Here is a 56,762-nt window from a genome sequence, read left to right as displayed (position 1 = left end):
GCCGCGCCCAACACCACCGCCATCATGAACTCGGTGCCGGCGGACCAGCGCGGGGTCGCGTCCGGCATGCGCGCCACCTTCATGAACGCCGGCATGGTGCTGTCCATCGGCGTGTTCTTCTCGCTGATGATCGCCGGGCTGTCCGACACGCTGCCGCGGACGCTGACGCGGGGGCTGACCGAGCACGGCGTCCCGGCGGGCCCGGCCGCGCAGGTGGGCGGGCTCCCGCCGGTCGGCACGCTGTTCGCCGCCTTCCTCGGCTACAACCCGATCCAGAACCTGCTCGCGCCGTTCCACGTCCTCGGCCGGCTCGCGCCGGACGACGTCGCGACGCTCACCGGCCGCTCGTACTTCCCGCACCTGATCTCCGAGCCGTTCCACCACGGGCTCGTCATCGTGTTCGGCATGGCGATCGCGATGTCGCTGGTGGCGGCGCTGGTGTCGCTGCTGCGGGGCCGCCGGTACGTGCACGACGACGACGTCCGCGCCGAACCCGAGCCGCGGAAGGCGGGACGCGCGACCGCCTGACGACCCCCACGATCGAGCCCCCGGCCCGCCCCGCCCGGCCGGGGGCTTTTTCACGCCGCCTATTGACACTGTTCCGCAAACGTTTTCATAATCCTCGGCATGACCGAGGAGCGCACGGACGCCGGCGGCGGGCCGGCCGGACGCCGGAACGCCGACGGTTCGCGCGCCTCGATCCGGGCCGTGGCGAATCTCGCCGGGGTGTCGCCGTCCACGGTCTCGCGCGCCCTGAACACCCCGGAGCTCGTCAACGCCGAGACCCGGCGGCGCGTGCTCGACTGCGCCGAGCGGCTCGGCTACCAGCCGAACCGGGCGGCGCAGTCCCTGGTCCTCGGCCGGACCCGCAATGTCGGGCTGATCGTCCCCGACATCGCCAACCCGTTCTACGCCCCGTTCATCAAGGGAGTGGAGGCCTACTTCCGGGACACCGAGTTCGCGGTGTTCCTCGCCGACACCGACGAGGACACCGAGACCGAGAGCAGGCTGGCCGAGGCCATGATCGAGCGGGTGGACGGGCTGATCCTGTGCGCCCCCCGCATGTCCGGGACGCGCCTGAGCGCCGTCGCGTCCAAGACGACCGTGGTCCTCGCCAACCGCACCAGCCGCAACGCGCCGTCGGTCCTGCTGGACTTCCAGCCCGGCATGGACCAGGCGGTGGCGCACGTCCACGCGCTCGGGCACCGCAGGTGCGCCTACCTCGCCGGCCCGGCCAACTCCTGGTCGAACCGGCGGCGGCGCAAGCTGCTCGGCGCGTCCTGCGCCGAGCGCGGCATCGAGCTGGTCGACCTCGGCCCGTACGAGCCGCGCTTCACCGGCGGGTACCGGGCCGCGGACGAGGTGCTCGCCGCGGACGTGACCGCGGCGTTCGCCTACAACGACCTGGTCGCGCTCGGGGTGCTGTCACGGCTCACCGCGCGCGGCGTGCCCGTGCCCGGCGAGCCCGGTTCGTCCGGCGGGCTCAGCATCGTCGGGGTCGACGACGTCCCCATGGCGTCGATGACCAATCCACCGCTCACCACGGTGGCGATCCCCGTCAACGCGCTGTCGCGCGCCACGGCCGCCACCATGCACGCACTGCTCGACCCCGGGGCGCGCAAGGCGCCTCCCGCGCCGCCGGCCTCCGAGCTGGCGACCCGACTCCTCATCCGCGGCACCACCGGGCCCGTCTGAGCCCGGCCGCCCGGAGGACCCCCGTCCTGCCAGGAGGACCCACCCCATGAGAACTCCCCGATCCGCCCTCCTCACCGCCGCGACCGCCGCCGGCCTGCTGCTCGCCGCCTGCGGGGCGCCCGACTCAGGAGGGAAGGCCGCGTCCGAACCCGCCGCCGCGGACGTCAAGCTGCCGTCCAAGGCCGTCACCCTCAACATCATCGACGTCGCCGGGAACCTCCAGCTCACCCAGCAGATCTTCGAGAACTACACCAAGGAGCACCCGGACCGCGTCAGCAAGATCACCTACACCAAGGCGACCGCGCCCGAGCTGGCGGGCAAGGTCAAGGCCCAGCAGGACGCCGGGCGGCTCGACATCGACCTCGTCCTCACCGGCACCGACGGGCTCTCCGCGGGCCTGGAGCAGAACCTGTGGGTCGACCTGGTCGGCAAGTACTCCGACAAGCTGCCCGACCTGAAGACGCAGTACCTGGAGCCCGCGTCCAAGATGCAGGACCTCGCCCAGGGCAAGGGCGTGACCGTGACGTACTACCCGTCCGGCCCGCTGCTGGAGTACAACCCGAAGAAGGTCCCGAACCCGCCGAAGACCGCCGAAGAGTTGCTCGCGTGGGCGAAGGCGCACCCGAACAAGCTGGAGTACGCGCGGCCGTCCAACTCCGGTCCCGGGCGGACGTGGCTCATGGGCCTGCCCTACATCCTCAAGGACTCCGACCCCAAGGACCCGAACAACGGGTGGGCCAACACCTGGAAGTACCTGAAGGAACTCGACAAGTACATCGAGTACTACCCGACGGGCACCACGCAGACGATGAAGGAGCTGGGCGAGGGCACCCGCGACATCATCCTCAGCACGACCGGCTGGGACATCAACCCGCGCGTCCTTGGCCAGGTGCCGAAGGACGTCAAGATCCAGCCGCTCGACGGCTTCACATGGGTCACCGACGCGCACTACATGGTCGTCCCCAAGGGCGTGTCCGGCGAGAAGCTCGCCGTCCTGCTCGACCTGATGAAGTACGCGCTCCAGCCGAAGCAGCAGGCGATCACCTTCGACAAGGGCTACTTCTACCCCGGCCCGGCCGTGAAGGGGGTCACGCTCGACATGGCGCCGGCCGACAGCCAGCAGGCGATCAAGGAGTACGGCCGCCCCGAGTACGACAAGCTCATCGCCGACAACCCGAAGGCGCCGCCGCTCGACGCCAAGGCCCTCGTCGCCGCCTTCGACCGCTGGGACCGCGAGATCGGCGGCCAAAAGGTCAAGAAGTCATGACGACGAACAAAACAACACGAGGCCGCTCCGCAGGCTCCGCGTTCTCGGCAGCCCCCCGCGCCGCGTCCCCGGAACACCGCTCCGCAGGCTCCGCGTCCTCGGCAGCCCCCCGCGCCGCGTCCCCGGTTCGCCGTTCCCCGGGCTGCGGGCGTTCGGTGGGCCGAGGCCCCGGGTCTTCGGTGGGCCGTTCCGCGGACTCTGTGTACGCGGTGGCTCTGGGCTGCGCGTCCGCGATGGGCCGTTCTGCCGGCTGCGCGTCCTTGACCGGGGGCGCGGGGCGTGTGGTGTGGGGGGCGGTATGACTGTGGGGAGCGTGGTGGAGAAGGATTCGCGGGCGGCGTTCGGGCATCTGCGGCTGGACGGCGTGACGCGCCGGTTCGGTAAGACGGCCGCGCTGAGCGGCTTCGACCTGCGCATCGAGGGCGGCGAGTTCATCGCGCTGCTCGGGCCGTCCGGCTGCGGCAAGTCGACCGCGCTGAACTGCCTGGCCGGGCTGCTGCCCCTCTCGGAGGGCGCGATCTGGCTGGACGAGGAGCGCGTCGACACGCTGCCGCCGGAGCGGCGCGGGTTCGGGATGGTGTTCCAGAACTACGCGCTGTTCCCGCACCTGACCGTCCGCAAGAACGTGGCGTTCGGGCTGTCGGTCCGGCGGGTCGGGAAGGCCGAGACCGCCCGCCGGGTGGACGAGGCGCTGCGCACGGTCGAGCTGACCGAGCACGAGCACAAGCTGCCGGGCCAGCTGTCGGGCGGCCAGCAGCAGCGCGTCGCCATCGCCCGCGCGATCGTGCTCCGCCCGAAGCTGGTGCTGATGGACGAGCCGCTGTCCAACCTGGACGCCAAGCTCCGCGTGCAGATGCGCACCGAGATCCGCCGCATCCACCAGCAGCTCGGCCTGACGACCGTGTACGTCACGCACGACCAGGAGGAGGCGCTCGCGCTCGCCGACCGGGTCGTGGTGCTGCGGTCCGGCAGGATCGAGCAGATCGGGACGCCCGAGGAGGTCTACACCTACCCGGTCAGCACCTACATCGCCGGGTTCATGGGCTACCGGAACCTGCTGGAGCTGCCCGTGCTGTCGTCCGGCGGCGACGGCGGCGGCGTCACGCTCGGCGAGCGGGGCGGGCTCACCCTGACCGGGGTGGGCCGGCAGCCGATCACCGGGGCGCGGGCGGTCGCCGCCGTCCGGCCGGAGGACTTCCGCGTCGCCGGGTCCGCGGACCGGGCGGCGGGGGAGAACCTCGTGACCGTCCGGGTGGAGGTGTCGGAGTTCCACGGGCGCGAGGTCGCCGCCGAGGGCGTCACCGACGACGGCCGCGTCGTCCACTTCCGGTCGCCGGAGCGGATCGCGCCGGGGGAGCGGGTCACGCTGGCCGTCTCCCCGGACCGCGTGCTCGTGTTCGGCGAGAGCGTGCGGGACGCCGCGCAGGCGCTCGACGAACCCGCCGCCGGGGCGCTCGGCGTCCCGGCGGGCGAGGCGGGGGGCACCGATGGCGGTTGAGGCCCCCGCCCGCCCCGAGGCGCCGCCGTCCCGGCGCGGCGGCCTGCGGCACCGGCTCGCCGAACGCGGCGTGGACCGGGTCCTGCTCCTGCTGGTGCCCGCCGTCCTCGTCGTCGGCCTGCTGTTCCTCTACCCGATGCTGTACGGGGTGGGGCTGTCGCTGCAGCCGAAGAACGGCGGCGGCCCGCTCGGCAACTACGCCGACTTCTTCAAGGACTCCTACCAGCGCGGCACGATCTGGAAGACGCTCAAGCTCGCGCTTCCGGCCGCACTGATCAACGTCGGCGCGTCGGTGCCGATCGCGTACCGGCTGCGCGGCAGGTTCCGCGGACGCCGCGTGCTGACGGCGCTGCTCGTCCTGCCGGTGACGCTCGGCACCGTCCTGGTGGCGGACGGGCTGCTGCGCTACCTCGGCCCCCGGGGCTGGTTCAACCGGGTGCTGCTCGACCTCGGCGTCGTGGACGAGCCGGTCCGGCTGATCTACAACTACTGGGGCGTGCTGCTCTCGCTGCTCATCACCGGGTTCCCGTTCGCGTTCCTGCTGGTGCTCTCCTACATGTCGGGCATCGACCCGACGCTGGAGCGGGCCGCCGCGACGCTCGGCGCCGGGCCCTGGCAGCGGATGCGGCGGATCGTCCTGCCGCTGCTCGCCCCGGGCCTCGCGACCACGTTCGTGCTGGCGTTCGTGCTGGCGTTCTCGGTGTTCCCCTCGGCGAACCTCGTCGGCGAACCGGCCGGTGAGACCCGGGTGATGGCGATCGCGGCCTACCAGGCGGCGTTCGAGAAGTACGACTACTCGATGGCCTCGACCATCGCCGTGCTGATGGGCGTGTTCGAGCTGCTCGTCATCTCGGTCACGCTGCTGCTGCGCGGCCGCCTCTACACCGGGCCCGCGATGGGAGGTAAGGGATCATGACCGCCGTCTCCCGCCCGCGCGGGCTGCCGAGGGGCCGGCTGAGCGGCTGGGCCGTCTGGATCTGCGTCGCGTTCTTCCTGGTCAACCTGGCCGCGCTGATCCTGTCCGTGGTCGTCAACTCGTTCGGGACCAGGTGGTTCGCCGGCTGGCTGCCGCAGGGCTTCACCAGCGCGTGGTACTCCGACGCGTGGGAGGAGTTCGCGCTCGGCGAGGTGCTGACCGTCACGCTGGAGATCACGCTCGTGGTGGTGGCGCTCTCGCTGCTGATCGGCGTCCCCGCCGGGTACGCGCTGGCGCGCCGCGACTTCCCGGGCAAGCGGATCGTGATGTTCCTGCTGCTGCTCCCGGTGCTGCTGCCGCCGATCACCTACGGGATCCCGCTCGCGACCGTCCTGTACAAGGTGCACCTGGCGGGGACGATGACGGGCGTCATCGCGGCGAACCTCGTCCCGGCCCTGCCGTTCGTCGTCCTCGTGATGACGCCGTTCGTGGAGCAGATCGACGCGAACGTGGAGTCGGCGGCGCGGATGTGCGGGGCCCGCACCCGGCAGGTGTTCACGCGGGTGCTGGTGCCGCTGCTGCTGCCCGGCATCCTCGCCGCCGGCATCCTGGTGCTGGTCCGGACCGTCGCCATGTTCGAGCTGACGTTCCTTGTCGCCGACGCCGACAGCCAGACGCTGATCGTCTCGCTGTACAGCGCCGCGTTCACCCCCGGCATCCGCGCCGCCCAGGCCATCGACGCGATGGCCGTGATCTACATGGCGCTGTCGGCGGTCCTGCTCGTGATCGCCCTGATGTTCGTCAACCCGACACAGATCGTCGCCCAGGTGAGGGAGGCCCCGGCCGAATGAGCCCAGCGGAGAAGAGGGCATGCGAATGAGCAGCGTCCGGTTCGACTACACGGGGGAGCGGGTCCTGGTCACCGGCGCCGCGGGCCTGATCGGCCGCGCGCTGGTGCGGCGCTTCGCCGGCGCGGGCGCGCGGGTGCTCGCCGTGGACGTGGACGACGACGGGCTCAAGGTCTTCGACGGCGACCCGCGGGTCGCGACGATGGTCGGCGACCTGGCCCGCGAGGACGTCGCCGACGCGGTCTTCGCCAGGCTCCTGCGGGACGGCGGCCTGGACGTGCTCGTCAACAACGCGGCGATGACCGAGGTGCGCACCCCGTTCATCGACTTCAGCGCCGGGCTGTGGGACGCGGTCGTCGCCGCGAACCTGCGCTCGGCGTACCTGCTGTCGGTGCGCGCCGTCCGGCACTGGCGCGACGCCGGCCGGGGCGGCGCGATCGTCAGCCTGTCGTCGCCGGGAGGCTCCCGGGCCCACGAGGACCAGAGCGCCTACGACGTGACCAAGGCGGGCATCGAGGCGCTGAGCCGGGCGATCGCCGTGGAGCTCGGCGGGCTCGGCATCCGGGCGAACTGCGTCGCCCCGGCCAGCGTCGTCGGGGAGATCCGGCCCGCCACCGACATCCCGGCCGGCCGCACCACCGCGCCGGAGGAGGTCGCGGACGCGGCGCTGTTCCTGGCGTCCCCGGCGGCGGAGCAGCTCAACGGGCACGTCCTGCGCGTGGACGGCGGGCTGCACGCGCGGCTGCGCACCGATCCGGCCCAGGAACAGCAGCGCGCCCCTGCCTAGGGGCCTCCGGGCGCCGGGCACGGTGCCGTGGGCGCCTGCGGTTCGGCGGAGGACGTCGGCGCCGGACTGCGCGAGGGCGTCCGCGAGGGCGGCCGGGCGGGGCCGGTCCGGCGCAGGTTGTGCCGTTTCATGACGGCCTGCAGATCGGGCCTGCCGCCCGTGCCGTCGGCGTCGGCCAGCGTCGGGCACGCCCACGCGTCCTGCCGCCCCCACGAGTAGCTGATGTCGAACGCGGGGCGCGGGACGAGCCGGTCCCACCGGCGGAGGATGGAGGTGAGCTGCGCCTCGTCCGGCAGCCGCCAGTGCCGTTCACCGTCATTGCAGGACTGCCCGAACGTCTGGAACACGGGGACGATCATGCGCTGGGGGAACCCGGCGCGGGCGGCCTGCCCGACCATGGTGTCGATCGCGTCCAGGTCGCAGCCCCCGCCGCCCGTCCGGCACGGGTAGGGGTCGAGCCCGATGAGGTCGAGATGGGTGGCGGACGGTCTGAGCGGCCGCATCGGCCAGTCGGTCAGCGAGGCGAACGCGACCTGCCCCGGCGCGTACCGGTGGACGATGTCCGCGCGCCGCCGGATCTCGCCGACGATGCCGGGGCACTGGTCCGGGTTCGGCTCGTCGGACAGGTACCAGCCGTAGACGCGGGCGTTCCCGGCGAACCGCTTCACCGTGGCCGCGAACGCGGCGTCGCTCTCCTCCTGGAAGGCGCCGCAGGTGGTGTTGCCGACCCACAGCAGGGCCCGTCCGCCCTTGGGCAGCGCGGCGATGTCGTCCTCGTCGGGGTCGGTGTCGAACAGGTCGTAGCCGAGCGCGGCGGCCTCGGCGCGGTCTCCGGCCGGCATGTTGAGCGCGAGGTGCAGGGTGCCGCTCGCGCGCTGGTGGGCGGCGGGACGCGCGGCGGCGTCCCCCGGCGAGGGGGCGATCAGGTACCCGGTGACGGCGCCCGCGAGGGCGGCCGCGGCGCCCACCGCGGCCAGATGCATCGCGGCCAGTTGCGTCTTCATCGGCTCTCCCGGCGTCGCTGGTGCGCCCAGCGTCGCACGGACGGAGCGTGATCGCGGGAATACGCGACGGACCGGCCGCCCGCAACGGCGGGGGCGGCCGGTCCGGAAAACGCGGACGGGCGGTGAGCCCTGGGGACGGGTCAGACGCGCCAGGACTGGACGAGCGCGTCCAGCGTGGCCTGGTCGTAGACGATCCCCTGGGACGCCAGCTCCTGGGCGACCAGCTCGCCGTCGCCGTGGTGCTTGGCGAGCAGCCGGTACACCGCGTACGGGAACCAGTGGTTGTCGCTGATCCGCTGGATCTCCGCCTCGTCGCAGCTGTAGCCCTCGGCCCGGACCTCGGCGAGCGTCCCGGCGACGTCCCCGTGCCGGCGTTCGAGGACGTCGATGACGAGGGCGCGCAGGTTCTCCGGGTTGGCGGCGGGCGCCGGTGCCGGTTCCTCGGTGGCGGTGCCGTAGGAGCTGCGCCCGTTGAGGCTGCCGCGGGCGGCGGCGCTGACCACGGCCAGTTCCGGCTCCGGCTCGGGTTCCGGCTGCGGGGCCGGAGCGGGGGCGGGGGCCTTGGGAGCGGGCGCCGGGGCGGTCGCGGGCGCGGCGGCCTGGGCGGTCGCGCCGGCGGCGGCCTCGCGTGCGGTCTCGGCCTTGGGCTGCGGCGCGGCGGCGGCCGGGGTGCCCGACTCGATCGCCTTCCCCGAGTGCCCGGGGACCTGGATCTGCGGGAACGGGCCGGTGTTGCGCATCGGCATCAGCGTGATCTGGTTCAGCGTGACCGGCCCGGCGATCGCGCGCGTCTGCGGCTCGGGCGGCTTGACCTCCTCCTCTTCCTCGTTCGACACGTACCGGTGCAGGGTCCGCAGCAGGACGAAGAGGCCGAGCATGGACACTATCGGCGGCACGGCGGCCGTCGCCTGGTAGGAGAACGTCTTGTGCCCGACGTGCCCGACGTTGAAGATGAGGCTGGCCGTCCAGCCCGCGATGGCGATGGACAGCGGCAGGCAGAAGTCCAGCCAGCTCATCAGCGTCCGGCGGCGCAGCACGAAGGCGTCTATGGCCAGCAGGAAGAGCCCGAGCTCTCCGACGATGATGAACAGGTCGACCAGCAGGGGGAAGGACTCGGCCTTCCAGCCGCGCAGGCCGTGTTCGAGGGCCCAGTGGTAGAGCCCGGCATAGGATTGGGCGAAGCCACCGGCGGTGGCGGTCAGGACCGCGGCCGCCATGAAGGCGATGGCTCCCCACCGTGTGATGACCTGTGCCCGGTTGGCAGCGCTCATGCGGCGTGTGCTCCCAGATTTCCTTACACAACCAAGAGTGATCGCAGGGAGACTATCCATTCCTTTGCCGTTTCGTGGGCGATTCGCATCACGTCTCGGTCGCATTTCCGGGAAACCGCCGATCGGCGCCACCGGCCGCCCCACGGCTGAATTGTCCTATTGTGTCCATTTATTGGAGTGGAACGGGCGGTCCCGCCGCTCCACGCGGGGATTTGGCGCCGAGTGCCAAAGCCCGCCCGCAGCGTCGTGCTGACTCGCTCATTGACCTTCCTGACACGCCATAGAAGCCTGGCGGGTGGCGTCCGAGACCCCGTTCGCAGACCGGAGGAGCGTCATGTCCACGCTCGCAGACAGCTCGGACCGACTCCTGCTCGTCTCGGCGTTCGAGCGGATCGAGGCGTGGATCGAGGGGCGGCTGCACGACCCGTCCCTGTGCCCGGCGTCGATCGCGGCGGCGCACCACATCTCCGTCCGCCAGCTGTACCGGGTGTTCCGGCCGTCCGGCACGACCGTCGCGCGGCACATCCGCGCCCGCCGCCTGGAGAACTGCCGCCGCGAGCTCGCCGACCCGCTCTTCGGCGCGGAGCCGATCGGCGCGATCGCGAACCGCTGGGGCATGCCGGACGCCGCCGCCTTCAGCCGCGCCTTCCGCGCCGCCTACGGCCAGACCCCGACCGCCTACCGCGCCCGGACCGCGGGCATCCGGCGGGGCGGCTAGCGCCGCGTGCGCCGGAGGCGGCGCGCCGTGGTGAACTGGAGGCGATGCCGACAGGCGTGAAGGGAGACACGGACATGTCGCTGACCATGCGGCCGGGACCGCTCGCGGGATCCCCCGGCGACGAGGTCAACTTCACCATCGACGGGCCGAAGCACCGCCTGTTCATGCACCCCTTCCCGCGGCGGGTCCGGGCGCGGTTCGCGGGGGAGACCGTCCTGGACACCGAGCGCGGGCGGTTCCTGCATGAGACCGGCCTGCTGCCCGTCCTGTACGTCCCGGAGGAGGACGTGCGGACCGACCTGCTGGAGAAGACCGAGCACACGACGTACTGCCCGTTCAAGGGCGACGCGGCGTACTGGACGGTGCGGGTCGGCGACCGCGCGGCCGAGAACGCGGTCTGGGCCTATCCGGAGCCGAATCCGGAGTCGGCGTGGCTGCGCGGGCACATGGCCTTCTACTGGAAGCGGATGGACGCCTGGTTCGACGAGGACGAGGAGGTCCACGGGCACCTGCGGGACCCGTTCCACCGTGTCGACGCGCGCGACACCTCCAGGCGCGTGCGGGTGCTGCTGGACGGGACGGTCGTCGCGGAGACCGAGCGGTCGAGGCTGCTGTCGGAGACGGGGCTGCCCAACCGGTTCTACATCCCGGCCGAGGACGTCCGCCGCGACCTGCTGACCCGGAGCGAGAAGCGCACCGTCTGCCCGTACAAGGGCGAGGCGACGTACTGGTCGCTGGACGGCGCCGAGGACGCCGCCTGGTCCTACGAGCGGCCCCTGGAGGACGCCGCCAGGATCGGCGGGTATCTCGCCTTCGACCACGAGGCCCTGACGATCGAGGCGGACACGCCCGGCGCGGGCGCCTGACCGGTTCGCGGTGGAAGGTCCATCTGTCGCATAGTTTCGGCATGGTGGATACCTCCCTCTATGCGGCGTTCGTCGTCGCGGCCTTCGCCCTCTGCGTCACCCCCGGGCCCGACATGATGTTCATCGTCGCGATGGGCGGGCGCGGCGGGCCCGGAACGGGCGTGATGGCCGCCGTGGGCGTCGCCGCCGGCGCCCTCACGCACGCCGTCGCCGCGACGCTCGGGCTCTCCGCCCTCTTCACGGCCCTGCCGGCGCTCTACCACGTGCTGCGCTGGGCCGGCGCCGCCTACCTGCTGTACCTCGCGGTCCGGTCGTTCCGTGACCGCGGCGAGCCGGGTGAGGGCACGGCCGCGGTCGGCCCCGGGCGGCCGCGCGCGTTCTGGCAGGGCGTCGTCACGAACCTGCTGAACCCCAAGGTGATCCTGTTCAACATCGCCTTCCTGCCGCAGTTCGTGAACCCGGCGCTCGGGCACCCGATGGTCCAGCTCCTCGTCCTCGGGATCACGCTCGTCCTCATCGGCCTCGCCGTGGACGCGTCCGTGGGGCTGCTCTCCGGCCGGCTCGCGGACCTGCTGCGGCGCAGCCGCCGCGTCGCGCGGGGCCTGAACATCTTCAGCGGCACCGTCTTCACGGGACTCGCCGTGCGGCTGCTGGCCGTCCCCAAGTGACGTCCGCGGGTTTACAGTTCAGATGACCCCGGGCAAAGGAGGCGGCTGTTGGCACCGTACGCGGCGTCCTCTCCGCCTCCGGCGTTCTGGGCCGCGCTCGACGCCGCGCAGCGCTCCGCGCTCCGCGCCGCCGCGCGCCCGCGGACCTTCCAGGTGAAGGCGCCCCTGGTGTACCAGGGCGACGAGTCCGACCACGTGATCATCATCGAGCGCGGCTGGGCGAAGGTGACCTCCTCGACCGAGGACGGCCACGACGTGGTGCTGGCCGTCCGCGGGCCCGGCGACCTGCTGGCCGAGAGCGCGGTGCTCGGCGGGCGGCCGCGGGCCGCGACGGTCACCGCGCTGTCGCCGATCCGCGCGCTGGTCGTGCCCGCGGCCCGGTTCACCGGGTTCCTGGACGCCCATCCGGACGTGTGGATGCTCGTCACCGGCACCTTCGTCCGGCGCATGGACGACTCCGACCGGCGGCTGGCGGCGCACATCACGAGCCGGGGCCCGCAGCGCCTCGCGGCGCTCCTCACCGACCTGGCCGAGCGGTCGGTCCACCACGCCCCGCCCGCGCCGGACGGGTCGATCGAGATCGGCCCGCCGCTTTCGCAGGAGGAGCTCGGCAGCTGGATGGACGCGTCCCGGGAGACCGTCGCCCGCGCCCTCGCCGGGCTCCGCCGGGCGGGCCTGATCCGCACCGGCTGGCGCAAGATCACCGTCGTCGACCTGCCCCGCCTCCGCGAGTTCTCGAAGGAGCAGGACTGACGCGCGGTCCCTCCGGCCGCGGGCGTCCCGGGCGCCCGGCGGAACTTGCCGGTGACAAAATGGCGGCATGAGCGGCGACGGCTACCATCACGGCAACCTGCGGCGGGCCGTGCTCGACGCCGCCGTCGAGGCGATCGCGGAGTCGGGCCCGGCGACGTGGAGCCTGCGCGAGCTGGCCCGCCGCGCCGGCGTCTCGCACGCCGCGCCCGCCCATCACTTCGGCGACAAGACCGGGCTGCTGACGGCCGTCGCCGCCGAGGGCTACGCGCTCTTCGCCGACGCCCTGGAGGCCGCCGGCGACGACCTGCACGACGTCGGCCTGGCGTACGTCCGGTTCGCGGTCGGGCACCGGGCCCACTTCGAGGTGATGTTCACCCCCGCGCTCTACCGGGCCGACGACCCCGGGGTCGGCGCGGCCCGCGAGCGCGCCGCGCTGGCCCTGCGCGAGGGTGTCCGCGGGGTCGCGCCGGGCGGGCCGCAGGACGACCGGACGGCGGGGATCGCCGCGTGGTCGATCGTCCACGGCTTCGCGCACCTGTGGCTGAGCGGCGCGCTGCCCGACCTCGGCGACGACCCCGTCGCGGCGGCCGGCCCGGTCATCCGCCTTCTCTTCGAGCGCTGATCTCGCGTCCCGCTCCGGCGGCCACGGCGTCCTCCCGGTTCCCGTTCTCCCCGGCCGGGGGACGTTCCGGGACGACGGCGAGGTCGGCCCGGAACCGGCGGTTGAGCGCGGCGCGGAGCCGGCCGGCGGCGGTCCGGCCGCGCGGGCTCTCGATGTCGTCGACGGGCGGCGGGACGTCCAGGTCGACGGCGGGCGCCGGCCGCGGGTCGGTGATGGCGGCGATCGCCTCGTCCGGCAGGTGCCGCTCGACCTCGCTGAACCTCCCGTCGGGCGACTGGCGGATGATGCCGGTCTCCAGGCCGTGGGCGGCGAGCGCCAGGTCGCGGCGTTGCAGGCCCACGCAGATGCGGTAGGCGACGATGTAGGCGAGCACCGGCCCGAGGATGATCAGGAAGCGGAAGAACCAGGTCGTCCAGAACAGCGGGATGTGGAACCGGTCGGCGAGGACGTCGTTTCCGCCCGCGAGCCAGAGCGTCCCGTAGAAGACCACGCCGCCGACGCCGATGCCGGTGCGGGCGGGGACGTCGCGCGGCCGGTCCAGCAGGTGGTGGATCTGGTGGTCGCCGGTCACCCAGCGCTCCAGGAACGGGTAGACGGCGAGGCCGGTGAACAGCAGGCCCGGCACCACCAGCGCGGGGATCACCACGCTCATCGCGACCGTGTGCCCCCACGCGTTGATCTCCCAGGCGGGCATGATCCGCAGCGCGCCCTCCAGCCAGCCCATGTACCAGTCGGGCTGGGAGCCGGAGCTGATGGCGCCCGGGTCGTACGGTCCGAACAGCCAGATCGGGTTGATCTGGACGAACGCGGCCAGCAGCGTCGTGACCCCGAGCACCCACAGGAACAGCGACGTGGTCTTGGCGATGAAGACGGGGAAGAACGGGTAGCCGCGGACGGTCGTGTTCGAGCTGCCCTTGCCCGGGAACTGGGTGTGGGTCTGCCGCCAGGTCAGCACGATCGCGTGCAGCGGGATCAGCGCCGCCAGGAGCCCGGGGATCAGCAGCACGTGGATCACGTAGAGGCGGGGGATGATGTCGGTGCCGGGGTACTCCCCGCCGAACAGGAACATCACCAAATACGACCCGACCAGCGGGATCGACGCGGTGACGCCCTCCAGGATCCGCAGGCCGGTGCCGGACAGCAGGTCGTCCGGCAGCGAGTAGCCGAACAGGCCGTTCAGCATGACCAGCATGAACATGAGGATGCCGATGAGCCAGTTCAGCTCGCGCGGCTTGCGGAACGCGCCGCTGAAGAAGTTGCGGAGCAGGTGGACGAGGATCGCGCCCATGAAGATGAGCGTCGACCAGTGGTGGATCTGCCGGACGAGCAGCCCGCCCCGCACATCGAAGCTGATCTTGAGCGAGGAGGCGTACGCCTCGCTCATCTCGACGCCCTTGAGCTTGGTGTACGAGCCGTTGTAGACGACCTCGTGCATGCTCGGCTTGAAGAACAGCGTCAGGTACACCCCGGTCAGCAGGATGATCACGAACGAGTACATCGCGATCTCGCCGACGAGGAAGCTCCACTGGTCCGGGAAGGCCTTCTTCACGGCCTTGCGGGCGAAGCCGGTCGTGCCGAACCGCTCGTCCAGCGCCCGCGCCGTGCCGTCGACGCTCCTCGGCGCGCCGCGTACGCCCGGCCGGCGGCCACCGGCCGTTCTCGTCCCCGCCATCGTCAGCATCCTCCCGCGCATCTGGGCATGTCGCTTCTAGGCATAAGACCGATGCGGGATGCCGTATGTGACATCGTCCGGTGTGGACCGGATCACAGTGCGGGACGGAGGCGCGCCGTCCTCAGCCGGTGGCGCCGGCCAGGCGGGTGCGGCGCATGTAGCGCGGACGCCAGCGCGCCCGGTAGAAGAGCCGGATCGGCGGCGGCAGCATGCGCAGCACCGCGCGGCGGCCGGCGGCGGGAGCGCCGTCCAGCAGCCAGGGCAGGAACACGCCGAGCCCGCGCAGGCCCAGCTCGCGGCGGAACTCGACGTCGAAGGTGCCCCACTCGAACGGCGTGAGCGTCTCCTGGATCAGCGGCAGCACGTTGGCCTCCTTGAAGTCCAGGAGCGTGTCCACCGAGACGCGGAGGTCGCGGGCGTAGAGGGCGAACGCGCGCTGGTCACGGTGCTCCAGCGCCGCGTCCAGGCCGTCGATCAGCGGGACGACCTTGACCGCCCGCAACGCCATGGCGTCGAGGACGACCCCGACCCGGCCGAGCCCGCCGGACGGCCGCGCGCCGGCGTCCTTGGCGTACATGACCGTCCAGAGGGCCGCCTTCTCCGCGCGGTCCTGGAGGCGCCAGTGGCCGGTGAACAGGGACCAGCTGTTCGCGACCGCCCTCCCCGGCGGCTCCGCGCGGTGACCGGATCCGGCCGCCGCCTCCAGCCGGGCGGTGTCGCGGCGGAACGCGTCGTAGGCGGCGTACAGCATGGTCAGGTCGAACTTCCTCGCCACACTCTCCATGCCGCCTCCCAAGCCCTCCGCGCCGGTGCCGCCATAGAAATAGATGGGCGGCGCACCCCTTTATGTGACGCGATGCGGAGCATGACTTCTGTGATCTGCCCCACGGAAGGCGGGTTATGCGGCGGCCCTCACCCGGGCGGCGTCCGGACGCGGCCGTCGGATAACGTCGCGGGCGTGCGACCCAAGATCTCCGAAGAGCCCGGAACGCGGCTGGAATCCCTCCACTCCGTCCTCGACCTGCTGGACCTGGAGGAGCTCGACCGTGACCTCTACCGGGGCACGCTCGTCTTCGACGACCCGTACCCGCTCTACGGCGGGCAGGTCGCGGCGCAGGCGCTGCGCGCCGCCGGCGGCACCGTACCGGAGGGTCGCCTGCCGCACTCGCTGCACGGCTACTTCCTGCGCGGCGGCGACGCGGCCCGGCCGACGATCTTCCGGGTGGACCGGGACCGCGACGGGCGCTCGTTCTCCGCGCGCCGGGTGGTGGCGCTCCAGGGCGGCGAGGTCATCTTCAACATGTCGGTGTCGTTCCAGCGGCCCGCGGAAGACGTGGACCGGCAGGTGCACCCCGCGCCCGCGGCGCCGGACCCGCGGACCCTCCCGGAGTCGCCGGTCCCGCGGCTGTTCTCGATGGAGGGCCGCGTCCCGCCGCAGCCGTACGAGCCGGCCGACTTCCCGACCCGGCTGTGGTCGCGCTGCACCGTGCCGCTGCCGGACGACGACCTGCTGCACGCGTGCGTGCTGACGTACCTGTCCGATATCTCCAGCGGCCTGATCGCGCTGCACGACGGGCGCGCCCGGTCCGGGTCCAGCCTCGACCACGCGGTCTGGTTCCACCGCCCGGTCCGGATGGACGAGTGGGTGCTGATGGACCTCGTCCCGCAGACCGTCGCCGCCGGGCGCGGCTGGTACACGGGGACGCTCCACACCGCCGGCGGGGTGCTGGCGGCCAGCCTCGCCCAGGAGGTGCTGTTCCGCACGCCCCGCGACTGACGCGGCCGGGGCCGGCCTCCGAACACGAGGAGGCCGGCCCCGGGGGCACCGGCGGGGGGACGGTGCCGTTCTCGGAGCGCCTCTATCTCCAGGTGTCGTCGGCGGTGCGGCCGGACGTGCCGGTCGTGTACGTCCGGTTGGCGCCGCTCTCCCATGTCACGGCGCCCGCGTCGGTCTTCTTGACGTACTTGTACTGGATCTCGGTCCTGGCGGGCAGCGTGACCTCGCCGCTCCAGACCGGGTAGCCGGCCGAGGAGAGCTTCACGGCCTTGGCGGGGTCCCACGACCCGAGCGCCGGGACGTTCCCGACTAGGTAGACGCTGGTCCCCCAGGTGGTGGTCGCGTGGACCCTGAACGTGTCGGTGACGGTCGCGGGCGTCGGTGTGGCACCGGTCTTGGCGTCGGCGTGAATGGCGACCGCGCCGCCCGCGGGGATGGTCACGGTGGCCGTGCCGCCCGACACGGTGACGGCCGTGCCCGCGCAGCCGTCCGGGCCGAGGCCGCCGGTGATGACGTCGCAGTAGACGCCGTCCGCGAGACCCGTCCGGTAGGACGAGGTGGACGGCCCGGAGGAGTCGTTCAGCCCGATCCAGCCCCGCGACCCGCGGCTGAACCCGATGACGTCTCCCGCGGTGGCCGTGAAGTTGGAGACCGTGGTCGCGGACGCGGTCGCGTTGCGCCACCCGACCATGCCCTTGATCCCGGTCGAGCGGGTGAGGCACTGCCAGCCGCCGGCGCAGTTCGCGGCGGTGACGAACCCGTTGGAGTCGGCGGGCGGCGACTGCCCCCTGGACGACCAGGTGAACCCGTCGTAGACGGTCGGCTTGCCGTACGGGTAGGCGAGCAGGAAGTAGGTGGCGAGGGTGTAGTCGGCGCCGTTCCTGTAGCTGAGCGTGGAGCCGTCCCGCTCGGTGTCGTGGTTGGTGATCATGGCGTAGGTCTGGGAGCTCTCCGCGTCCAGCGACCAGGACGGGATGCCCGACAGGTTCGACAGGGTGCCGTTCTGGAACTGGGTCTTGAGGCCCATCGCGTAGGCGAAGCCGAGCACGTCGCCGTTGGAGGTGAACGCGGACGCCTTCAGGTCCGGATTGGTGGCGCCGGGGAAGACCTCCTGGGCGATGTAGGGCGCCTTGCCCTCGGCGGTGGTGGGGTTCAGCGCGCCCTTGATGGCGGCGAAGTCGCTCTGCGCGATGTGCTTGGCGGCGTCGATCCGGAACCCGTCCACGCCGAGCCCGATCAGGTCGTTGAGATACCCGGCGATCTTGCCGCGCACGTAGCCGGTCTGCGTCTTGAGATCCGACAGCGACACCAGCTCGCAGTTCTGCACCTCGGACGTGTCGTTCCAGTCGTCGATGCCCGCGTCCTCGTCGTTGCAGTAACCGTCGTTGGCGTGGTGGAAGTCGCCGTACCCGTAGGGGACGGCCGGGTAGGAGAACCCCGCCGGATCGAACGTCGAGCCTCCGTAGGTGGTGTTCACCGTGTTGTTGTGGCCCGCCGTGTGGTTGATCACCGCGTCCACGTACACGCGGACGCCGGCGTCGTGGCAGGCGGTGACCATGGCGGAGAACTGGGCGCGGGTGCCGAGCCTGCTGGTCAGGTCGTAGGAGACGGGCTGGTAGACCTCCCACCAAGGGTGGGCGCCGTCATCGGTGGACGCGAGGCTGACCGACTCGGCGGGCGGCGCGACCTGGACGGCCCCGTACCCGGCCGGGCCGAGGTGGTCGGTGCACGCGGCGGCCACGGACGGCCAGTTCCACTCCCAGAGGTTGGCGGTGACGTCGCTGGAGTTGAGGGAGGCGGCGGCCATGGCGGGGCGGTCGGGGAGAAGGACCGCGGCGGGGGAGAGGCCGCCGAGGACGAGGATCCCGGCGGCGAGCAGGGATCGGCGGCGGGGGACGCGTGCGCGTCGGACGTCGGTGGGGGACATGTCGGCGAACTCCTGACACGAGGCGCCTGGCGGGCGCCGGAGGGGGTGGGGGACGGCCGTCCGCGAGCACCCGTGAGAATGCTCCCTTCTTGCAGTCCGGTCAAGAGCTTGCGCAAGGTTTCAATGGACTTGCAGAAAGCGGGCAGTGTCAGGAAGCCGGTTCCGAGCCTTGCGCGGTGAGGCGTTCCCGCTGGGGAACGACGGTGTACCTGGGGTCGCGCGCGGATTGCACCCCGGCGTGAAAGACCCCGAAACGCGTGCAGGCCGAGCCCGCCAGGAGCGCCGCCCCGCTGAGCGCCGCCGCGGCGCGGCCGCGCCCGCCGAGCAGGGCGCCCCCGGCGGCGCCCGCGGCCGACAGGATCTCGCCCGCGCGCATGAGCCGGCCCGCCCTGCCCACCGTGTACGGCTCGGCCGCCAGCCCGGCCCGGCGCTCCATCAGTCTGGCCGCGCCCACCTCCAGCGCCGCGCCGGCCACGGCGGCGGTCCGCATCGGGCCGGTCTCCCGGACCGGCGCCGTGAGCAGCGCCATGCCGGCCGCGGCGGCGGTGCCCGAGCCCACGAACACGAACGGCAGCTCCCGGTGCACCTCGTGCCAGGCGGGCACCGCCGTGTCGGCGACGAGCACGGCGGTGTAGGCGGCGACGGCCGGGCCGAGCGCGGCGGCGCCCGCGGTGGCGGCCCGGCCCGGGCGCGGGAGCAGCCCCGTCACGTCCAGCACGGCGGCGGCGCCCGCCGCCGGGCCGTAGGCGGCCAGGATCCAGGAGCCCACGCTCATCGGCGAGGTCGGTTTCATCACGCGCAGCATGTGGGCGAAGCGCTCGGGCCGCCCGAGGTCGTGGATCAGCGCGGCCGTCGACCCGGCGATCGCGGCCAGCGACGAGATCTTCAGCGCCCGCGCCGCGGCCGGACGCCCGGTGAGCTGCGCGCCGGCGGCCAGCACCGAGCCGGCGCCCGCCAGGCCGCCGAGGAAGAAGTACGCGGCGACGTCGGCGGCCTTCCACACGGGCTGCTTCAGGACCGGCCTGCCGTAGTACGACGTGAACTCCGCCTCCGGCACCATCGCCTTCTCGCCGCGGCGCCCGCGCCGTCCTCCGCGCCGTCCCCCGCGGCGGTCCGGTCCCGCGCCGACCTGCGCCTCGCGATCCGGTCGCGCGCCGCGCACGCCTTCCCTGCCGACGTCGGAGGTGCTCATCGTCAGGCTCCCTTGCGGCCGTGGGCGGCGAAGACGGCGGCGAGCCCGCCGGCCAGCGCGGCGGCGGCCAGGCCCGCGTGCCGCCACATGGACGGCAGGTCGCGCGTGGTGACGACCGGGTCCGGCGGCAGCCCGTACACCTCCGGCTCGTCCAGCAGCAGGAAGAACGCGCCGTCGCCGCCGACGCCGTCGTCCGGATCGTGGCCGTAGAGGCGCGCGTCCTCGACACCGAGGTCGTGGAGCTGGTCGACGCGCATCGCGGCCCGCTCGCGCAGTTCCTCCAGCGGGCCGAACTGGATGGAGTCGGTCGGGCACGCCTTCGCGCAGGCCGGCTCCTGGCCCGCCCCGAGCCGGTCGTAGCACAGCGTGCACTTCCAGACGCGGCCGTCCTCCTTGCGCTGGTCGATCACCCCGTACGGGCAGGCGGGGACGCAGTAGCCGCAGCCGTTGCAGATGTCCTCCTGGACGACCACCGTGCCGAACTCGGTCCGGAACAGCGAGCCGGTGGGGCACACGTCCAGGCAGGCGGCGTGCGTGCAGTGCTTGCACACGTCGGACGCCATCAGCCAGCGCAGGTCGGTGCCCCCGTCACCGGGCGCGCCGGTGTGGTCCACGCCGGACTCGGCGTGCCCCATGGGCTTGTCCTGCTCGATGAACGCGACGTGCCGCCAGGTGTCGGCGCCGAGCCCCTGCGTGTTGTCGTACGACATGCCGGTGAACTCGAGGCCGTCCTCGGGAACGGCGTTCCACTCCTTGCACGCCACCTCGCACGCCTTGCATCCGATGCACACGGACGTGTCGGTGAAGAAGCCCATCCTGGGGGGAGCGTCCGGATAGCCCGCGTCGGCGGCGACGTCGGGTTCGGCTCCGGCGAGCAGGTTCCGTCCGACCAAGCTGCCCATCCCAGGACCTCCCATCCGCGGCGCCGACGCTCTTCCGCCCTTCCCGGGGACGCGCCGCCTACACCCCGTCCCGCGGGCCGGTCCCGCCGTTGACGCCCGTTTCGGCGGCTGGATAGCTTTCGGGGATGACGGTGGAAGGCGGCGGCTACGCGGGCCCTCTCGACCAGACGCTCGGCCTGCTGGTGACCGAGGCGTCCGACCGGGAGGTCGTGGCCGAGATCGAGGTCACCGCCAAGCTCATGCAGGCCTACGGGATCGTCCACGGCGGGGTCTACTGCGCGATCAACGAGACCATCTGCAGCATGGGCGCCGCCCTCACCGTGGGGCTGGACAACCAGGTCGTCGGCGTCAGCAACCACACGCGGTTCATCCGGGCCGTGCGCGGGGGCCGCCTGACGGCCCGCGCCCGCCCCGTCGACCGCGTGGACGACCACGTCACCTGGCAGGCGACGATCACCGACGACAAAAACCGCGTCGTCGCCGAGGGAACCGTCAACCTGCTGAAACTCTCCCCGAAGGACTAGGCCCCGGCACCGGGGACGACCTCTCGGCCGGCGGTGCCGTCAGGTCTCCATCGCCTTCCACTGGCGGTCGGCGACGGGGCGCCAGGCGTCGTGGCGCTCGTGGAAGAGCGCGAACGCCTGGGATCCGCTCCAGTCGTCCGGGAGGAGCTCCGCCGGGAGGCCCGGGTCGAGGAACGGGAACCGGCGCCATTCCTGGACGAGCCGGGTGTGCGCGGCGAACGTGCCGGCGTCGTCGGCGGGGCACAGCGCGCCGGCGGCGTCGAGGAAGTCCTCGTAGGCGAGCTCGATCTCGTCCAGGTCCCAGGCCTGCCGGGCCACGCGCCGCGCCTCGTCGAGGTCGCCGAGCCGCCCCACGAACAGGGTGGAGGAGCCGGCGACGCCGATCTCGGCGAGGACCTCCCGGACCTCCTGCTCGCGCTCGGGGTGCGGGCTGACCCACACGCCGGGGGAGAGGTTGCCGAGGCCGTTCCAGGCCAGCCGCGTCCGCAGCAGGTGGCGGAGGCGGCGGCTGGTCTCCGGGACGGTGGCGAGCACCACCAGCCACCGCCCGTCCCAGTCGCCGACGGGGCCGCCGAAGCCGTAGATGCGCTCGGTGCCGTCGGTGAGCAGCCGCTCGCCGGCCGGGGTGAGCCGCCAGGCGGTGCGGCGGCCGTGCCGCTCCCCGGCGAGCCAGCCCTCGCCGGCGCTGCGGGCGAGCGCCTGCCGGACGGCCTTCTCCTCCACGCCGAGCAGCCCGAGCGCCCGCAGGAACGTCGCCGTCCAGACCGGCCGGCCGCCGGGGAGCACGAACTCGCCCAGCACCGTCAGCAGCAGCGAACGCGCGCTCGCCGCGCCGAGCTCGCGCCGGCGGCGGAACCTCGGCTCGGGGCGGGCCGCGTCCTCGCCGGTTCGGGCCATGTGCTCCTCCTTCTGGGCCCTTCTGGGGCACGCCCGTCCATGGAAGCCTGTCCAGTATCGCGCGAGCCGGGCCCCGTCCCGCGCCGGTTCCGCGCGAAGGACCATCGTTCCACAAGTCTATTGACTAGCGTTTTGTGCCTGTAGAGCATTGGTGGCACGGTTCCCGGCGAGGGGAGACCCCGATGACCGCTGAGACGGCGACCGCACCGGTCCCGACCGACACCTTCAACGCGTCCGACTACCTGCTCCGCGTGTCCCGCCGCGCCGAGACCGCCGACCGGACGGCCCTGACCGGGCCGGGCGGCGACCTCACCTACGCGGAGCTGTCCGACCTGGCCGGGCACATCGCCGCCGGGCTCGAACGGTGGGACCTGCGCGCCGAGGAGCGCGTGGTCCTGTTCATGGCCGACGGCCCGTCCATGGCCGCCGCGATCCTGGGCGCGATGCGGCTCGGCGCCGTCCCCGTCCCGGTGTCGACGATGCTGACGGGCGCCGAGCTGGCCGCCCTGCTGAACGACGCGCGGGCCAGGGTCCTGCTGGTCAGCGACCGGTTCGCCGTCGCCGCGGAGTCGGCGCTCGCGCACGCACCCGGCGTCCGGCGCGTCGCGGTGGAGGGCGGCACCGGGCTCCGGGCGCCGGACGGCGTGCGGGTGAGCCCCTTCGAGGACCTGGTCGCCGCGGGCCGGGCCGCCGGCGGCGCGCCGGCCGGTCCCTACCAGACCTCCGACGACTCCAGCGCGCTGTGGCTCTACACGTCCGGGACGACGGGCAAGCCGAAGGGCGCGATGCACCGGCACGCCAACATCCGGCACGTCGTGGAGACCTACGGCCGCCAGGTCCTCGGCATCACGCCCGAGGACCGCTGCTACTCGGTCGCCAAGCTCTTCTTCGCCTACGGGATCGGCAACTCGCTGTTCTTCCCCCTCGCGGTGGGTGCCACGGCGATCCTGGACCCCGACCGCCCGACGCCCGCCTCGGTGGCCGAGCGGCTGGCCGAGTACCGGCCGACGCTCTTCTTCGCCGTCCCCACCTTCTACGCCGCGATCCTCAACGCCGAGGTGCCGGTGGAGGCGTTCGCGTCGGTCCGGCTGGCGGTCTCCGCGGGCGAGCCGCTTCCCGCCGAGCTGTGCCGCCGCTTCACCGCCAGGTACGGGGTGGAGATCATCGACGGGATCGGCTCGACCGAATGCCTGCACATCTTCCTGTCGAACCGTCCGGGCGAGGTCCGCCCGGGGACGACGGGCACCGCCGTCCCCGGCTACGAGCTGCGGGTCGTGGACGGAGCAGGGGCCGACGTGCCGCCGGGGACGCCGGGCTCGCTGCTGGTGAAGGGCGAGTCGATCGCCACCGGCTACTGGTGCCGCACGGAGACGACGCGGCAGGTCTTCCAGGGCGAGTGGCTGCGCACCGGCGACACCTACGTGGTGGACGAGGACGGCTACTACACCTGCCTCGGCCGGACCGGCGACATGCTGAAGGCCGGCGGCATCTGGGTGTCGCCCGCCGAGGTGGAGGGGCGGCTGCTGGAGCATCCGGCGGTCGCGATGGCCGCCGTCGTCGGGCTGCCGGACGCCGACGGGCTGGACAAGCCGGTCGCCTGCGTCGTGCTGAAGGAGGGGGCGGCGGCCGAGCCCGCGGAGCTGATCGGGTTCTGCCGGGCGGGGCTCGCGTCGTTCAAGCGCCCCCGCGAGGTGCTGGTGGTGGACAAGCTCCCGACGACGCCGACCGGCAAGCTGCGCCGGTTCGCGGTCCGCGAGCTGGCCGCGACCCTGCTCGGCACACCCTGACGCGCCCCGGGTCGCCCCCGCCCGGGGCGGCTCCATGCATCGATATGCTACAAACTCCTGACGTTTAGGACGAAATTTGTGGAGCAGGGTGGAAGCAACGCGGCGGAGGGACGGCTCATGACGCACGTGGAGTTCCGGACGGAGCCGGCCGGCTACCGGCACTGGAGCCTGGACGTCGACGGCCCGGTCGCCACCCTGACCATGGCGGTGGACGAGCGGGGCGGGCTCGTGCCCGGCTACGAGCTGAAGCTGAACTCCTACGACCTGGGCGTGGACATCGAGTTGTACGACGCCGTCCAGCGGCTGCGGTTCGAGCACCCCGGGGTGCGCACGGTGGTGATCACCAGCGGCAAGGAGAAGATCTTCTGCGCGGGCGCCAACATCCGGATGCTGGCCGCGTCCCCGCACGCGTGGAAGGTGAACTTCTGCAAGTTCACCAACGAGACCCGCAACGGCATCGAGGACGCGACGGCGCACTCCGGCCAGACCTACCTGGCGGCCCTCAACGGCACCGCGTCCGGCGGCGGCTACGAGCTCGCCCTGGCCTGCGACCACATCATGCTCGTCGACGACCGCTCGTCGGTGGTGTCGCTCCCGGAGCTGCCGCTGCTCGGCGTCCTGCCCGGGACCGGCGGCCTCACCCGGGTGTCGGACAAGCGGCACGTCCGCCGCGACCGCGCCGACTACTTCTCCACCAAGGCCGAGGGGCTCGGCGGCAAGAAGGCCGTCGCGTGGGGCCTGGTGGACGAGGCCGTCCCGCGCACGGCCTGGGACGCGACGGTCGCCGAACGCGCGCGGGAGCTGGCGGAGCGCTCGTCCCGTCCGCCGGACGCGGAGGGCATCACGCTCCCGCGGCTCGGCAAGGAGCGCACGGACACGTCCATCGCCTACCGGCACGTGTCGGCGCGGCTGGACCGCGACGCGGGCGCCGCCGAGATCACGATCGCGGGCCCGGACGCCGCCCCCGGCGGCTTCCGCGACGCCGGCTTCTGGACGCTCGCCATGACCCGCGAGCTGGACGACCTGATCCTCGACCTGCGCACCAACGAGCTGGAGCTCGGTACATGGGTGCTCCGCACGACCGGGGAGGGAAGGCACGTCCTCGCGCACGACCGGCTGCTGCTCGACAACGCCGATGACTGGCTCGCCAACGAGATCGTGCACTACCTCAAGCGGACCCTGAAGCGCTTGGACGTCACGAGCCGCAGCCTCATCGCCCTGATCGAGCCCGGGAGCTGCTTCGCCGGCTCGCTCTTGGAGATCGCGCTGGCCGCCGACCGCACGTACCAGCTCGACGGCGTCTTCGAGGAGGTCGACCCGGACGCCGACCCCGCCACGATCACCGTCGACGCGATGAACCTCGGCCCGCTCCCGATGGGCAACGGCCTCACGCGCGTGCAGACCCGGTTCCTCGGCGACGCCGACGCCCTGGCCGCCGTCCGCGACGCCGCGGGCAAGCCCCTGGAGGCCGGCGACGCCGAGCGCCTCGGGCTGGTCACGTTCGCGCCCGACGACATCGACTGGGACGAGGAGGTCCGCATCGCGGTCGAGGAGCGGGCCAGCTTCAGCCCCGACGCCCTCACCGGGCTGGAGGCCAACTACCGCTTCCCGGGCCCGGAGACCCTGGAGACGAAGATCTTCGGCCGGCTCACCGCCTGGCAGAACTGGATCTTCACCCGCCCGAACGCGTCCGGGCCGGACGGCGCCCTCCGCCGCTACGGCACAGGCCAGCGCGCCGACTTCGACCGAAAGCGAGTCTGACCCATGGCGACCAGCGCCGACTACTCCGAGAAGATCCCGAACAACGTCGACCTCCACGAGGACCGGCGGCTGCAGCGCGCCCTGGAGTCCTGGCAGCCGAACTTCCTCACCTGGTGGGAGTCGATGGGTCCGTCGCTGCCGACGCAGGACGTGTACCTGCGGACGGCCGTGAACGTCGGCCGCGAAGGCTGGGCGCACTTCGGGCACGTCGCCATGAAGGAGTACCGGTGGGGCATCTTCCTGGCCGAACGCGAGGGCGACCGCCGTATCGGCTTCGGTGCCCACAAGGGTGAGCCCGCGTGGCAGAAGGTGCCGGGTGAGTATCGGGCGGACTTGCAGCGTCTCATCGTGATCCAGGGCGATACCGAGCCGGCGTCGGTCGAGCAGCAGCGCAACCTGGGTGCGACCGCGCCGAGTCTGTACGACCTGCGCAACCTGTTCCAGGTGAACGTCGAGGAGGGCCGTCACCTGTGGGCGATGGTCTACCTCCTGCACGCCTACTTCGGGCGCGACGGGCGCGAGGAGGCCGAGGAGCTGCTGCACCGCAACTCCGGCAGCGAGGAGTCGCCGCGCATCCTGGGCGCCTTCAACGAGGAGACGCCCGACTGGCTGTCCTTCTTCATGTTCACCTACTTCACCGACCGCGACGGCAAATACCAGCTCGGCACGCTCAAGGAGTCGGCCTTCGACCCGCTGTCGCGGACCTGCGAGTTCATGCTGAAGGAAGAGGCCCACCACATGATGGTGGGCACGACGGGCATCGACCGGGTCGTCGAGCGGACGGTCCAGCTGATGAAGGAGCACGACACCGACGACGTCACGCCGCACGGCGCGATCGCCCTCGACGTCGTCCAGAAGTACCTGAACTTCCACTACTCCGTCTCGCTCGACCTGTTCGGCTCCGAGACGTCCAGCAACGTCGCGAACTACTACACGGCCGGGCTCAAGGGACGGTGGATGGAGGACCGCCGCAAGGACGACCACCGCCTCACCGACGACGCCATCATGGTGGACGCCCTGGTCGACGGCGCCATCGGCCGGACCGAGGTCGCCGCGCTCACCGGCCTCAACACCGACCTGCGCCGCGAGTACATCGCGGACTGCCAGAGCGGCGTCAACCGGTGGAACCGCATCCTGTCGGAGGCGGGCCTGCCGCAGCGCCTCTACCTTCCGAGCGTCGCCTTCAACCGCAAGGTGGGCGCGTTCGCCGGGATCGAGACCGCCCCGGACGGGGAGATCCTCGACGCCGGCGAGTGGGAGCGGCGCAAGGGCGCCTGGCTCCCGACGGAGGTCGACAAGACCCACGTCCGGTCGCTGATGACCCCGGTCCACGAGCGCGGCAAGATCGCCGGCTGGATCGCGCCGCCCCGCAACGGGATCAACGGACAGCCGTTCGACTACGAGTACGTGCGGCTCTAGCCAGGACGCCGGGTCAGGACGCCGGAAGTCAGGACACCCGGACCGGCAGGCTCTTCCACGCCCGCAGCGTGTTGTTGTGGTGGCGCACCGGGTCGGCCGCGAGTTCGAGGCGTTCCACGCGCCGGGCGAGGGCCGTCAACAGCGCCTCGGACTCCAGGCGCGCCACGTGCTGGCCGGCGCACTGGTGGACGCCCATCCCGAACCCGACGTGGCCGGACGGGTCGCGGGACAGGTCGAACGCGTCGGGATCGTCCCAGCGGCGGGGGTCGCGGTTCGCGGCGCCGAGGAACATGAGGATCTTCCGGCCGTCCGGGACCGCGGTCCCCGCGATCTCCCGGTCGCCGACGGCGGTGCGGAAGAACGTCTGGACGGGCGACTGCCACCGGACCGCCTCGTCGAACGCCGTCCGGGCCAGGGCGGGGTTCTCCCGCAGCCGCCGCCACTGGTCCGGGTTCACCGCGAAGGCGTAGAGGACGGCGCCGAGCCCGTGCACGGTCGTGTCGACGCCCGCCGACAGCAGCGACCGGACGACGAGCGGCGCCTGCTCGCGGGTGATGTCGCCCCGGTCGGCGGCGGCCCAGATCTGCGCTCCGAACCCGTCCGGCGCGAGCCGCTCCCGCGCGCACTGGGCGTTGACCCAGGCCGACAGCTCGGCCACGCGCGGCTGCCCCTTCTCGACCAGGTCGTTCACCGGCCCGAACGCGTTGAACAGGTGGTCGCCGTAGGGGAGGAGGTTCTCGCGGCCTTCGGGGCCGAGGCCGACCGCGTCCGGGAACACGCGCAGCGGGAAGGCCTCGGCGAGCGCCGCGACGGCGTCGAACTCCCCGCCGCCGACGACCTCGTCGACCAGCCGTTCGGCGTCCGCGAACCACGCCTCGCGCAGGCGCCGCAGAGCCCGCGGACCCAGGACCTTGGACAGGACGGCCCGGGGCGCGTCGTGCCGAGGAGGGTCGGCCTCCAGAAGCAGGCTCGGAGGCCGCCAGGGCTTCTCGTGCCGGAAGTTGCTGAGCCCGACGCCCGCGGCCGACTGGAACCCCTGCCAGTCGGTCAGCGCGGCGTGGACCTGCTCGTACCGGGCCAGCGCGAAGACGTCGTACCTGGTCAGGTACGTCACGGGCCCGGCGTCGCGGAGCCGGGCGTGGAGGGGGAGCGGGTCTTCGAGGGCCTCGTGCCCGAACGGGTCGGCGTCGATGGCGGGCGGAGCCTGGACGGCGGTCATCTCGGGTGTCCCTTCAGAGGTCCAGTACGAGCCGGTCGGAACGGGAGCGCGACACGCACACGAACATGCAGTCGCCGGCCTCCCGCTCGCCGTCGTCGAGGATCGAGTCGCGGTGGTCGGGCTCGCCCTCGAGGACGGGCGTCTCGCACGTCCCGCAGAGCCCCTGCCTGCAGGACGACAGGACGCTCACGCCCGCGCCGCCGGCCGCGTCCAGCACCGACTGCCCCGGCCGGACGGTCAGGGAGGCGCCGGACCGGGCCAGACGCAGCTCGAACGGCTCGTCCCGGACGGCCCCGAAGTCACGGGCCACGAACCGCTCGGTGCGCAGCAGCCCCCGCGGCCAGGCGGAGCAGCGCGTCTCCACCGCTTCGAGCAGCGGGGCGGGGCCGCAGCAGTAGACCTTCGTGTCCGGGTCGGGCGGGCCCAGCCATGCCGCGAGATCGAGCAGCCCCTCCCGGTCCTGCGGGACGGCGGTGACCTTGTCGCCAAAGGCCTCCAGCTCGTCGAGGAAGGCCATCGACGCGAGCGAGCGCCCGCCGTAGAGCAACCGCCACCCGGCTCCGAGCATCTCGGCCTGCCGCACCATCGGCAGCAGCGGCGTGATCCCGATGCCGCCCGCGATGAACAGGTACCGCTCGGACGGGACGAGCCGGAAGTTGTTCCGCGGACCGCCGATCGAGACGCGGTCGCCTGCCCGCAGCTCGTCGTGCACGAACGCCGACCCGCCGCGGCCCCCCTGCTCCCGCAGCACACCGACCCGGTACGTGCGGGCGTCCCAGCGGTCGCCGCACAGGGAGTACTGCCGCGTCATGCCGTTCGGCAGCACGAGGTCGATGTGCGCACCGGGCGTCCAGTCGGGCAGGCGCCGGCCGTCCGGGTGGACGAGCGCCAGCGTCACCACGCCGTCGGCCACGGGCGTCTTCGCCGCCACGCACAGTTCGATCGCGGTGTCCACCACGGTCACTCCTCAGAATCCGAAGGGGTGACCACGAGGATCATCTGCGGACGCGCAGAGCGACCATGGCTTTCTCATCCAATGAGAGGCAGAGCGCGACGGCGACCGCCCTCACACACCGCCCAGCGACCTGGACACGCCTCGGGCGGCGGCCTTCAGCGCCGGGATCTGCGCCCGCGCGTTGCGGTCGTTCGGGACCACCACCGACAACGCGGCGACGACCTTCCCGCCCGCCCCGCGAACGGGCACGGCGATCCCCGTCGCACGCTCGTCGATGAACCCCGGACAGAAGGCGACCCCGCTCCGCCGCACGTCGGCGACCATCGCGCGCAGCCCCCGCTCGTCGACCACGGTCGCCTCGGTGTAGGCCACCCGGTCATGGCCCAGGACGTCCTCCAGCGACCCGGACGGCGCATGAGCGAGCAGCACCAGTCCGCTGGACGAGGCGTGCAGCGGCAGCCGTCCCGCGATGCGCGTCAGGTTGATCACCGAGTTCGGCATCGAGAGCCGCTCCACGAAGAGCACCTCGCGCCCGTCCAGCACGCCGAGCTGCGTGTGGTGCCCGATGACCGCGTGCAGGTCCTCCATGAACGGCATCGCGGCCTCCCGCAGCCCGAGCGTCGGCGCGGCCCGCGACGCCAGCTCCCAGAGCCGCATCCCGACCCGCACGCGCCGCTGCTCGTCCCGCGCGAGGAGGCCGTGCTCGACGAGCTGCGCGACCAGCCGCGACGCCGTCGCCACGTGCAGCCCCGTCCGCCGGGCGATCTCCGAGACCGACAGCGCCGGATGGTCGGGATCGAACGCCTCGAAGATCAGCACCGCCCGGGTCAGCACGGACTCGCGAGTCATGTCCCCATTCTCCGCCCCCGGTCACGGGGCCCAGGGCGGGCGGATCTCGTCGGCGGTGGAGCGCAGGATCGCGATCGCGCGCCGGGTCGCCGTCTCGAAGGCCGCGGGGAAGCTTCCGGTCGCCGTTCCGACCGGCGTGAGCGAGGCCGCCAGGTCGTCCAGCTTGCGGACGATCTCCTGCCGCCGATGCGCCTCGCCTGGAGTGAGACCGGTACGGGCGCGCATCCGCTCCTCCAGATCGGCGACCACGTCCTCGTTCAGGATCCACTGGCGGTGGACCCGGGCGTACACGTCCGGATCCGGCGCGTGCGCCGTCTCCAGGAGCCGTCCGGCGACCTCCTTCCGCTCGCCGCCGGGCAGCCCGGCCAGCCGGGCGCGGAGCACGCGCGCGAACCGCTCGACCTGCTCAGGGTGGTCGGGAAGCGGCACGGGGGCGGGCCCGGGACGCGGGCGGTCGAGGCTCAGGCCGGGCGGAAGGGCCGGCTCCGCCGGGGCGCCTGCCGTACCGGCCGCCGGCTCCGCGCGTTGCAGCACTCCCCGCCGCGCCGCCCGCAGGCCCGCCTCGTATCCGAGCCGCCGATCCCCGTTCCCCAGAAGGGGGAGGTCGCCGATCCTGTCCGCCACCTCGTGCAGGACCCCGTCCAGGGCGAGCCGCGCGGACGGACGTGCCGGGCGTTCATCCGGTTCGGGGACGGTCTCCAGCCACGACCGCAGCCGCACGGCTGCCTGGGCGGCATCGTCGCGGCCCGTGTAGGCGGCATCGACCTCCAGCCATTCCGGCACCGCCTTCAGGAGCGCCTCGACCAGGTCGGCCCGCAACCGCCGGTGATCCGCCGGATGGGAGGCGGCGGTGACACCCGGGTAACGCCGGAGCACGACGTGCTCCACCGCGGTGCCGAGCGCCTGGGCACGGCGCCCGTGATCGACCCCGGCGGGTACGGGCTCCTCCGGGTCCGGGCGGCGCGCGCCGGTGTCGGGCAGCGGGCCGGTCATGGGCGGGGAGGCGCTGAGGACCCGGTCCACCAGGCCGTTCTCAAGCGCCTCCTGGGCGGTGAACCACCGCTCCCGGTTCGCGTCCGCGACGACCTGGCCGAGGGGAAGGCCGGTGTCCTCGGCGATGATCTGGAAGATCCGGTCCCCCACGGCCGCGTCGGCGTCCCCGGCCGGCCCCTTGGGCGGTATCAGCAGGATCCTGGCCTCGGGCAGGGCGGTCCGCTTTCCCGGCGTCCCGGCCGAGAGCACCACCTGCGCCATGCCGGCCGCCATGCCGAAGGCCACGGTGACGACGTCCATCCGGACGTACTTGATCACGTCGTAGAGTGCCATGCCCGGGGTGACCAGCCCGCCCGGCGAGTCGATGTAGAGGTAGACGTCCGAGGTCGGGTCGTCGGCCTCCATCTGCAGCAGGTCCGCGCAGATCCGGTTGGCCGCGGCATCGTCGATCTCGCCCTTGAGCAGCAGCACCCGGGCGTCGAAGAGCTTCGCGCGAGCGTCCTCTTCCTCGACTCCGCTCACGCCGCCCTCCCCGTCGTTCCGTGACTGATGCGTCACCGACCCTAACGATCGGCCCCCCGGCGTGCAGGCTGCTCGCGCGATCCGGCCCCGGCGACTCGCGGCTCAAGCCCCCGTGCTCGCGGCGGCCGCGGGGAAGAGTCGCAGCCATGCGGTGCCGGGCTCCGCCCCCTCGACCTCGACGCGCTCGAAGGCCGGACCGGTTCCGGCGACGGCCCGGTGCACGGGCGAGGAGACGATCAGCCCGAGGACGGCCGGGCCGGACGCCAGCCGCCGCCGCAGCACGCCCGCACCCAGCAACCGCGCGGCACGCGCGAGGACGTCCCCGGTGACTCCGTCCGGGCCCGCGAGCACCGGGCCCGTGTCGACCGCGACCCGCACCCGGAACCGCAGCTCCTCCGCCGCGGCGCGGTCGTGCCGGGCGATGCGCTCGGCGAACGCCCGGACCAGGGGGTCCGCGGGCGTGCTCGCCGGGACCCCGGGCGGGACGACGAGCAGCACCCCGTCCCCGCGGTCCTCGTGGTGGCACGCGGCCCAGGACACCCCGGAGGCGGCGAACGCCCCCTCCAGGGACCGGTACAGCACCTTCCTGATGGCGGCGCGGTCGGACTCCGTCCGGTCCGGCGACCCGAACCCCACCACGTCGGCGAACACGATCGTGCAGTCCTGCCCGGTGAGGAAGGGCGAACCCGGCGCGGCCTCCGGAACCGGCGCGCCGGAGGCGGTGAGCCGCTCCAGCCGGGCCACGTCGAGGACGTCGATCGTGGCGGCCTCGGCGCGGACGAGACCCTGGCCGCCCCACTGGGCGAGCACGCTGTCCACCGCCGCCGGCGACGACGACGTCCAGCCGGCGAGTTCCCGGCCGGTCACCGGGAGGGTCCGCCCCCGCGCCCGCGAGAGCGTGGTGAACAGCGCCGCCAGCCGCCGCTGGGTGTCGGCGAGCTCGGTGCCCGAGGTGTGGGCCGCCGCCTCGATCGCGCGGTCGTGCGCCTGCTTCTCCAGCACGGACTGCACGCCCGGGTGCCGCTCCACCACGCGCCGGAAGTCCGCCGCCTCGATCACGAGCGCCTCCACCGCGTCGAGCGCGATGACCGTGGCGGACCAGGCGTCGCCCTCGAACAGGGCCCGCTCGCCGATGAGATCGCCGGGCCCGCGGACCGCGACGATCCGCTCCTCGCCCGCCCGGTCCACGCGGACCTTCGTCCAGCCCGTGCGGATGACGACGACGTAGTCGGCCGGATACCCCTGCCGCAGGATCGGCGCGCCCGGCCCGAAGGCGCGCGGGCGCGCGGCGGCGCGGACGGCGTCCCGCTCGCCGGAGTCGAGGGCGTGCCAGAAGCTCTCCCTGAGCTTCCCGCCCCGCTCGCCCGGCCGCGCCCGCTGGGCCGCCGCCCGGGCGGAACCGGCCTGAGCACGCGCGAACTCGACCACCGGCGCGATGAACAGCGCCAGCACGCAGAGGGTCAGGGCGGCGACCACGGCCGCGGCGGGCGTCCCGGTCGCCGTCGCCGTCCAGGCCGTGCACGCCGCCCCGAGCACCGCGAACATCACCAGTCCCCAGGCCAGAGCCCGCACGGCATCCGTTCCAGAGGACGGTCGCAGCCCCGGCCCGTCCGGGGCGAAGGCGGGCGAGGCGTCGGAGAACGCCTCCAGCAGCCGCCGTGCCCGGCCGCCCCCGCCGGGCGCCGCCGGCGTGGCGGTCGCGTCCGAGAAGGCCACCAGCAACCTGCGCCAGCCGTGATCAGGACTCGGCATCGCATCCCCCATTCATCCGGCCCGGCCAGGCCCGTCGTTCTCGTCGTCCTCGTCACCGTCGGGGCCCGGCGGGAGCGCCCAGAGCGCGTACCGGCCGAGCTTGGCCATGATGGCCGGTGCGCCGGCGCCGAACGCGAAGGCCAGCCACGGCGCGTCGATCAGGTCGCTCGCCGCCGCGGCCGAGGTCACCATCGCGGCGAGCATGCAGTGCAGCGCGCAGGCGAACAGGTAGTACCGGCCGCCAGGCCCCTTGGGATACCGCCACGGCGGCCCCTTGACGCGCCGGTTCGCCTCCAGGAAGGCGAGCGTGCGGTTGGCCGCGGCCCCCATCAGCCCCCACACGACGAACTGCCACATGCTCCGAAGGTAAGAGCCCGGACGCGGGAGGAACGTGCCGTGCTGCACAAACCCGAGCGAACTCCCCGGATTCAGCGGGCGAGGTGGCGGGAGATGACCAGGCGCTGGATCTGGTTGGTGCCCTCGAAGATCTGCATCACCTTGGCCTCGCGCATGAAGCGCTCGACCGGGAAGTCGCGGGTGTAGCCGGCGCCGCCCAGGACCTGGACGGCGTCCGTGGTCACCTTCATGGCGTTGTCGGTGGCGATGAGCTTGGCGATGGACGCCTCGCGGGCGTAGGGGCGGCCGGCGTCCTTCAGGCGGGCGGCGGACAGGTAGGTGGCGCGCGACGACTCGATCGCCGCGGCCATGTCGGCGAGGACGAAGGCGAGGCCCTGGTGGTCGATGATCGCCTTGCCGAACGTCTCGCGCTCCTTGGCGTAGGCGACGGCGTGGTCGAGGGCGCCCTGGGCCAGGCCGGTGGCGACGGCGGCGATGCCGAGGCGGCCGGCGTCGAGGCCGGCGAGCGCGATGGACAGGCCCTGGCCCTCGTCGCCGATCAGGTGGTCGGCGGGGACGCGGGCGTCCACCAGACGGACGGTCGCGGTGGTGGAGCCCATCAGGCCCATCTTGTCCTCGGGCTCGTCGAACTCCAGGCCGGGGGTGCCGGTGGGGACGTGGAAGCAGGAGATCCCGCGGGTCTTCTCGTCGGAGGTGCGCGCCATGACCGTGTAGAAGTCGGCCTTGCCGCCGTGGGTCGTCCACGCCTTGGCGCCGTTGAGGACGTAGGAGTCGCCGTCGCGGACCGCCTTGGCGCGCATCGCGGCCGGGTCGGAGCCGGCGTGGGCCTCCGACAGGCAGTACGCGCCCAGCCGCTCCCCGGAGAGCATGTCCGGGAGCCACCGCGCGCGCTGCTCGTCGGTGCCGTAGGCGAAGAGGGGGAAGCACGAGAGCGCGTGGACGCTGACGCCGACGCCGACGCTCGCCCAGACCGCGCCGATCTCCTCCAGGACCTGGAGGTAGATCTCGTACGGCTGGTCGCCGCCGCCGAACTTCTCCGGGTACGGCAGCGTCAGCAGGCCCGCCCGGCCGAGCGTCCTGAACACCTCGCGCGGGAACGTCCCGGTGCGCTCGGCGCCGGTGACGCGCGGCAGCAGCTCCTTGAGCGCGATGTCGCGGGTGAGCGCGAGCAGGTCCGCGGACTCGGGGTTCGGCAGGTGCCGGGTGGCGGGCATGGGCGGGCTCCTTTCGGCAGGCCAACAGTACCAAAGGCAGTACTGGCGAACCCATTTTGGTACTGTCATGGCCATGACCTCGGTGGACGAGCGGGCGACGCGGGCCTCGCGGCGGCGGGAGGCCCTGGTCGACCGGCTGATGGAGGTGTTCCTCGACCGCGGGTTCGCCGAGCTGGGCGTCGCCGACCTGGCCGCCGTCCTGCGCTGCTCCAAGAGCACCCTGTACTCGGTCGCCGCCAGCCGGGAGCAGATCATCGTGGCCGTCGTGCGGGCGTTCTTCCGGCGGGCGACCGAACGCGTGGAGGCCGTGCTCGACGCCAGCGCCGACCCGCGCGAACGGGTCGGCGCCTACCTGCGGGCCATCTCCGACGAGCTGGCCCCGGCGTCGCCGGCCTTCTTCGCCGACCTCGACGCGTTCGCCCCCGCGCGGGAGATCTACAAGCGCAACACCCGGTTCGCGGTCCGGCGCGTGCAGGGCCTCGTAAGGGAGGCGTCGCCGGATTCGGACGCGGCCTTCGTCGGCGCCGTCGCCGGGCAGGTGATGGAGTCCATCCACCGCGGCGAGATCAAGGCGCAGACCGGCCTGGACGACTCGGCCGCCTACGCCGCGCTGGCCTCCCTCATCGTCGCCAGGATGGAGGCCTGACTCAGTTCTGCGACGACTGGAGGGCGTGCTCCACCAGCGCCACCAGCACGCCGCGCGCCACCTCGCGGCTGCGCACGTCGCACATCATCACCGGGACCTCCGGGTCGACGTCGAGCGCGGTGCGGATCTCCTCCACGGTGTAGCGGCGGGCGCCGTCGAACCGGTTGGCGGCGATGACGAACGGGATCCGCCGCTGCTCGAAGAAGTCGATGGCCGCGAAGCTCGTGGTGAGCCGGCGCGTGTCGACCAGCACGATGGCGCCGACCGCGCCGTAGGCGATCTGGTCCCACATGAACCAGAACCGCTCCTGGCCGGGCGTCCCGAACAGGTACAGCCGGACGCCGCCGGAGAACGTCAGCCGGCCGAAGTCCATCGCGACGGTCGTGGTGGTCTTGCCCTCCACGCCGCCGAGGTCGTCCACCCCGATGGACGCGTCGGTGAGGTCCTCCTCGGTGCGCAGCGGCCGGACCTCGCTCACCGCGCCGACGAGCGTCGTCTTGCCGACGCCGAACCCGCCGGCGACGAGGACCTTGAGGGTGTGCAGGGGGACGTCGTCGTCGCGGCCGTAGGGGGCGGCGTACGAGGCGCGCGGGTCAGAGGCGGCGGAGTTCATCGAGCACTCTCATCAGGATGCGGGGGTCGGGGCGTTCGGCGGGTGCGGCCTGCGGCATTTCCTCGATCAGGCCGTACCGGTGCAGGTCCTCCAGCAGGATCTGCACGACCCGGAACGGCAGGTCGGTCTCCGAGGCGAGGTCGGCGGGCGTGGAGGGCCGCCGGCACAGGTCCAGCAGCAGCCGCTGCTCGCGCGCCAGCCGGACCCGGTCGCCCGGGGTCCGGCCGGTCGCGACGAGGATGGTCACCAGGTCGATCAGCGGCCCCCGCGGGCGGGTGCGCCCGCGGGTCACCGCGTACGGCCGGACGACCGGGCCGGCGTCGCGCCCGACCCAGCGTTCTCTCGGGCTCTCCACGGGGGCCTCTAGCCGGAGGCGCCCGAGCGCACCGGCGGGTCCTGCGGCCCGGCCGCGGTGCGCGGCCGGGCGGACAGCGTGCGCCGCACCCTCTTGATCAGCATGGTCGTCTCGTAGGCGACCAGCCCGGCGTTGCCGCCCGCGTCGCTGAGGACGGCGAGGCAGCTGCCGTTGCCCGCGGGCATGACGAAGAACAGCAGGCCGTCCAGCTCCACGACGGTCTGCCGCACCTGCTCGGCCTGGAAGTGCTCGCGGGCGCCGTTGGCGAGGCTGTGGAACCCCGACGACAGCGCCGCGAGGAACTCGGCGTCCTTGCGGGTGACGTCCCCGGAGGCGCCCATGACCAGCCCGTCCCGGGAGAGCAGGACGGCTTGGCGGACCTCCCCGACCCGCTGCACCAGATCGTCGAGCAGCCAGTCGAGCTCGCCTGAGGCCTGGCCCTGCCCTGTCATACGTCCCCCCGTTCATCGCGTGGATCAAGATCGCCCGGTTCGTCGTCGGTGACCCTGCCGCGCAGCCATCCCGACTGTAGCGAGGCCATCAGGTCGCGGCTGAGCTCCGGGCTCGGCTCGTCGAAGTCGTCGAGGTCGTCGTCCGCGGCGGGCTCGGGGTGCCGTGCCGTCGCCCGCGCGCGCAGCTGGGGCGCCATGTGGCGCTGCCGGACGCGGCGCGGGAGCCGGCCGGTGATCTCGCTGTCCTCCGCGACGGCCTCCGGTTCGCCGCCGGGCGGCGGCGGCCCCTGGACGACCCTGCCGTGCAGCGCGGGGCGGACCGGCCGGTCGAGCCGGGCCGGGGGCGCCGCCGCGGAGGCGGCCGGCCCGACCGGCTGCGGCCGCGCGGGTCCGAGGCCCCGCGCCATGTGCCACTCGTCGTCCAGGACGACCAGGGCGTGCGGGATGAGGACGATCGCGGTCGTCCCCCCGTACGCCGACGGCTGCAGCGACACCTGGATGCGGTGCCGGGCGGCGAGCCGCGCGACGACGAACAGCCCGAGCCGCTCGGTGTCGGCGAGGTCGAACTCGACGGCGCTGGCGAGCCGCCGGTTCAGCTCCTCCAGCTCGTCGGGCTCCAGGCCGACGCCCCGGTCCACCACCTCGACGGCCAGCCCGTTGGCGACCGTCTCGACCTTGACGGTGACCTCGGTGGCCGGCGGCGAGAACGCCGCGGCGTTCTCGATCAGCTCGGCGAGCAGGTGGATGACGTCGGCGACCACGTCGCCGGTGACCGCGGTCGACGACGCGCCGGTCACCTCGACCCGGGTGTAGTCCTCGACCTCGGCGATCGCGGCGCGCACCACGTCCTCGGCGGCGACCGGATGGTCCCACGCGCGGACGGTCGGCGATCCGGAGAGGATCACCAAGCCCTCGGCGTGCCGGCGCATGCGGGTGGTGAGGTGGTCGAGGCGGAACAGGTCGTCCAGCTCCTCGGGGCTGGACGCGCGCCGCTCCATCTGGTCCAGGAGCCGCAGCTGCCGGTGCAGCAGCGACTGGCTGCGCCAGGACAGGTTGATGAAGACCCGGTTGATGCCGGCGCGCAGCTCCGCCTCGCCCACCGCGGTGCTGACGGCCGTCCGCTGGACGGCGTCGAACGCGGCGGCGACGAGGGTGATCTCCGTGGTCCGGCCGGGTTCCGGGGGCGGTGCCTCGGCATCGACGTCTACCTTCTCGCCCCGCCGGAGCCGCGCCACCACGGCGGGCAGCCGCTCGTGCGCGAGCCGCTGGGCGGACGCCTGCAGGTCGCGCAGCTCCTGCGCGAGCCGCCGCGCGAACAGCAGCGACACCGCCAGCGATCCGGCCACCACCAGCAGGCCGACGACGCAGGTCAGGAAGAACCGCAGCATGATCAGCCGGCGGGCGGGCTCGACGAGCTCGTCGTTCTGCACGTCGCCGGCCCGGACGGCGGCCCGCTGCCACCGCGGCGCGAGCTCCTGGACGGCCGCCTGCCACTGCCGGGCGCCGGGGATCAGGCCCTGCTCGATGATCTGCGCCTCCAGCAGGCTGAAGCTGCCGAACGCGCTGGAGTCGGCCAGGCCCTCGACGATCGTGGAGATCTTGCCGCCGGCCTCGCTGCGGGCCAGCTGGAGGAACTCGTCGCGATTGCCCGCCCAGCGCGCGAACGCCATCCGCTCGGTGGCGTTCAGCCGCTTCTTGCCGGCCACCGACAGCAGCGCGTCCTCGCGGAGCATGAAGTCGCGGGCCCAGGAGAAGTGCAGGTTGGCGGCGCTCTGCCGGTAGATCTCGACGTCGTCGACGCCGACGAAGGCCATCAGGACCCGGAACGAGTTATCGGTGAGGCCGCTGTAGGCGTCGATGGCCTGCACCGTGCCGGCCGCTCCCTCGCCGATCTGCGTCCGGAGCGGGCGCAGCTCGTCGTACCTGCGGTCGAGCGCCTCCAGCCGGTTCCACATCTCCTCGCTCGCGGCGCTCCTGGACCGGGACGACAGGGCCGACGTGCGGAAGGCGGCCACGGCCCCGTCCGTCTGCTGGGCGATGCCCTGATAGGTCCGCACGGTCCCGGCGTTCCGGTTCGTCAGCACGGCGACGGCGGCGGCGCGCTCGCGCTGCATCATCTCCATGACCGCCCCGGCCGGAAGCCCGACGTCCTTGTACAGCCGGGTGAAGTCCGACCGCTGCAGCGCGGCGGTCAGCGTCGTGCCCGCCGCGAACGCCCACAGCGCCACCAGCGCGACGAGCGGGACGGCGAGGAGCATCGCGATCCGCCGCCCGACCGGCCGCGCGCGCGGCCGTTCACGGGAGCCCTGCCCCTGCTCGGGCTTCGTCACTTGCCCACACTCCTGATCTCCTCGGCCGTGGTCGTGCCGGCCACGTTCGGCGGGACCGGAGCATACTTAGTCTGATTTGCCGTCGACCAGGGGCCTCACCTGCGCCTTCGCGGGCGCTCGCGCATGCGGCGCGTGAGGTGGCGGCGCCGGGCCGTGATCGGCGGCGTTCCGGGCGGTTCCGCCGCCGCGCCGGGTCGCGGTGCGCGGCACATGGCCGCCGGTCTCCTCGTCGCCGCAGGTCAGGAACTCGGTCGAGGGGAAGATGACCGTGCCCGGCGGAGTTCGCCCGAAGGTGGATGATCAAGCATCGGCGGGAAGCGCGTAAGGCCGCCGGGAAAGGCCGGTGACGATTTTGATCATGTGAGCTGAGTTGAAAAAGAGGCCAATATTGGCCGTTTCGATGCAGAGTCGTGTCTTGTTGCAGGAAATGACGCATGTCAGGCTTCGGGTTACTTTGTCCCCCTACCACCGGAGACCGAGACATGCGCAGAGCCGCGCTAGCCTCCCTCGCCGGGCTGTCGCTCGCCGCCACCACCCTGGCCGCGGTGCCCGCCCAGGCCGCCGCGCCGGCCCCGTCCAAGCTGGCCAGGCTGGTCACGCTGAAGAACGTCCGCCATCACCAGCTCAACCTGCAGAAGATCGCGGACGCCAACGGCGGCAACCGGGCCGCCGGGCTCCCCGGCAACAAGATCACCGTCAAGTACATCGCGGACCAGCTCAAGCGGGCCGGGTACAGCCCCACGGTCCAGGACTTCGAGTTCGACTTCTGGCAGGAGCTGTCCGAGCCGGTCTTCGCCGAGACCGAGCCCGAGCAGAAGACGTTCGCTCCCGACACCGACTTCGCGACCCTGCAGTACTCCGGGGCCGGCGACGTCACCGCCGCCGCCAGCCCGGTCGACCCGGGTGCCACCGGAACCGGCAGCGGATGCGAGGCCGACGACTTCGCCGGCTTCCCGGCGGGTCAGATCGCGCTGATCCAGCGCGGCGGGTGCTTCTTCTCCGTCAAGGCCGACAACGCCATCGCCGCCGGCGCGTCCGCCGTCGTCATCTACCAGCTCCCCGAGGAGCCGGGCCCGGTCGCCGGCACGCTGACCAAGCCCTACGACATCCCCGTGGTCGGCCCGACGAACGCGGTCGGCAGGGCCCTCGTCGAGCAGGCGCAGAACGGCGGGGTGACGCTGCGGGTCAAGACCGACACCTTCACCGAGAAGCGGGAGGCCTCCAACGTCGTCGCCGACACGCGCCGCGGCAAGGCCGACAACGTCGTGGTCCTCGGCGCGCACAACGACAGCGTCACCGACGGGCCGGGCATCAACGACGACGGCTCGGGCGTCGCGACGCTGCTGGAGACCGCGAAGCAGATCAACAAGCTCGGCGGCAAGCTGCGCAACCGGGTCCGGTTCGCGTTCTGGGGCGCCGAGGAGGAGGGCCTGCTCGGCTCGCAGCACTACGTCGACGGCCTCTCCCAGGCCGAGCGTGACAAGATCGCGCTGAACCTGAACTTCGACATGCTCGCCTCGCCGAACTTCGTCCGGTTCGTCTACGACGGGGACAACAGCGCGGGCCAGAACAACGTCGAGGCGCCGGCCGGGTCCGGGGCGATCGAGAAGGCCTTCAACGACCACTTCGCGAAGCGGAAGCTGGCCACCACCCCGACGCCGTTCAACGGGCGGTCGGACTACAACGCCTTCATCACCGTCGGCATCCCCGCGGGCGGCCTGTTCACCGGGGCCGAGGGCATCAAGACGCCCGAGCAGGCGGAGGTGTACGGAGGCGAGGCCGGAGTGGCCTACGACCCGTGCTACCACTCGGTCTGCGACCGCTACGACAACGTGAACCTCAAGGGCTTCGACCAGATGATCGACGGCGCCGCCGCGGTGACCGAGCTGTTCGCGCACAGCACCCTGACGGTCAACGGCAACGAGCGCAAGCAGGCGCGGGCCGGCGTCCAGCCCAGCCGGCGCGTGGTGCCCGACGTGATCGGCCACTACACGACCAGGTAAGACCGGTCATCCAGGGGACGCGCCCGCGGCCGCGGGCGCGTCCCTCGCCGTGTCCGGGCGGGTCAGCCCAGCGTCTCGGCGACCGCCCGCAGGGCGGGGCGGGGATCGCCGCCGGGCTCCGTCAGCGCCTGCACGGCGACATGGTCGGCGCCCGCGTCCAGGTGCCCGGCCACCCGGGCCGAGACCGCCGCCGCGTCGCCGTGCGCGATCAGCGCGTCCACGAGGGCGTCGCTGCCGCCGTCCGCGACGTCGGCGTCGGTGAAGCCGAGCCGCTTGAAGCTGGCGACGTAGTTCCGCAGGCCGAGGTACCGGACGAGCATCTCCCTGGCCAGCGCGCGGGCCCGGCCCGGGTCGGTGTCGAGGACGATCTTCTGATCGGGCGCGAGGAGCGGGCCGTCGCCCAGCAGCCGCCGGGCCTCGCGGCTGTGCTCCGGCGTCGTCAGGTACGGGTGCGCGCCGGCCGCCCGCTCGGCCGACAGCCGCAGCACCTTCGGCCCGAGCGCGGCGAGGACGCGCCCGCTCGCCGGGACGTCCGCGGCGTCCAGCGCGTCGAGGTACCGGACGATCGTCTCGTAGGGGCTGCGGTACTCCTGCGTCGCCTCGGGATGGCCGATGCCCGCGCCGAGCAGGAACCGCCCGCCGTGCGCGTCGTTCAGCCGGTGGTAGGACGCCGCGACCTCCGCGGCCGGCGTCTTCCACATGTTCACGATGCCCGTCGCGATCACGATCCGGTCGGTGGCCGCCAGCAGCCGGTCGGCGATCTCCAGGTCCCCGTCCGGCGAGCCGCCGATCCAGATCGCCCCGTAACCGAGGTCCTCGACGTCCTTGGCCAGGTCGGCATCGAGCAGGCTCCACGGCCGCCAGATCCCGAGCCGGCCCACGTTGATCTTCGTCATGGTCCCCCCAACAGGTCGTCCGGCCGTTTCATGCCCTGTTCCCGGGTGCCAGGATGTGACCCATGACCGACCGGCCCCGCCTGCTTCTCCTGGACGGCCACTCGCTGGCCTACCGGGCCTTCTACGCGCTGCCGGTCGAGAACTTCAGCACCACGTCCGGGCAGCCGACCAACGTCGTCTACGGGTTCGCGAACATGCTGGCCAACGTCCTGCGGGACGAGCGCCCGACGCACGCGGCGGTCGCGTTCGACGTGTCGCGGCAGACCTTCCGCACGGAGGCGTTCCCGGAGTACAAGGCCACCCGGGCACGGTCGCCGGAGGAGTTCGGCGGCCAGCTGCCCATTCTGGACCGGTTCCTGGCGGCGATGAGCCTGCCGGTGCTGCGCGCCCCCGGCTACGAGGCCGACGACGTCATCGCGACCCTCGCCACCGCGGCGCGGGCGGACGGCATGGCCGTGCTGATCGTCACCGGCGACCGGGACGTCCTCCAGCTCGTCGGCGACGACGTCACCGTCCTGTACTTCTACCGGACGGCCTCGGAGATGATCCGGTACACGCCCGAGGCGGTCCGGGAGAAGTACGGGCTGACCCCGGCGCAGTACCCGGACTTCGCGGCGCTGCGCGGCGACCCGTCCGACAACCTGCCGAGCATCCCCGGCATCGGCGAGAAGACCGCGGCGAAGTGGGTCCGCGAGTTCGGGTCGCTCGACGCCCTGCTGGACCGGGCCGGCGAGGTGAAGGGCAAGGCGGGGGAGAAGCTGCGCGCCGCGGCGGACACCGTGCGGCTGAACCGGCGGCTGACCGAGCTCGTCCGCGATCTGGACCTGCCGGTGGCTCCCGCCGACCTGCGGCGGCGCCCCTACGACCTGGCGGCGTTCACGACCCTGCTGGACGAGCTGGAGTTCCGCAACGCGAGCCTGCGGCAGCGCCTCTTCGCCGCCGACCCGGGCGGTGGGCGCCCGGCCGAGGCCGCCGGGCCGGAGCCGGTGCTGGGCCGCGAGCTGGGCCCCGGCGAGCTGGCCGGCTGGCTCGGGGACCACGCGACCGGCCTGACCGGCCTTGCCGCCGAGAGCACCTGGGCGCGCGGCGCGGGCGGCATCACCCGGATCGCGCTGGCCTCCGGCGACGGGCACGCGGCCTCCTTCGAGCCGTCCGGGCTCACCGGCGAGGACGAGCGCGCCTTCGCGGACTGGCTGGCCGATCCCGGCCGCCCCAAGGCGCTGCACGACGTGAAGGCACTGCTGCGCGTCTTCGGCGAGCGCGGCCGGCGCCTGGACGGGATCGCCGTCGACACCGCGATGGCCGCCTACCTGCTGCTGCCGGGCCTGGCCGCCTACGGGATCGCCGATCTCGCGGGCCGGCATCTCGGGCGCCGCCCGTCCGCCGAGGGCGCGCCGGGCCTGATGCTGAGCGCCCGCGCCGTCCTCGACCTCGCCGGCGTGTTCGCCGCCGACCTCGCCTCGACCGGCATGGACGCGGTGCTGCGCGACGTCGAGCTGCCGTTGTCGGACCTGCTCGCCCGCGCCGAGCGCGCGGGTGTGCACGTGGACGCCGGCCTCCTGCACGAGCTGGAGGCCCACTTCGCCGCCGCCATGGAGCGCGCCGCCGACGACGCCGCCGAGATCGCCGGCCGCCGCTTCAACCCCGGCTCGACCAAGCAGCTCCAGGAGGTGCTGTTCGGCGAGCTGGGCCTGCCCAAGACCAAGAAGATCAAGTCGGGCTACTCCACCGACCTGGACGCGCTGACCTGGCTCGCCACCCAGACCGACAACGGCCTCCCGCAGGTCCTGCTGCGCCACCGCGACCAGGCGCGGCTGCGCACCACGGTCGCCGGGCTGATCCGCGAGATCGGCGCGGACGGGCGGATCCACACCACGTTCCAGCAGACCGTCGCAGCGACCGGCCGCCTCACCTCGACCGAGCCGAACCTCCAGGTCATCCCCGTCCGCACCGAGGAGGGCCGGCGCATCCGCCGCGCCTTCCTGCCCGGCCCCGGTTACGAGTCGCTGATGACGGCCGACTACGGCCAGCTCGAACTGCGCGTCATGGCGCACCTGTCGCAGGACCCGACGCTGCTGTCGGCGTTCGAGTCCGGCGAGGACCTGCACGCGACGATGGCGGCGCGGGTCTTCCAGGTCGCCCCGGACGCCGTCACCCCCGAGATGCGGCGCAAGATCAAGGCGATGTCGTACGGGCTGGCCTACGGGCTGTCGGCGTTCGGCCTGGCCAAGCAGCTCGGCATCGCGATGGCCGAGGCGCGGCCGCTGATGGACGCCTACTTCGCGCGGCTCGGCGGCGTCCGCGACTACCTCGACCACGTCGTCGCCGAGGCCCGCGCCACCGGCTACACCCGCACGATCCTCGGCCGCCGCCGCTACCTGCCGCACCTGACCAGCGAGAACCGGCAGCGCCGCGAGACCGCCGAGCGGATGGCGCTGAACGCCCCGATCCAGGGCTCCGCCGCCGACATCGTCAAGATCGCGATGCTGCGGGTGGACGCGGCGCTCACCGAGGCCGGCCTCGCCAGCCGCCTGCTCCTCCAGGTGCACGACGAGATCGTCCTGGAGGTCGCGCCGGGCGAGCGGGACGCGGTCGAGGAGATCGTCCGCACCGGGATGACCGGCGCCCACCCGCTCACGGTCGGCCTGGAGGTCGCCGTCGGCACCGGCCCCGACTGGAACGCCGCCGCCCACTGAGGACAGGTGTCCCGGCCGAGCGGGTAGGGGTCCCGGGGGAGGGAGCCATGGAGATCGACATGATCGTCGAGATCCCCCGGGGATCGCGCAACAAGTACGAGATGGACCACCGGCTCGGCCGCATCCGGCTCGACCGGATGCTGTTCACCTCGACCCAGTATCCGGTGGACTACGGCTACATCCCGGACACGTGCGCCGAGGACGGCGACCCGCTGGACGCGATGGTGCTGCTGGAGGAGCCCACGTTCCCCGGCTGCCTGGTCACCGTCCGCAGCATCGGGGTGTTCTGGATGCACGACGAGGGCGGCCCCGACGCCAAGGTCCTCACGGTGCCGTCCCGGGACGTCCGCTACGCCGGCATCCGCGACCTGCGCGACGTCCCCGGGCACGTCCGCGACGAGATCGCGCACTTCTTCGACATCTACAAGAGCCTGGAGCCGGGAAAGGAGGCCGACGTGCGGGGCTGGCAGGACCGGGAGGTCGCCGACCGGACCATCGAGCAGGCCAGGAACACGCACGCGCGGGACATGGCGGGGACTCCGTGACCGAAGGCGAACCGGTCGTCATCGTCGGGGCCGGGCCGGTCGGCCTGGTCACGGCGCTGCTGCTCGCCCGGCACGGCGTGCCGAGCGTCGTCTTGGAGGCCGCCGAGCGCCGCGACCCGTCCGGGTCGCGGGCCATCTGCTTCCAGCGCGACGTGCTGGACGTCCTCGACCGCGCCGGGTGCGCCGAGCGGATGATCGCCCGCGGCGTGACGTGGACGACCGGCCGCACCTACTACCGCGACGACGAGCTGTTCTCCGTCACCTTCCCCGGCGCGGGGCGCGGCGCCGTCCCGCCCTGGATCAACGTCTCCCAGGCCGAGGTGGAGGCGTGGCTGCGTGACCTGGCCGCCGCCGAGCCGCTGGTCGACGTCCGGTACGGGCACCGGGTCGGCGGGCTGCGGCAGGACGCGGGCGGGGTCGAGGCCGACACTGGCGGCGGCACCGTGCGCGGCGCCCACCTGGTGGGCGCGGACGGCGGGCACAGCACGATCCGGGAGCTGCTCGGCATCGGCTTCCCCGGGCGCACCTTCGCCGACCGGTTCCTCATCTGCGACATCCGCGCCGACCTGCCGTTCCCGAGCGAGCGGCGGTTCTTCTTCGACCCCGCGTGGAACCCGGGCCGGCAGGTGCTGGTCCACCAGTGCCCGGACGGGACGTGGCGCATCGACTGGCAGGTCCCCGCCGACCACGACCTCGACGCCGAGCGGCGGTCGGGGGCGCTGGACGCCCGCATCAGGAAGATCACCGGGGACGTCCCGTACGAGGTCGTGTGGGCCACCGTGTACCGGTTCCACGAGCGGTGCGCGGCGGCGTTCGCCTCCGGCCGCGCCTTCCTGGCCGGGGACGCCGCGCACCTGTACGCGCCGTTCGGCGCCCGGGGCCTCAACTCCGGCGTCCAGGACGCGGACAACCTCGCGTGGAAGCTCGCCTACGTCCGGCACGGGTGGGCACCGCCCGAGCTGCTCGCCAGCTACGGCATCGAGCGCAGGGCCGCCGCCCTGGAGAACCTCCGTGTCACCACGAGGACGATGGAGTTCCTCGTCCCGCAGACCGCGGAACAGCGCGCCCACCGGCTGGAGTCGCTGGAGAAGGCCCGCACGCACCCGGACCCCCGCACGATCGTCGACTCCGGCAAGCTCGCCGAACCGTTCTGGTACCTGGACTCGCCGCTGACCACTCCGTCGGGCCCGGTGGACGATTTCCCGCTCGGACCCGGCCAGGTGCGCCCGCCGCTTCCCGGAGTGATCTGCCCGGACGGCCCGTGCGTGGTGGACGGTGAGCCGACCCGCCTGCGCCGCCTGCTCGGCACGCGCTTCCTGATCCTCACCCAGGACGGAACCGGACCGGACCTGCCGACCCGCGTCCCCCACGAGGTCCACGCGCTGCGGGACATCGACACGAAACAGGTGCTCCGGGAGGCTTTGCGGTCCGGCCCGGAAACGGTGCACATCGTTCGCCCGGACGGTCATCTCGCCGCCGTCCTGCCGTCCTACGATCCCGGCCAGGTGGCCAAGGCTCTGCACCGGGCCTGCGGGCGAATCTAGCCGGCCTCCAGGACGGCGCGAGCGGCGTTGTGCCCCGGGATACCGCTGACGCCTCCGCCCCGCCGGGCTCCCGCCCCGCACAGGAGCACCCGCGGGTGCTCGGTCTCGACGCCCCACCGCCCGCGCTCTTCCGGTGCTTCCGCGAACGGCCACGACAGGTCGCGGTGGAAGATGTGCCCGCCGGGAAGCCCGACCTCGTGCTCCAGGTCGACGGGCGTCTTGGCCTCAAGGCACGGCCGGCCGTCGGGAGCGCGCAGCAGGCAGTCCTCGATCGGCTCGGCGAGAACGGCGTCGAACGACGCGAGCGTCGCGCGCAGGGCCGCGCCCCGGCTCGTCTCCGGATCGGAGCGGAAAAGCCGTGCCGGCATATGCAGCCCGAACAGCGTCAAGGTATGCGCGCCCGCCGCCCGGAGTTCCGGTCCGAGAATGGACGGATCGGTCAAGGAATGGCAGTACACCTCGGCGGGCGGCAGCGCCGGAATGCGGCCTTTCGCGGCCTCCCGGTACGCCGTGTCGAGCTGTTTCCGGCTCTCGTTGATATGGAAGGTCCCGGCGAACGCCTCGTCGGGCCGGACGCCCGGGTCCCGCAGCCGCGGAAGCCGCGAGAGCACCATGTTCACCTTCAGCTGAGACCCCTCGGCCGGGCTCTCGCCGGGCATGTTGACCAGCACCCACCCGGCCGAGACGGCGTGCTCGGCGCCCTCGCCGTCCCGGAACGTCACCTCCCCGCCCGGATCGACGTGGACGACCTCCATGCCGGTGCGCAGCTCGGCTCCAGCGGCGCGCGCGGCGTCCGCGAGCGCGCCGGTGACCGCGCCCATCCCGCCGACGGGCACGTTCCAGTCGCCCGTCCCGTCCCCGACGACGTGGTAGAGGAGGCACCGGTTCGCGAGGAGCGCGGGATCGGACGTGTCCGCGAACGTCCCGATCAACGCGTCGGTGAGGACGACCCCGCGCACCACGTCGCCGGCGAAACGCTCGCTCACCACGTCCCCGATGGGGCGCTCGAACAGATCGCGCCACGCCTCGTCGTCGTCCACCGCCCGCCGCAGCTCCGCGCGGTCGCGCAGCGGCTCCAGCAGCGTCGGCGCCACCCGCCCGGCGACCCGGCCCACCATCGCGTAGAACCGCCGCCACGCCCCGGCGTCGCCGCCGAGCGAGGCCGCCGTCCGGGCGGGGTCCCCGTTGTCGATCAGCAGCCCGCCGTCGCCGGCCGGCGTGTACGAGGCGAACCGCCGCCCGCGCAGCTCGACGTCCAGCCCGAGATCCCGGACGATCTTCGACGGCAGCAGGCTCACCAGGTAGGAGAACCGCGAGACCCGCGCGTCCACCCCGGGGAACACCCGGGCGGAGACCGCGAGCCCGCCGACATGCCCGAGCCGCTCCAGCACCAGGACCCGCCGCCCGGCACGGGCCAGGTAGGCGGCCGCGACCAGGCCGTTGTGCCCGCCACCGGCGATCACCACGTCGTACATCCCCCCAGACAACCACACGGACCGGCGCGGCGGGACGCGCCGAAACCCGTTGGCGGCGGCGATCGCGATGAGGACAATGGGGCGCATGAAGATCCGGCTTTCTGGGGGAGTGGTGGCTTCGGGGCGCCATGCCTGGATCGCCGGACCGTCCGGCCCGCGCCGGCTGCTGGACGGGTCGGACGCGCGGCCGGGGACCGCCGTCGCGCTCGGCCCCGAGGACGCCCCCGAGGAGGACACGGCGCACGCCGTCCAGGAGCTCTCCCTGCTCGTGGCGGACGGCGGGGCCGTCGCGGCGGGTGCGGGCGTCGACCTCGGCGCCGGGTTCCGCTCCGCCCGGCTGGACGGGGCCCGCGGGGACCAGCGGGACGCCGCGCTGGCCGCGCTCCGAGCCGTCGGCGTGCGGAACGCGCACCGGCTGGGGGAGCGGTCCGGATTCCTGGTCGCGCTCTTCGGGCCCGCGGTCACCAAGCGGGTCGGCGCGGCCGCCGCCCGCGCCGCCGAGGACGGGCGGTGGGCCGCGCTGCACCTGGCGTCGGCGGCCAGCGACGTCCTCGGCCCGGAGCAGTTGGAGAGGGTGCTCGCGCTCGAAGCGCCGGACGCCGACCTCGCTCCCGACGGGCCGCCCTCCGTCCTCGCGCTGTACCTCCGGCAGGTGCTCGGGGACGTGCCCGGGCCCCGCAGGCTCGCGCTGATCCTCGATCTGTGGGCGCGGGTGCTGGGTCACCGGGACGGCCTCGCCCGGCGGGACGCGCGGCTGGCGACGCAGGGCCGCCGGGACAGGCTTGATGACCTGCGCAAACGTCGCCGCTACGACGAGCGCGAGCGGATCCTGGGGCGGCTGCGGGCCGACCTCGGGATCGCCGAGCCCTCGGTGGCCGACGCCGCGCTCTGGATTCCGGACGCGTGGTACTGGCGCGATCGGCTGGACCGCGCTCTCCAGGACGCGCTCGGCGCCACCGCCCTGCTCCGGACCGCGGTCGCCGTGGCCGACCACGGGCTGGAGGACGGCCTGGAGCGCTCTGTCCCGGTCCTGCGCGCGGCGGCGGCGATGCTGCCCGAGTCGGCCGCCGCGCAGTCCGCGCGGCGGGTGCCGGGCCTGACCGGCCTTCCGGTGCGTCCCGCCGCCTACGTGCGCGACCTCCTGCGCAGGGCGACCGGGAGCAGACCGCGGGACGCCAGGGCCGCCGGGTCCGTCAGGCCGCGCCTGGCCTGCGCCCGCGACTTCGCGCTCGTCGTCATCGAGGACGTCGAGCGGGTCATCCGGGAGATCCGGTTCCACGAACCCGACGGCGTGCTGCGGTCGTGGGCCGAGTCGAACCTGGGGAGCTGGCGGGAAGGGGCCGGGTATGTCCGTCCTCCAGCCGAGTGGGCGGGTATCCCGGACTGGACGGGGCCGGCGCTGGGCGACCGGGAACCGCTGCGCGACAGGCTCGCGCCGTCCGGTGAGCCGGCCTCGGTGGAGCTCGTCGGAGACCTGCTCTGGTACGCCGACCTGATCGACGCCCTCGCCCGCCTGTACGGGCACGAGCTGGCGCGGCCCACCGCCGGCACGGGCGAGCCCTGGTTCGACCACGACCCGCCGGCGGAGGCCGAGCCGCTGACCCCGCGCCTCGACTCGGTCATGGTCGCCGTCTCCGGCGCCGCGCAGCTCGTCGCGCTCGGCGGCGTCCCGCCCCGCGCGCCGCGCACCTGGGCGGACCTCACCGCGGGCCTGATGTCGGCCACCGCGATCACCGCCGCCCTCACCGGCGACTTCGCCGTCCCGCCCGCGCTCGCGGCGCTGGACGGGACGGCCGTCCCCGGCACCCGGGTCCGGCTCAAGATCGCCCGCAGTGCCCGGGACGTCGCCGTGTGGGCCGACTACATGGGCAACTGCATCGCCGGTCCCGGCTACGTCGACGACGCCAGGGCGGGCCGGACCGCGCTCGCGGGCCTCTACGACGCCGCCGGCCGGCTGGTCGTCAACGCGGAACTGGCCCCGCTGCGGCCCGCGTCGCGGGGGTGGCGGGTCGCCGAGATCGCGGCGAGGTTCAACGACACGCCGGACGAGGCCCTGGAGCACCGGTTCCGCGACTGGGTCGCCACGATCCCCGGCACCGTCCCGGACCCGGTGGTCCTGGCGCCGGAGGAGCCCCCGCTCGCCCGGACCGCACGGCGCCGCGCCACGCCCCGCCTGGTCGAGGAGGCGGGCCCGGCGCTGGACGACCTCGCCCGCCGGGCGCTGGCCGCGACCGGCCCGGCGGTCCTCGGCACCTACGCCGCCGTGGCGGCGACCGCGCCGGACGCCGCCCTCGCCCGGCTGCGCCGCCTCGGCGGGGCACAGCTCGCCGGCACCGTCCGCCGCGCCCTGGACGGGGGCGCCACGGATCTCATCCGGCTGTGGACCGGCACGGGCCACCGTCCCCTCGCCACCGCGCTCGACGGGCTCGACCCCGCGCTGCGCACCCGGTTCGACCGGCTCGCGCTCCTTCTCGGCGAGCCCCCGCTGCCGAAGGCGCTGCGCAGGCTCGTCAAGCGCCCCGCCATCGCCGACGCCTACGCCCTGGACCTGGTGGCGAGGCGGGTCCGCCGCGCGATCGGCCGGCTCGCCGTCGAGGACGACCCGGTGATCGCCGGAGCCCTCGCCCGGTCCGCCTCCGAGCCGCTGCTGTGCGCGCTCGCCGTCACGACCACTTGCGGGGCCCCGGACGCGGACCTCGTCCCGGTCGCCGGGCCGGGCTCGGTCACCGTCCCCGGCTACCCGGTCTCGACGCTGGACGACAAGGACGGCCCGTGGCACCGCGCCCTGCCCGCCGCCCAGGAGCTCGGCGCCGACACCGCGGCCTTCCGGGACGAGATCGCCGAGCACGGCCTGCGCGTCCCCGCGTCCTGGCTCGCCCACGGCGGCTGGACGGCGCTCTGGTCCCGCGCCCACTCCCACCGCCGCTGACCGCCGGGCAACCCTTCACGGGGTCCGGGCGGTAGTAGTCGGCAAAGGGAAGCGAGGGAGGCCGGATGCGGGAGAGACCCGACTACGCCACGTATGTGACCGAACGGTCACCACGGCTGCTCAGGACGGCCTACCTGCTGTGCCGCGACTGGGGCCAGGCGGAGGACCTGCTGCAGACCGCCCTGGTGAAGGCGTGGCGGGCGTGGCGCCGGGTGGGCGACGACCCCGATCCGTACGTCTACCGGATCCTGGTCAACACGCACCGCTCCTGGGCGAGGCGGCGGTGGCGCGGCGAACGCCCGACGGCCGCGCCGCCCGACCGGCGCGACCCGTCCGACACGATCGAGGCGGCCGAGGACAGGACGATGCTGTGGGAGGCGCTCGGCCGGCTCCCGCACGGCCAGCGCGCCGCGGTGGTCCTGCGGTACTTCGACGACCTCAGCGAACCCCAGGTCGCCTCCATCCTCGGCTGCTCGGTCGGGACGGTGAAGAGCCAGACCAGCAAGGCCCTCGCCAAGCTCCGGGTCGATCCCGGGATACTCGCGGGCTCGCAGCAGGGAAGGGAGTGACCGATGCCGTACAGCCTGGAGGACCTGACCGAGGTCATGGAGACCCGGAGTGCCGGCGGGCGGCCGTCCCCGGACCTGCTGCCGCACGTGCGGCGCCGGATCCGGCGGGGTAACCGCCGCCGGGCCGCCGGCGGCGCCGCCGGCACCGCGCTCGCGGTCGCGGCGGCCTTCGGCGCCGTCCAGCAGTTCGGGCAGGCGTCCGGCGACGGCGCCCCGCCGGCGATGACGGGCGTGGCCGACGCCGCGTTCCCGACGTCGCCGCCGCGGGAGGGCCTGGACCCCCTCCAGGAGTTGGGGTTCCGCATGGCCGGCGCGAAGGCGGGGGTCCGGTTCACCCCGACCGGCCCGGTCAGCATGATCACCTTTCGCTGCTCGGGGCGCTTCAGGGTCTACCAGGTGCGCAACGGAACGCTGAGCTCGGTCGGCTGCGAAGGGAGCAACTCCGGGGGCGGCTACCTGCGGACCACATCCGGCAGGCCCGTGGCGTTCTCCGTGGCGATCCTGCCCTTCGCCGCGCCGCAGCCGTCGTCAGTGGCGGAACTCGAAAGGTACCTGGCCGCCCACGAGCCTTTCCCGGCGACCTGGAGTGTGCGGATCTACAGCGGCGCCTGTGCCACGTCGTCGTGCCCGTTCCACAAGGCCGTGCAGGGGGGCGATGCCGAGCAGCCGTCGGTGCAGGGACTCAGGCGCATCGCCTGGGCGAACCACATCGCTGACGGCCGGCCCCGCACGATCGCGTTCACTCCGTCCGGCGGGACGGTGCGGTTCCGCGTCACCTGCGTGGACGGCGCGGCGGTCGCGGTGGTGAGGGGAGCCGGACGTCCGAAGATCGTCGAGTGTGAGAGGGCGGAGTCGGTGGGCGTCGTCTGGGACGGCACGGGCGAGCCGGGCGAGCGGAACAGGCTGACCGTGGCCGTGCTGCCCGCGGAGGCGGGCACGGTGACCAAGGGCGACGACGCCTCGCTCGTCGCGAAGATGAAGGGCGTCACGCCGGCGGGGAAGTGGGGCTTCGGGGTCTACGAACGCTGAGCGGGCCGGCGGAAGACGGTGATGGAGTGGCCGACCTCGTCGATCCGCTCGCTGGAGCGGATCAGCGGGGTCAGCCTCGGGTCCTTCTTGGCGATCCAGCTATTGGACACCACCAGCAGCCCCCGCACCTGCGAAGGCGGCACTGTGAGCGGGTCGTTCGCGTGGATCCCGTAGTACGAGGGGACGCCGCTGCCCTTGTAGGCGAGCCACACCTGCTCGCCGGGGTAGCGGGTCCGGAGGCGGTCGGCGAGCCGCCCGAGGTCCTGTCCCCAGTCGACGTTGGAGTCGTGCAGTCGCAGGTGGGTCTTGGACGGGCCGCCGAACGCCTCGTTCGAGTAGGGCAGGTAGTAGGGGTAAGTGCGCAACGAGCTGACCGCGACGAACAGCACCAGCACGACCGTGGCGACCTTCGCCCAGCGCCACCGGACGGCCGTCGTTCCCGCCGCCGCCACCGCCAGGAACATCGGGACGTAGATGGCATATCGGACGCCGAGATCGCGGGCTCCGGCCATCGCCACCGCCAGCAGCGCCGCCGTCGGCAGGAGGAGGTACGGGGCGGCCGGGCGCAGCCGCGGCACGGCGGCCGTCGCGGCCACGCCCGCGGCCCACAGGGCGAGCATCCCCAGCGGTGTCTTCACGAGCAGGGCGGCCGGAAGGTAGTACCAGCGGGACCCCTGGTAGACGTCGCCGAACAGGAAGCTCGTCCACCGCAGGTCCTCGAAGCCGAACTGGACGCGCATGCCGTCCTGGAAGGGGCGGGGGAACGGCATCCAGCTTGCGGCGAGCCCGCGAAGGCCCTCGACGGCCGGTAGATCATCCGGGGTCGTCCAGCGGAGGCGCGGGTCGACGGCGAGGTACGCGACCCACACCACCGCGATGGCGAGGAGACCCGTCCCGGCCGCCGCCAGGACGCCCGTCAGGACGGGACGCCGGGCGGGGCGGAACGTCCAGACGGACACGAAGACCAGCATGAGGAGGACAGGCACGGCGGGCAGCGCGCTCATCTTGGTGGCGACGGCGGCGCCCAGCGCGGCTCCCGCCAGCGGCAGGTACAGCCGCGGTCTGCGTCTCGCCCGCCACAGCAGCCACACCGACGTCAGCAGGAAACCGGCCATCGGAACGTCCAGCGTGGCCAGCGAGCCGTGCGCGATCAGGTCGGGGGAGAAGCAGTAGAGCGCGAGCGCCACCAGCCCCCCGGCCTGGCCGGTGAGGTCGCGGGCGAACGCGAAGACGACCAGCCCGAACAGCAGCGTCAGGGCGACGACCGGCAGCCGCGCGGCGAGCAGCACCCGCTGCGCGTCGTTGCCGGACCGGTACAGCAGGTGCGGCCCGATCTGGAACTGGTCGCCGGTGAAGGCGGCGTCGAGGCGAGGTCCGGCGGCCACCGCGCCCGCGCCGATGATCAGCTTGCCGAGCGGCGGATGCTCGGGGTTGTACCGCAGGTCGTGTTCCCGCAGGTAGACCACGCCGGTGGCGACGTAGACGGGCTCGTCGATGGTCGGGGTCTGGTGGACGGCCGTGGAGACCATCGCGACCGCCATCTGGGCCAGCAGCGCCGCCACGACGGCCGCGAGCAGCCACCGCCGGCGCGGCGCCCGGGACGGACCGGGCGGCGCTTCGCGGGGAGGCGCCGCCGGCCGTCCGGTTCCGGCGGACAGGGACATCAGCCCCCGAACGCGGTGAGGAAGCGGTCGCGGAAGTCGCTCATCGGCCACACCGGGGAGTTCTTGGCGGGGCGCAGCCCGTCCTGCCAGCCCCAGCCGGAAGTCCGGTCCAGGACGGCCTTGTCCTTCGCGACGATCGTGATCGGCACGTCCCGGCTCGCGCCCGGCCCGGTGATGAGCGGGGCGGGCTGGTGGTCGCCGAGGAAGACCAGCACCGTGTCATCGTCGCCGTAGGTCTCCACGTACGAGACGAGCGTGTTGAGCGTGTACTCGATCGACTTGCGGTACTCCGTGCGGATCTGACCGCCCGCCGGCCACGGCGCGTCGTAGCCCTTGCCCATCCCGTTGAAGACCGAGCCGTCCCCGACCTGGTCCCAGGGGATGAGCCGCGGGATGGACGCCCATGGCGCGTGGCTCGACACCAGCGCCGTCTCCGCCATCACGGGCGCGCGGTCCTTCTTCGCCAGCTCGGTGCGCTGGAGCGTCGACAGCGTGTACTGGTCGGGCATCGTGGCGAAGCTGAAGCGCGGCCCCCGGTACCCGAGGTTCCGGTTGTCGTAGACCTTGTCGTAGCCGAAGAACTTCCCCTCCGGCCACGCGCGGGTGATCGCCGGCATGAGCGCGACCGTCCGGGCGTCCGCGCGGCGGAACGCCCCGTTCAGCGTCATCCGGTCACTGTTGACGAGCGTCCGGTACCGCTGCTGGTTGTTGACCCACAGCCCGGACAGCAGCGTGGCGTGCGCCAGCCAGCTGCCGCCCCCCGCCGTCGACGAGGTGAGCCAGCCGCTGCGCGCGGAGAACCCCGCCTTGGCGAGCCGCTGCGTCCCCTGGTCGAGGACGGGGTCGACGTGCGGCGCGTACTCGGGGCTCTCGACCGCCGACCGCCCGTAGCTCTCCACGAACGCCAGCAGGACGTCCTTCCCCCGCAGCCCGGTCAGCAGCTTGTCGTCGGGGGTGGTGCGGAACCTGTCGACGGCGGCGGCCTTCGCGAACTCCTCCTTGTCGTTCAGGCTGTCCCGCACCTGCCGGGTGTGGTCGTAGGCGAGGACCGCCGCACTCCTGGACGCCACCGGCACGCCCTCCACGAACTGCGCCCCGAGGGCGGCGCACACGAGCCAGACCGTCCCGAGGACACCGGCGCCCCAGGCCGCGGGCCCGCGGTGCCGCACGGCCACCCTGCTCAGCCGCAGCGACGAGAGCGCCATCAGCACGATCACGCCCACCGTCAGCACCGCCACCAGGACCACGGCGCCGATCGCCCCGGCCTGTCCCGCCGACTCCTTCACGAACTCCACGCCCGGCGCCAGCATCGGCCAGTCGAGCACGAGGTCGAACGGCCGGACAAGCACCGCGTCGAACCCGATGTCCAGCACCTTCAGGACGAACAGCACCCCGAGGACGGCCCCCGCCGTCACCGCGACCCACCGCCGGGCCCGCTCGGGGACCACGAGGATCAGCGCCACGCCGAGGACCCCCTCCACCGGGATGCGCGCGAAGGCCCCCGGCGTCAGGCGCGCGTACTCGTCCGGCGTGACCAGCGCGGCCAGCACCAGCAGGAACGCCGCGACGGTCACCGCCCGCGCCGCGACGCGCCGCCATGTGCGCCGCCCGTCCGCCCTCGTGGCGCCGGCGGGCGCGTCCTCGTCCGTCTCCCGCTCCAGGCGGCTATCGGTGGTCAGCTCGTCCTCCCAGGTTCGGTCCCCCCGCCGCGACCGCGACACCAACAGCACGTCCGCCCCGCGCCCGCGGGTTCAAACGTTTCCATCTTTATCCCGGACGCGCGCGGGGAACCCTCCCGGCGGCTCAGCCGGCCTTGATGACCTTCAGGAGGCGGGTGACCTCGGCGGCGACCGCGTCCCGGCCGGCGCCGATGTAGCGGCGCGGGTCCACCAGGGCGGGGTCGGCGGCGAGCCGGTCGCGGACGGCGCCGGTGTACACCTTGTTCAGGTGCGTCGCAATGTTGATCTTCGTCATGCCGTGCTCGACGGCGGCGGTGAGCGCGGCGTCGGGCACGCCGGACGAGCCGTGCAGCACCAGGGGGACGGGCACCGCGGCGGCGAGCCGCTCGATGAGCGGTAGGTCCAGCACGGTGTCGCGGGTGAGCATGGCGTGCGACGTGCCGACCGCGACGGCGAGCGCGTCCACGCCCGTGGCGGCCACGTAGCCGGCGGCCTCGGCGGGGTCGGTGCGGGCGTGCGGCGCGTGCACGCCGTCCTTCCCGCCGATCTCCCCGAGCTCGGCCTCGACCCAGACGCCGTCGTCGTGGCAGCGCGCGGCGACCTCCGCGGTGCTCGCCACGTTCGCGTCGTGCGGGAGCCGGGACGCGTCGAACATCACCGACCCGAACCCGAGGCCGACCGCCTCCCGGACCAGCCCGGCCGACG

At 73.3% G+C, this 56,762-nt stretch carries 49 protein-coding genes (2 of these 49 cut by a window edge); 25 read left to right on the top strand and 24 right to left on the bottom strand.

Going from position 1 to position 56,762, the window contains the following annotated elements:
* From BM339_RS21525 to BM339_RS21495, 7 genes are all read left to right on the top strand, one after another.
* A protein-coding gene (locus BM339_RS21525) for an MFS transporter (RefSeq protein ID WP_256255414.1) crosses the window boundary here: on the top strand, positions 1 to 528 show its final stretch. It extends 1,191 nt beyond the left edge of the window; 528 of the gene's 1,719 nt are visible here — the last part of the coding sequence; its start codon lies off the left edge, out of view; the stop codon is at positions 526 to 528.
* A gap of 99 nt (positions 529 to 627) precedes the next feature.
* Positions 628 to 1,695 (top strand): LacI family DNA-binding transcriptional regulator, encoded by a 1,068-nt coding sequence (locus tag BM339_RS21520; RefSeq protein ID WP_021597158.1) that lies wholly within the window; start codon positions 628 to 630, stop codon positions 1,693 to 1,695.
* A gap of 46 nt (positions 1,696 to 1,741) precedes the next feature.
* Positions 1,742 to 2,962, top strand: a complete 1,221-nt coding sequence (locus tag BM339_RS21515) for an extracellular solute-binding protein (protein ID WP_075022001.1) — start codon at positions 1,742 to 1,744, stop codon at positions 2,960 to 2,962.
* 313 nt (positions 2,963 to 3,275) lie between these two features.
* Entirely contained in the window at positions 3,276 to 4,460 is a 1,185-nt protein-coding gene (locus BM339_RS21510) for an ABC transporter ATP-binding protein (protein WP_200871917.1), read from the top strand.
* Positions 4,450 to 5,376 carry an ABC transporter permease gene (locus tag BM339_RS21505; RefSeq protein WP_075022000.1) on the top strand — a complete coding sequence of 309 codons (927 nt, stop codon included), beginning with the start codon at positions 4,450 to 4,452 and terminating at the stop codon, positions 5,374 to 5,376. The genes BM339_RS21510 and BM339_RS21505 overlap by 11 nt, the downstream gene beginning before the upstream one ends.
* Positions 5,373 to 6,227 (top strand): ABC transporter permease, encoded by an 855-nt coding sequence (locus BM339_RS21500; RefSeq protein ID WP_021599964.1) that lies wholly within the window; start codon positions 5,373 to 5,375, stop codon positions 6,225 to 6,227. Before BM339_RS21505 ends, BM339_RS21500 begins: the two co-directional genes overlap by 4 nt.
* Before the next feature lie 19 nt (positions 6,228 to 6,246).
* Entirely contained in the window at positions 6,247 to 7,011 is a 765-nt protein-coding gene (locus BM339_RS21495; RefSeq protein ID WP_081842779.1) for an SDR family NAD(P)-dependent oxidoreductase, read from the top strand.
* On the opposite strand, the gene BM339_RS21490 is transcribed toward BM339_RS21495, so the two are convergent.
* Together BM339_RS21490 and BM339_RS21485 are read right to left on the bottom strand one after the other, a co-directional pair.
* Positions 7,008 to 8,015 carry a hypothetical protein gene (locus tag BM339_RS21490; RefSeq protein WP_075021999.1) on the bottom strand — a complete coding sequence of 336 codons (1,008 nt, stop codon included), beginning with the start codon at positions 8,013 to 8,015 and terminating at the stop codon, positions 7,008 to 7,010. The genes BM339_RS21495 and BM339_RS21490 overlap by 4 nt on opposite strands.
* Before the next feature lie 140 nt (positions 8,016 to 8,155).
* On the bottom strand, positions 8,156 to 9,286 hold the full coding sequence (locus BM339_RS21485; protein WP_075021998.1) for a DUF2637 domain-containing protein: 1,131 nt from the start codon (positions 9,284 to 9,286) through the stop codon (positions 8,156 to 8,158).
* A 334-nt stretch (positions 9,287 to 9,620) separates the two neighbouring features.
* Here BM339_RS21485 and BM339_RS21480 point away from each other — a divergent pair, with 334 nt between their 5' ends.
* The 5 genes from BM339_RS21480 (at position 9,621) to BM339_RS21460 (ending at position 12,913) form a co-directional block, all read left to right on the top strand.
* Positions 9,621 to 10,004 (top strand): helix-turn-helix domain-containing protein, encoded by a 384-nt coding sequence (locus tag BM339_RS21480; protein ID WP_021598397.1) that lies wholly within the window; start codon positions 9,621 to 9,623, stop codon positions 10,002 to 10,004.
* 74 nt (positions 10,005 to 10,078) lie between these two features.
* Positions 10,079 to 10,870 carry a DUF427 domain-containing protein gene (locus BM339_RS21475; protein WP_075021997.1) on the top strand — a complete coding sequence of 264 codons (792 nt, stop codon included), beginning with the start codon at positions 10,079 to 10,081 and terminating at the stop codon, positions 10,868 to 10,870.
* 41 nt (positions 10,871 to 10,911) lie between these two features.
* Entirely contained in the window at positions 10,912 to 11,538 is a 627-nt protein-coding gene (locus tag BM339_RS21470; protein ID WP_021598395.1) for a LysE family translocator, read from the top strand.
* Between the two features lie 48 nt (positions 11,539 to 11,586).
* On the top strand, positions 11,587 to 12,291 hold the full coding sequence (locus BM339_RS21465; RefSeq protein ID WP_021598394.1) for a Crp/Fnr family transcriptional regulator: 705 nt from the start codon (positions 11,587 to 11,589) through the stop codon (positions 12,289 to 12,291).
* A gap of 67 nt (positions 12,292 to 12,358) precedes the next feature.
* Positions 12,359 to 12,913, top strand: coding sequence for a TetR/AcrR family transcriptional regulator (locus BM339_RS21460; protein ID WP_021598393.1), 555 nt, complete (start codon positions 12,359 to 12,361; stop codon positions 12,911 to 12,913).
* On the opposite strand, the gene qcrB is transcribed toward BM339_RS21460, so the two are convergent.
* Both qcrB and BM339_RS21450 read right to left on the bottom strand, forming a co-directional pair.
* Entirely contained in the window at positions 12,888 to 14,585 is a 1,698-nt protein-coding gene (gene qcrB / locus BM339_RS21455; protein WP_075021996.1) for a cytochrome bc1 complex cytochrome b subunit, read from the bottom strand. The two genes, BM339_RS21460 and qcrB, sit on opposite strands and share 26 nt — an antisense overlap.
* 121 nt (positions 14,586 to 14,706) lie before the next feature.
* Positions 14,707 to 15,369, bottom strand: coding sequence for a hypothetical protein (locus BM339_RS21450; protein ID WP_075021995.1), 663 nt, complete (start codon positions 15,367 to 15,369; stop codon positions 14,707 to 14,709).
* 174 nt (positions 15,370 to 15,543) lie between these two features.
* Here BM339_RS21450 and BM339_RS21445 point away from each other — a divergent pair, with 174 nt between their 5' ends.
* Entirely contained in the window at positions 15,544 to 16,362 is an 819-nt protein-coding gene (locus BM339_RS21445; RefSeq protein ID WP_256255409.1) for an acyl-CoA thioesterase, read from the top strand.
* 82 nt (positions 16,363 to 16,444) lie between these two features.
* On the opposite strand, the gene BM339_RS21440 is transcribed toward BM339_RS21445, so the two are convergent.
* From BM339_RS21440 to BM339_RS21430, 3 genes are all read right to left on the bottom strand, one after another.
* Positions 16,445 to 18,289: a carbohydrate-binding module family 20 domain-containing protein gene (locus tag BM339_RS21440; protein WP_075021994.1), complete on the bottom strand. Its 1,845-nt coding sequence runs from the start codon at positions 18,287 to 18,289 to the stop codon at positions 16,445 to 16,447.
* A 148-nt stretch (positions 18,290 to 18,437) separates the two neighbouring features.
* Positions 18,438 to 19,481, bottom strand: a complete 1,044-nt coding sequence (gene nrfD, locus BM339_RS21435) for an NrfD/PsrC family molybdoenzyme membrane anchor subunit (protein ID WP_075021993.1) — start codon at positions 19,479 to 19,481, stop codon at positions 18,438 to 18,440.
* Positions 19,482 to 19,483: 2 nt separating this feature from the next.
* Positions 19,484 to 20,296, bottom strand: a complete 813-nt coding sequence (locus BM339_RS21430) for a 4Fe-4S dicluster domain-containing protein (protein ID WP_235206566.1) — start codon at positions 20,294 to 20,296, stop codon at positions 19,484 to 19,486.
* A 212-nt stretch (positions 20,297 to 20,508) separates the two neighbouring features.
* Here BM339_RS21430 and BM339_RS21425 point away from each other — a divergent pair, with 212 nt between their 5' ends.
* Entirely contained in the window at positions 20,509 to 20,907 is a 399-nt protein-coding gene (locus BM339_RS21425; protein WP_075021992.1) for a PaaI family thioesterase, read from the top strand.
* A 39-nt stretch (positions 20,908 to 20,946) separates the two neighbouring features.
* Here the strand turns inward: BM339_RS21425 and BM339_RS21420 are convergent, their stop codons facing one another.
* Positions 20,947 to 21,804: a PaaX family transcriptional regulator gene (locus BM339_RS21420; RefSeq protein WP_021596250.1), complete on the bottom strand. Its 858-nt coding sequence runs from the start codon at positions 21,802 to 21,804 to the stop codon at positions 20,947 to 20,949.
* A gap of 182 nt (positions 21,805 to 21,986) precedes the next feature.
* Here BM339_RS21420 and BM339_RS21415 point away from each other — a divergent pair, with 182 nt between their 5' ends.
* From BM339_RS21415 to boxB, 3 genes are all read left to right on the top strand, one after another.
* Positions 21,987 to 23,591, top strand: a complete 1,605-nt coding sequence (locus BM339_RS21415) for a benzoate-CoA ligase family protein (RefSeq protein ID WP_021596251.1) — start codon at positions 21,987 to 21,989, stop codon at positions 23,589 to 23,591.
* A 117-nt stretch (positions 23,592 to 23,708) separates the two neighbouring features.
* Entirely contained in the window at positions 23,709 to 25,352 is a 1,644-nt protein-coding gene (boxC, locus tag BM339_RS21410) for a 2,3-epoxybenzoyl-CoA dihydrolase (protein WP_075022068.1), read from the top strand.
* 3 nt (positions 25,353 to 25,355) lie between these two features.
* Positions 25,356 to 26,771, top strand: coding sequence for a benzoyl-CoA 2,3-epoxidase subunit BoxB (gene boxB, locus BM339_RS21405; protein ID WP_075021991.1), 1,416 nt, complete (start codon positions 25,356 to 25,358; stop codon positions 26,769 to 26,771).
* 28 nt (positions 26,772 to 26,799) lie between these two features.
* Here the strand turns inward: boxB and BM339_RS21400 are convergent, their stop codons facing one another.
* From BM339_RS21400 to BM339_RS21370, 7 genes are all read right to left on the bottom strand, one after another.
* Positions 26,800 to 27,990, bottom strand: a complete 1,191-nt coding sequence (locus BM339_RS21400) for a cytochrome P450 (RefSeq protein ID WP_021596254.1) — start codon at positions 27,988 to 27,990, stop codon at positions 26,800 to 26,802.
* A 13-nt stretch (positions 27,991 to 28,003) separates the two neighbouring features.
* Positions 28,004 to 28,945: a PDR/VanB family oxidoreductase gene (locus tag BM339_RS21395; protein ID WP_244938601.1), complete on the bottom strand. Its 942-nt coding sequence runs from the start codon at positions 28,943 to 28,945 to the stop codon at positions 28,004 to 28,006.
* Positions 28,946 to 29,056: 111 nt separating this feature from the next.
* Entirely contained in the window at positions 29,057 to 29,794 is a 738-nt protein-coding gene (locus BM339_RS21390) for an IclR family transcriptional regulator (protein ID WP_021596256.1), read from the bottom strand.
* A 21-nt stretch (positions 29,795 to 29,815) separates the two neighbouring features.
* Entirely contained in the window at positions 29,816 to 31,309 is a 1,494-nt protein-coding gene (locus BM339_RS21385; protein WP_075021990.1) for a ClpP family protease, read from the bottom strand.
* Positions 31,310 to 31,411: 102 nt separating this feature from the next.
* Positions 31,412 to 33,061: a cyclic nucleotide-binding domain-containing protein gene (locus BM339_RS21380; protein ID WP_143118541.1), complete on the bottom strand. Its 1,650-nt coding sequence runs from the start codon at positions 33,059 to 33,061 to the stop codon at positions 31,412 to 31,414.
* A 12-nt stretch (positions 33,062 to 33,073) separates the two neighbouring features.
* Positions 33,074 to 33,418: a hypothetical protein gene (locus tag BM339_RS21375; RefSeq protein WP_021596259.1), complete on the bottom strand. Its 345-nt coding sequence runs from the start codon at positions 33,416 to 33,418 to the stop codon at positions 33,074 to 33,076.
* A 71-nt stretch (positions 33,419 to 33,489) separates the two neighbouring features.
* Positions 33,490 to 34,632 (bottom strand): acyl-CoA dehydrogenase family protein, encoded by a 1,143-nt coding sequence (locus BM339_RS21370; protein ID WP_075021988.1) that lies wholly within the window; start codon positions 34,630 to 34,632, stop codon positions 33,490 to 33,492.
* A gap of 73 nt (positions 34,633 to 34,705) precedes the next feature.
* Here BM339_RS21370 and BM339_RS21365 point away from each other — a divergent pair, with 73 nt between their 5' ends.
* Positions 34,706 to 35,278: a TetR/AcrR family transcriptional regulator gene (locus BM339_RS21365; protein WP_024936433.1), complete on the top strand. Its 573-nt coding sequence runs from the start codon at positions 34,706 to 34,708 to the stop codon at positions 35,276 to 35,278.
* A 1-nt stretch (position 35,279) separates the two neighbouring features.
* On the opposite strand, the gene BM339_RS21360 is transcribed toward BM339_RS21365, so the two are convergent.
* From BM339_RS21360 to BM339_RS21345, 4 genes are read right to left on the bottom strand one after another with little or no spacing between them, the layout of a single operon-like run.
* Positions 35,280 to 35,891, bottom strand: a complete 612-nt coding sequence (locus BM339_RS21360) for a GTP-binding protein (protein ID WP_021596262.1) — start codon at positions 35,889 to 35,891, stop codon at positions 35,280 to 35,282.
* The gene (locus BM339_RS21355) at positions 35,872 to 36,246 is read right to left on the bottom strand and encodes a DUF742 domain-containing protein (RefSeq protein WP_021596263.1); all 375 of its coding nucleotides are present in this window, start codon (positions 36,244 to 36,246) and stop codon (positions 35,872 to 35,874) included. Before BM339_RS21355 ends, BM339_RS21360 begins: the two co-directional genes overlap by 20 nt.
* A gap of 8 nt (positions 36,247 to 36,254) precedes the next feature.
* The gene (locus BM339_RS21350) at positions 36,255 to 36,698 is read right to left on the bottom strand and encodes a roadblock/LC7 domain-containing protein (RefSeq protein ID WP_024936434.1); all 444 of its coding nucleotides are present in this window, start codon (positions 36,696 to 36,698) and stop codon (positions 36,255 to 36,257) included.
* Positions 36,695 to 39,028 carry a sensor histidine kinase gene (locus BM339_RS21345; RefSeq protein ID WP_075021987.1) on the bottom strand — a complete coding sequence of 778 codons (2,334 nt, stop codon included), beginning with the start codon at positions 39,026 to 39,028 and terminating at the stop codon, positions 36,695 to 36,697. Before BM339_RS21345 ends, BM339_RS21350 begins: the two co-directional genes overlap by 4 nt.
* Before the next feature lie 482 nt (positions 39,029 to 39,510).
* Here BM339_RS21345 and BM339_RS21340 point away from each other — a divergent pair, with 482 nt between their 5' ends.
* A complete protein-coding gene (locus BM339_RS21340) occupies positions 39,511 to 41,031 on the top strand; it encodes a M20/M25/M40 family metallo-hydrolase (RefSeq protein WP_075021986.1) in 1,521 nt (506 codons plus the stop codon).
* Between the two features lie 62 nt (positions 41,032 to 41,093).
* Here BM339_RS21340 and BM339_RS21335 read toward each other — a convergent pair whose 3' ends face one another.
* Positions 41,094 to 41,927 (bottom strand): LLM class F420-dependent oxidoreductase, encoded by an 834-nt coding sequence (locus BM339_RS21335; protein ID WP_075021985.1) that lies wholly within the window; start codon positions 41,925 to 41,927, stop codon positions 41,094 to 41,096.
* Between the two features lie 62 nt (positions 41,928 to 41,989).
* Here BM339_RS21335 and polA point away from each other — a divergent pair, with 62 nt between their 5' ends.
* From polA to BM339_RS21320, 3 genes are read left to right on the top strand one after another with little or no spacing between them, the layout of a single operon-like run.
* Positions 41,990 to 44,623: a DNA polymerase I gene (gene polA, locus BM339_RS21330; protein ID WP_075021984.1), complete on the top strand. Its 2,634-nt coding sequence runs from the start codon at positions 41,990 to 41,992 to the stop codon at positions 44,621 to 44,623.
* Positions 44,624 to 44,670: 47 nt separating this feature from the next.
* A complete protein-coding gene (locus BM339_RS21325; RefSeq protein WP_021597592.1) occupies positions 44,671 to 45,168 on the top strand; it encodes an inorganic diphosphatase in 498 nt (165 codons plus the stop codon).
* Positions 45,165 to 46,712 carry an FAD-dependent monooxygenase gene (locus BM339_RS21320; RefSeq protein ID WP_075021983.1) on the top strand — a complete coding sequence of 516 codons (1,548 nt, stop codon included), beginning with the start codon at positions 45,165 to 45,167 and terminating at the stop codon, positions 46,710 to 46,712. Before BM339_RS21325 ends, BM339_RS21320 begins: the two co-directional genes overlap by 4 nt.
* On the opposite strand, the gene BM339_RS21315 is transcribed toward BM339_RS21320, so the two are convergent.
* Complete coding sequence (locus BM339_RS21315; RefSeq protein WP_256255408.1) at positions 46,709 to 48,274, bottom strand: phytoene desaturase family protein; 1,566 nt, start codon at positions 48,272 to 48,274, stop codon at positions 46,709 to 46,711. The genes BM339_RS21320 and BM339_RS21315 overlap by 4 nt on opposite strands.
* Between BM339_RS21315 and BM339_RS49970 the strand changes: the two genes are divergently transcribed.
* From BM339_RS49970 to BM339_RS21300, 3 genes are all read left to right on the top strand, one after another.
* On the top strand, positions 48,273 to 51,116 hold the full coding sequence (locus BM339_RS49970; protein WP_177287746.1) for a hypothetical protein: 2,844 nt from the start codon (positions 48,273 to 48,275) through the stop codon (positions 51,114 to 51,116). The two genes, BM339_RS21315 and BM339_RS49970, sit on opposite strands and share 2 nt — an antisense overlap.
* A gap of 65 nt (positions 51,117 to 51,181) precedes the next feature.
* Positions 51,182 to 51,685, top strand: coding sequence for a SigE family RNA polymerase sigma factor (locus BM339_RS21305; protein ID WP_075021980.1), 504 nt, complete (start codon positions 51,182 to 51,184; stop codon positions 51,683 to 51,685).
* A gap of 3 nt (positions 51,686 to 51,688) precedes the next feature.
* Positions 51,689 to 52,714 (top strand): hypothetical protein, encoded by a 1,026-nt coding sequence (locus BM339_RS21300; RefSeq protein WP_075021979.1) that lies wholly within the window; start codon positions 51,689 to 51,691, stop codon positions 52,712 to 52,714.
* Here the strand turns inward: BM339_RS21300 and BM339_RS21295 are convergent.
* From BM339_RS21295 to BM339_RS21285, 3 genes are all read right to left on the bottom strand, one after another.
* Positions 52,702 to 54,378, bottom strand: coding sequence for an ArnT family glycosyltransferase (locus BM339_RS21295; RefSeq protein WP_075021978.1), 1,677 nt, complete (start codon positions 54,376 to 54,378; stop codon positions 52,702 to 52,704). The two genes, BM339_RS21300 and BM339_RS21295, sit on opposite strands and share 13 nt — an antisense overlap.
* Positions 54,378 to 56,108, bottom strand: coding sequence for an alkaline phosphatase family protein (locus tag BM339_RS21290; RefSeq protein WP_218163715.1), 1,731 nt, complete (start codon positions 56,106 to 56,108; stop codon positions 54,378 to 54,380). The genes BM339_RS21295 and BM339_RS21290 overlap by 1 nt, the downstream gene beginning before the upstream one ends.
* Before the next feature lie 73 nt (positions 56,109 to 56,181).
* Positions 56,182 to 56,762, bottom strand: partial view of a class II fructose-bisphosphate aldolase gene (locus tag BM339_RS21285; protein WP_256255407.1) — the 3' portion only. Its footprint extends 232 nt past the window's final position; the window shows 581 of its 813 coding nt (coding positions 233-813); the start codon falls outside the window, past its right edge; it ends in the stop codon at positions 56,182 to 56,184.

This window comes from Actinomadura madurae (genome assembly GCF_900115095.1).
Taxonomy (GTDB): Bacteria; Actinomycetota; Actinomycetes; order Streptosporangiales; family Streptosporangiaceae; genus Spirillospora; species Spirillospora madurae.
The sequence above is the reverse complement of the archived record's forward strand: the minus strand, read 5'-3'. Positions and strand labels throughout refer to the sequence as shown.

Coding starts and splice junctions, on each gene's coding strand:
- BM339_RS21505 (WP_075022000.1), top strand. CDS start 4,450: ATGGCGGTTGAGGCCCCCGCCCGCCCCGAGGCGCCGCCGTCCCGGCGC.
- BM339_RS21380 (WP_143118541.1), bottom strand. CDS start 33,061: ATGCCGAGTCCTGATCACGGCTGGCGCAGGTTGCTGGTGGCCTTCTCG.
- qcrB (WP_075021996.1), bottom strand. CDS start 14,585: ATGGCGGGGACGAGAACGGCCGGTGGCCGCCGGCCGGGCGTACGCGGC.
- BM339_RS21365 (WP_024936433.1), top strand. CDS start 34,706: ATGACCTCGGTGGACGAGCGGGCGACGCGGGCCTCGCGGCGGCGGGAG.
- nrfD (WP_075021993.1), bottom strand. CDS start 19,481: ATGAGCACCTCCGACGTCGGCAGGGAAGGCGTGCGCGGCGCGCGACCG.
- BM339_RS21300 (WP_075021979.1), top strand. CDS start 51,689: ATGCCGTACAGCCTGGAGGACCTGACCGAGGTCATGGAGACCCGGAGT.
- polA (WP_075021984.1), top strand. CDS start 41,990: ATGACCGACCGGCCCCGCCTGCTTCTCCTGGACGGCCACTCGCTGGCC.
- BM339_RS21520 (WP_021597158.1), top strand. CDS start 628: ATGACCGAGGAGCGCACGGACGCCGGCGGCGGGCCGGCCGGACGCCGG.
- BM339_RS21415 (WP_021596251.1), top strand. CDS start 21,987: ATGACCGCTGAGACGGCGACCGCACCGGTCCCGACCGACACCTTCAAC.
- BM339_RS21340 (WP_075021986.1), top strand. CDS start 39,511: ATGCGCAGAGCCGCGCTAGCCTCCCTCGCCGGGCTGTCGCTCGCCGCC.
- BM339_RS49970 (WP_177287746.1), top strand. CDS start 48,273: ATGAAGATCCGGCTTTCTGGGGGAGTGGTGGCTTCGGGGCGCCATGCC.
- BM339_RS21335 (WP_075021985.1), bottom strand. CDS start 41,927: ATGACGAAGATCAACGTGGGCCGGCTCGGGATCTGGCGGCCGTGGAGC.
- BM339_RS21390 (WP_021596256.1), bottom strand. CDS start 29,794: ATGACTCGCGAGTCCGTGCTGACCCGGGCGGTGCTGATCTTCGAGGCG.
- BM339_RS21400 (WP_021596254.1), bottom strand. CDS start 27,990: ATGACCGCCGTCCAGGCTCCGCCCGCCATCGACGCCGACCCGTTCGGG.
- BM339_RS21370 (WP_075021988.1), bottom strand. CDS start 34,632: ATGCCCGCCACCCGGCACCTGCCGAACCCCGAGTCCGCGGACCTGCTC.
- BM339_RS21325 (WP_021597592.1), top strand. CDS start 44,671: ATGGAGATCGACATGATCGTCGAGATCCCCCGGGGATCGCGCAACAAG.
- BM339_RS21495 (WP_081842779.1), top strand. CDS start 6,247: ATGCGAATGAGCAGCGTCCGGTTCGACTACACGGGGGAGCGGGTCCTG.
- BM339_RS21430 (WP_235206566.1), bottom strand. CDS start 20,296: ATGGGCTTCTTCACCGACACGTCCGTGTGCATCGGATGCAAGGCGTGC.
- boxC (WP_075022068.1), top strand. CDS start 23,709: ATGACGCACGTGGAGTTCCGGACGGAGCCGGCCGGCTACCGGCACTGG.
- BM339_RS21350 (WP_024936434.1), bottom strand. CDS start 36,698: ATGACAGGGCAGGGCCAGGCCTCAGGCGAGCTCGACTGGCTGCTCGAC.
- BM339_RS21450 (WP_075021995.1), bottom strand. CDS start 15,369: ATGGAGAGTGTGGCGAGGAAGTTCGACCTGACCATGCTGTACGCCGCC.
- BM339_RS21485 (WP_075021998.1), bottom strand. CDS start 9,286: ATGAGCGCTGCCAACCGGGCACAGGTCATCACACGGTGGGGAGCCATC.
- BM339_RS21440 (WP_075021994.1), bottom strand. CDS start 18,289: ATGTCCCCCACCGACGTCCGACGCGCACGCGTCCCCCGCCGCCGATCC.
- BM339_RS21470 (WP_021598395.1), top strand. CDS start 10,912: ATGGTGGATACCTCCCTCTATGCGGCGTTCGTCGTCGCGGCCTTCGCC.
- BM339_RS21490 (WP_075021999.1), bottom strand. CDS start 8,015: ATGAAGACGCAACTGGCCGCGATGCATCTGGCCGCGGTGGGCGCCGCG.
- BM339_RS21305 (WP_075021980.1), top strand. CDS start 51,182: ATGCGGGAGAGACCCGACTACGCCACGTATGTGACCGAACGGTCACCA.
- BM339_RS21515 (WP_075022001.1), top strand. CDS start 1,742: ATGAGAACTCCCCGATCCGCCCTCCTCACCGCCGCGACCGCCGCCGGC.
- BM339_RS21420 (WP_021596250.1), bottom strand. CDS start 21,804: ATGGCCCGAACCGGCGAGGACGCGGCCCGCCCCGAGCCGAGGTTCCGC.
- BM339_RS21500 (WP_021599964.1), top strand. CDS start 5,373: ATGACCGCCGTCTCCCGCCCGCGCGGGCTGCCGAGGGGCCGGCTGAGC.
- BM339_RS21475 (WP_075021997.1), top strand. CDS start 10,079: ATGTCGCTGACCATGCGGCCGGGACCGCTCGCGGGATCCCCCGGCGAC.
- BM339_RS21375 (WP_021596259.1), bottom strand. CDS start 33,418: ATGTGGCAGTTCGTCGTGTGGGGGCTGATGGGGGCCGCGGCCAACCGC.
- BM339_RS21295 (WP_075021978.1), bottom strand. CDS start 54,378: ATGTCCCTGTCCGCCGGAACCGGACGGCCGGCGGCGCCTCCCCGCGAA.
- boxB (WP_075021991.1), top strand. CDS start 25,356: ATGGCGACCAGCGCCGACTACTCCGAGAAGATCCCGAACAACGTCGAC.
- BM339_RS21425 (WP_075021992.1), top strand. CDS start 20,509: ATGACGGTGGAAGGCGGCGGCTACGCGGGCCCTCTCGACCAGACGCTC.
- BM339_RS21360 (WP_021596262.1), bottom strand. CDS start 35,891: ATGAACTCCGCCGCCTCTGACCCGCGCGCCTCGTACGCCGCCCCCTAC.
- BM339_RS21480 (WP_021598397.1), top strand. CDS start 9,621: ATGTCCACGCTCGCAGACAGCTCGGACCGACTCCTGCTCGTCTCGGCG.
- BM339_RS21315 (WP_256255408.1), bottom strand. CDS start 48,274: ATGCGCCCCATTGTCCTCATCGCGATCGCCGCCGCCAACGGGTTTCGG.
- BM339_RS21460 (WP_021598393.1), top strand. CDS start 12,359: ATGAGCGGCGACGGCTACCATCACGGCAACCTGCGGCGGGCCGTGCTC.